Origin of the sequence: Geobacillus thermopakistaniensis (genome assembly GCF_000498995.1) — a bacterium.
Classification (GTDB): domain Bacteria; phylum Bacillota; class Bacilli; order Bacillales; family Anoxybacillaceae; genus Geobacillus; species Geobacillus thermoleovorans.
This window is the reverse complement of the sequence record NZ_AYSF01000030.1, coordinates 57,672-115,342: the sequence shown is the minus strand read 5'-3', so window position 1 is coordinate 115,342 and position 57,671 is coordinate 57,672. Positions and strand designations below refer to the sequence as shown.

Annotated in this window: 52 protein-coding genes, 2 pseudogenes and 2 other annotated features (2 of these 56 cut by a window edge); of the genes and pseudogenes, 3 read left to right on the top strand and 51 right to left on the bottom strand. The window is 54.1% G+C overall.

The features are described from left to right. Window positions 1-702, bottom strand: the 5' portion of a protein-coding gene (locus T260_RS134525; protein WP_023633498.1) for a bifunctional folylpolyglutamate synthase/dihydrofolate synthase. Its footprint begins 594 nt before the window's first position; 702 of the gene's 1,296 nt are visible here — the first part of the coding sequence; it begins with the start codon at window positions 700-702; its stop codon lies off the left edge, out of view. A gap of 216 nt (window positions 703-918) precedes the next feature. After that, window positions 919-3,561: a valine--tRNA ligase gene (locus tag T260_RS134530; protein ID WP_023633497.1), complete on the bottom strand. Its 2,643-nt coding sequence runs from the start codon at window positions 3,559-3,561 to the stop codon at window positions 919-921. Between the two features lie 100 nt (window positions 3,562-3,661). Next, window positions 3,662-3,897 (bottom strand) — a binding site (T-box leader). 139 nt (window positions 3,898-4,036) lie between these two features. Between T260_RS134530 and T260_RS134535 the strand changes: the two genes are divergently transcribed. After that, entirely contained in the window at window positions 4,037-4,225 is a 189-nt protein-coding gene (locus T260_RS134535; RefSeq protein ID WP_011232115.1) for a YszA family small membrane protein, read from the top strand. A gap of 38 nt (window positions 4,226-4,263) precedes the next feature. Here the strand turns inward: T260_RS134535 and ysxE are convergent, their stop codons facing one another. From ysxE to hemA, 8 genes are all read right to left on the bottom strand, one after another. Then, window positions 4,264-5,295, bottom strand: a complete 1,032-nt coding sequence (ysxE, locus tag T260_RS134540) for a spore coat protein YsxE (protein ID WP_023633496.1) — start codon at window positions 5,293-5,295, stop codon at window positions 4,264-4,266. 44 nt (window positions 5,296-5,339) lie between these two features. Further along, window positions 5,340-6,392 (bottom strand): stage VI sporulation protein D, encoded by a 1,053-nt coding sequence (gene spoVID / locus T260_RS134545; RefSeq protein WP_023633495.1) that lies wholly within the window; start codon window positions 6,390-6,392, stop codon window positions 5,340-5,342. Window positions 6,393-6,510: 118 nt separating this feature from the next. Further along, window positions 6,511-7,800: a glutamate-1-semialdehyde 2,1-aminomutase gene (gene hemL, locus T260_RS134550; RefSeq protein WP_011232118.1), complete on the bottom strand. Its 1,290-nt coding sequence runs from the start codon at window positions 7,798-7,800 to the stop codon at window positions 6,511-6,513. A gap of 16 nt (window positions 7,801-7,816) precedes the next feature. After that, complete coding sequence (hemB, locus tag T260_RS134555) at window positions 7,817-8,791, bottom strand: porphobilinogen synthase (protein WP_013144588.1); 975 nt, start codon at window positions 8,789-8,791, stop codon at window positions 7,817-7,819. After that, window positions 8,792-9,562: a uroporphyrinogen-III synthase gene (locus tag T260_RS134560; protein WP_011232120.1), complete on the bottom strand. Its 771-nt coding sequence runs from the start codon at window positions 9,560-9,562 to the stop codon at window positions 8,792-8,794. Next, window positions 9,562-10,491 carry a hydroxymethylbilane synthase gene (gene hemC, locus T260_RS134565; RefSeq protein ID WP_014196450.1) on the bottom strand — a complete coding sequence of 310 codons (930 nt, stop codon included), beginning with the start codon at window positions 10,489-10,491 and terminating at the stop codon, window positions 9,562-9,564. Before hemC ends, T260_RS134560 begins: the two co-directional genes overlap by 1 nt. 15 nt (window positions 10,492-10,506) lie before the next feature. Beyond that, the gene (gene ccsA, locus T260_RS134570; protein WP_011232122.1) at window positions 10,507-11,325 is read right to left on the bottom strand and encodes a cytochrome c biogenesis protein; all 819 of its coding nucleotides are present in this window, start codon (window positions 11,323-11,325) and stop codon (window positions 10,507-10,509) included. A gap of 10 nt (window positions 11,326-11,335) precedes the next feature. Further along, on the bottom strand, window positions 11,336-12,700 hold the full coding sequence (hemA, locus tag T260_RS134575) for a glutamyl-tRNA reductase (RefSeq protein WP_011232123.1): 1,365 nt from the start codon (window positions 12,698-12,700) through the stop codon (window positions 11,336-11,338). 166 nt (window positions 12,701-12,866) lie between these two features. On the opposite strand from hemA, the gene T260_RS134580 reads away from it, so the two are divergent. Next, window positions 12,867-13,352 (top strand): LiaI-LiaF-like domain-containing protein, encoded by a 486-nt coding sequence (locus tag T260_RS134580; RefSeq protein WP_011232124.1) that lies wholly within the window; start codon window positions 12,867-12,869, stop codon window positions 13,350-13,352. A 41-nt stretch (window positions 13,353-13,393) separates the two neighbouring features. Here the strand turns inward: T260_RS134580 and yihA are convergent, their stop codons facing one another. The 25 genes and pseudogenes from yihA to T260_RS134690 all read right to left on the bottom strand — a co-directional run bounded on the left by yihA (window position 13,394) and on the right by T260_RS134690 (window position 40,985). Then, on the bottom strand, window positions 13,394-13,981 hold the full coding sequence (gene yihA / locus T260_RS134585; RefSeq protein ID WP_023633494.1) for a ribosome biogenesis GTP-binding protein YihA/YsxC: 588 nt from the start codon (window positions 13,979-13,981) through the stop codon (window positions 13,394-13,396). Then, window positions 13,978-16,320 carry an endopeptidase La gene (lon, locus tag T260_RS134590; RefSeq protein WP_031212304.1) on the bottom strand — a complete coding sequence of 781 codons (2,343 nt, stop codon included), beginning with the start codon at window positions 16,318-16,320 and terminating at the stop codon, window positions 13,978-13,980. The genes yihA and lon overlap by 4 nt, the downstream gene beginning before the upstream one ends. A gap of 230 nt (window positions 16,321-16,550) precedes the next feature. Continuing rightward, window positions 16,551-18,224 carry an ATP-dependent protease LonB gene (gene lonB, locus T260_RS134595; protein ID WP_011232127.1) on the bottom strand — a complete coding sequence of 558 codons (1,674 nt, stop codon included), beginning with the start codon at window positions 18,222-18,224 and terminating at the stop codon, window positions 16,551-16,553. A 143-nt stretch (window positions 18,225-18,367) separates the two neighbouring features. Further along, entirely contained in the window at window positions 18,368-19,633 is a 1,266-nt protein-coding gene (gene clpX / locus T260_RS134600) for an ATP-dependent protease ATP-binding subunit ClpX (RefSeq protein WP_011232128.1), read from the bottom strand. A gap of 230 nt (window positions 19,634-19,863) precedes the next feature. Beyond that, the gene (gene tig / locus T260_RS134605) at window positions 19,864-21,150 is read right to left on the bottom strand and encodes a trigger factor (RefSeq protein ID WP_014196455.1); all 1,287 of its coding nucleotides are present in this window, start codon (window positions 21,148-21,150) and stop codon (window positions 19,864-19,866) included. Between the two features lie 164 nt (window positions 21,151-21,314). After that, on the bottom strand, window positions 21,315-22,295 hold the full coding sequence (locus tag T260_RS134610; protein ID WP_014196456.1) for a tetratricopeptide repeat protein: 981 nt from the start codon (window positions 22,293-22,295) through the stop codon (window positions 21,315-21,317). 196 nt (window positions 22,296-22,491) lie between these two features. Beyond that, the gene (gene leuD, locus T260_RS134615) at window positions 22,492-23,085 is read right to left on the bottom strand and encodes a 3-isopropylmalate dehydratase small subunit (RefSeq protein ID WP_023633493.1); all 594 of its coding nucleotides are present in this window, start codon (window positions 23,083-23,085) and stop codon (window positions 22,492-22,494) included. A 96-nt stretch (window positions 23,086-23,181) separates the two neighbouring features. After that, entirely contained in the window at window positions 23,182-24,597 is a 1,416-nt protein-coding gene (gene leuC / locus T260_RS134620; RefSeq protein WP_023633492.1) for a 3-isopropylmalate dehydratase large subunit, read from the bottom strand. A 20-nt stretch (window positions 24,598-24,617) separates the two neighbouring features. Next, on the bottom strand, window positions 24,618-25,733 hold the full coding sequence (leuB, locus tag T260_RS134625) for a 3-isopropylmalate dehydrogenase (RefSeq protein ID WP_014196459.1): 1,116 nt from the start codon (window positions 25,731-25,733) through the stop codon (window positions 24,618-24,620). A 17-nt stretch (window positions 25,734-25,750) separates the two neighbouring features. Further along, a pseudogene (locus T260_RS0119705) lies at window positions 25,751-26,803 on the bottom strand (2-isopropylmalate synthase); the annotation flags it as partial. A 4-nt stretch (window positions 26,804-26,807) separates the two neighbouring features. Continuing rightward, window positions 26,808-27,431: pseudogene (locus tag T260_RS1000000140460) on the bottom strand (hydroxymethylglutaryl-CoA lyase-like TIM-barrel protein); the annotation flags it as partial. Beyond that, window positions 27,418-28,443 (bottom strand): ketol-acid reductoisomerase, encoded by a 1,026-nt coding sequence (gene ilvC / locus T260_RS134630; RefSeq protein WP_014196461.1) that lies wholly within the window; start codon window positions 28,441-28,443, stop codon window positions 27,418-27,420. The pseudogene T260_RS1000000140460 and the gene ilvC, both read right to left, overlap by 14 nt. 102 nt (window positions 28,444-28,545) lie before the next feature. Continuing rightward, window positions 28,546-29,064: an acetolactate synthase small subunit gene (gene ilvN / locus T260_RS134635; RefSeq protein WP_011232136.1), complete on the bottom strand. Its 519-nt coding sequence runs from the start codon at window positions 29,062-29,064 to the stop codon at window positions 28,546-28,548. Then, entirely contained in the window at window positions 29,043-30,782 is a 1,740-nt protein-coding gene (ilvB, locus tag T260_RS134640; protein WP_031212298.1) for an acetolactate synthase large subunit, read from the bottom strand. Before ilvB ends, ilvN begins: the two co-directional genes overlap by 22 nt. A 70-nt stretch (window positions 30,783-30,852) precedes the next feature. After that, window positions 30,853-31,119 (bottom strand) — a binding site (T-box leader). Window positions 31,120-31,141: 22 nt separating this feature from the next. Next, complete coding sequence (gene ilvE, locus T260_RS134650; RefSeq protein ID WP_011232138.1) at window positions 31,142-32,041, bottom strand: branched-chain-amino-acid transaminase; 900 nt, start codon at window positions 32,039-32,041, stop codon at window positions 31,142-31,144. Between the two features lie 516 nt (window positions 32,042-32,557). Beyond that, window positions 32,558-33,064, bottom strand: a complete 507-nt coding sequence (locus T260_RS134655; protein ID WP_011232139.1) for a metallophosphoesterase family protein — start codon at window positions 33,062-33,064, stop codon at window positions 32,558-32,560. Next, a complete protein-coding gene (locus T260_RS0119690) occupies window positions 33,061-33,675 on the bottom strand; it encodes an XTP/dITP diphosphatase (RefSeq protein ID WP_011232140.1) in 615 nt (204 codons plus the stop codon). The genes T260_RS134655 and T260_RS0119690 overlap by 4 nt, the downstream gene beginning before the upstream one ends. Next, window positions 33,672-34,442, bottom strand: a complete 771-nt coding sequence (gene rph / locus T260_RS0119685) for a ribonuclease PH (protein WP_031212296.1) — start codon at window positions 34,440-34,442, stop codon at window positions 33,672-33,674. The genes T260_RS0119690 and rph overlap by 4 nt, the downstream gene beginning before the upstream one ends. A 151-nt stretch (window positions 34,443-34,593) precedes the next feature. Further along, window positions 34,594-35,667 carry a GerMN domain-containing protein gene (locus T260_RS134660; RefSeq protein ID WP_020278127.1) on the bottom strand — a complete coding sequence of 358 codons (1,074 nt, stop codon included), beginning with the start codon at window positions 35,665-35,667 and terminating at the stop codon, window positions 34,594-34,596. A gap of 105 nt (window positions 35,668-35,772) precedes the next feature. Further along, window positions 35,773-36,567 carry a glutamate racemase gene (gene racE / locus T260_RS134665; protein ID WP_011232143.1) on the bottom strand — a complete coding sequence of 265 codons (795 nt, stop codon included), beginning with the start codon at window positions 36,565-36,567 and terminating at the stop codon, window positions 35,773-35,775. A 9-nt stretch (window positions 36,568-36,576) separates the two neighbouring features. Continuing rightward, window positions 36,577-37,020, bottom strand: a complete 444-nt coding sequence (locus T260_RS134670; RefSeq protein ID WP_014196465.1) for a MarR family winged helix-turn-helix transcriptional regulator — start codon at window positions 37,018-37,020, stop codon at window positions 36,577-36,579. Window positions 37,021-37,228: 208 nt separating this feature from the next. After that, window positions 37,229-37,453 (bottom strand): helix-turn-helix domain-containing protein, encoded by a 225-nt coding sequence (locus tag T260_RS134675; protein WP_008881129.1) that lies wholly within the window; start codon window positions 37,451-37,453, stop codon window positions 37,229-37,231. A gap of 233 nt (window positions 37,454-37,686) precedes the next feature. Further along, window positions 37,687-38,448, bottom strand: a complete 762-nt coding sequence (sdhB, locus tag T260_RS134680) for a succinate dehydrogenase iron-sulfur subunit (RefSeq protein WP_011232145.1) — start codon at window positions 38,446-38,448, stop codon at window positions 37,687-37,689. A gap of 1 nt (window position 38,449) precedes the next feature. Then, window positions 38,450-40,207, bottom strand: a complete 1,758-nt coding sequence (sdhA, locus tag T260_RS134685; RefSeq protein ID WP_011232146.1) for a succinate dehydrogenase flavoprotein subunit — start codon at window positions 40,205-40,207, stop codon at window positions 38,450-38,452. Window positions 40,208-40,376: 169 nt separating this feature from the next. After that, window positions 40,377-40,985 (bottom strand): succinate dehydrogenase cytochrome b558 subunit, encoded by a 609-nt coding sequence (locus tag T260_RS134690; RefSeq protein WP_011232147.1) that lies wholly within the window; start codon window positions 40,983-40,985, stop codon window positions 40,377-40,379. 244 nt (window positions 40,986-41,229) lie between these two features. Between T260_RS134690 and T260_RS134695 the strand changes: the two genes are divergently transcribed. Continuing rightward, window positions 41,230-41,682, top strand: coding sequence for a YslB family protein (locus tag T260_RS134695; protein WP_013144566.1), 453 nt, complete (start codon window positions 41,230-41,232; stop codon window positions 41,680-41,682). Window positions 41,683-41,730: 48 nt separating this feature from the next. Here T260_RS134695 and uvrC read toward each other — a convergent pair whose 3' ends face one another. The 16 genes from uvrC to T260_RS134765 form a co-directional block, all read right to left on the bottom strand. Beyond that, the gene (gene uvrC, locus T260_RS134700) at window positions 41,731-43,503 is read right to left on the bottom strand and encodes an excinuclease ABC subunit UvrC (RefSeq protein ID WP_011232149.1); all 1,773 of its coding nucleotides are present in this window, start codon (window positions 43,501-43,503) and stop codon (window positions 41,731-41,733) included. 6 nt (window positions 43,504-43,509) lie between these two features. After that, window positions 43,510-44,955: a hypothetical protein gene (locus tag T260_RS134705; RefSeq protein WP_023633490.1), complete on the bottom strand. Its 1,446-nt coding sequence runs from the start codon at window positions 44,953-44,955 to the stop codon at window positions 43,510-43,512. A 47-nt stretch (window positions 44,956-45,002) separates the two neighbouring features. Beyond that, window positions 45,003-45,929, bottom strand: a complete 927-nt coding sequence (locus T260_RS134710) for an FTR1 family iron permease (RefSeq protein ID WP_023633489.1) — start codon at window positions 45,927-45,929, stop codon at window positions 45,003-45,005. Window positions 45,930-45,954: 25 nt separating this feature from the next. Then, window positions 45,955-46,716 (bottom strand): hypothetical protein, encoded by a 762-nt coding sequence (locus T260_RS134715; RefSeq protein WP_011232152.1) that lies wholly within the window; start codon window positions 46,714-46,716, stop codon window positions 45,955-45,957. A gap of 224 nt (window positions 46,717-46,940) precedes the next feature. Next, on the bottom strand, window positions 46,941-47,702 hold the full coding sequence (locus T260_RS134720) for a glycosyltransferase family 2 protein (protein ID WP_023633488.1): 762 nt from the start codon (window positions 47,700-47,702) through the stop codon (window positions 46,941-46,943). Further along, on the bottom strand, window positions 47,659-49,158 hold the full coding sequence (locus T260_RS134725; RefSeq protein ID WP_023633487.1) for an alkaline phosphatase family protein: 1,500 nt from the start codon (window positions 49,156-49,158) through the stop codon (window positions 47,659-47,661). Before T260_RS134725 ends, T260_RS134720 begins: the two co-directional genes overlap by 44 nt. Continuing rightward, the gene (locus T260_RS134730) at window positions 49,155-50,087 is read right to left on the bottom strand and encodes a lysylphosphatidylglycerol synthase transmembrane domain-containing protein (RefSeq protein ID WP_031212294.1); all 933 of its coding nucleotides are present in this window, start codon (window positions 50,085-50,087) and stop codon (window positions 49,155-49,157) included. Before T260_RS134730 ends, T260_RS134725 begins: the two co-directional genes overlap by 4 nt. Continuing rightward, window positions 50,077-51,021 (bottom strand): NAD-dependent epimerase/dehydratase family protein, encoded by a 945-nt coding sequence (locus tag T260_RS0119680; RefSeq protein WP_011232156.1) that lies wholly within the window; start codon window positions 51,019-51,021, stop codon window positions 50,077-50,079. The genes T260_RS134730 and T260_RS0119680 overlap by 11 nt, the downstream gene beginning before the upstream one ends. Window positions 51,022-51,061: 40 nt before the next feature. Next, window positions 51,062-51,184, bottom strand: coding sequence for a hypothetical protein (locus T260_RS1000000140455; RefSeq protein ID WP_014196475.1), 123 nt, complete (start codon window positions 51,182-51,184; stop codon window positions 51,062-51,064). Window positions 51,185-51,328: 144 nt separating this feature from the next. Then, window positions 51,329-52,534: a hypothetical protein gene (locus T260_RS134735; protein ID WP_023633486.1), complete on the bottom strand. Its 1,206-nt coding sequence runs from the start codon at window positions 52,532-52,534 to the stop codon at window positions 51,329-51,331. 141 nt (window positions 52,535-52,675) lie between these two features. Then, a complete protein-coding gene (ssuD, locus tag T260_RS134740; RefSeq protein ID WP_023633485.1) occupies window positions 52,676-53,797 on the bottom strand; it encodes an FMNH2-dependent alkanesulfonate monooxygenase in 1,122 nt (373 codons plus the stop codon). Between the two features lie 12 nt (window positions 53,798-53,809). After that, window positions 53,810-54,352 (bottom strand): NADPH-dependent FMN reductase, encoded by a 543-nt coding sequence (ssuE, locus tag T260_RS134745; RefSeq protein WP_014196479.1) that lies wholly within the window; start codon window positions 54,350-54,352, stop codon window positions 53,810-53,812. A gap of 157 nt (window positions 54,353-54,509) precedes the next feature. Further along, on the bottom strand, window positions 54,510-55,496 hold the full coding sequence (locus T260_RS134750) for an aliphatic sulfonate ABC transporter substrate-binding protein (RefSeq protein ID WP_014196480.1): 987 nt from the start codon (window positions 55,494-55,496) through the stop codon (window positions 54,510-54,512). Window positions 55,497-55,499: 3 nt separating this feature from the next. Continuing rightward, complete coding sequence (locus T260_RS134755) at window positions 55,500-56,282, bottom strand: ATP-binding cassette domain-containing protein (RefSeq protein ID WP_014196481.1); 783 nt, start codon at window positions 56,280-56,282, stop codon at window positions 55,500-55,502. 34 nt (window positions 56,283-56,316) lie between these two features. Next, the gene (gene ssuC / locus T260_RS134760; RefSeq protein ID WP_023633484.1) at window positions 56,317-57,102 is read right to left on the bottom strand and encodes an aliphatic sulfonate ABC transporter permease SsuC; all 786 of its coding nucleotides are present in this window, start codon (window positions 57,100-57,102) and stop codon (window positions 56,317-56,319) included. Window positions 57,103-57,252: 150 nt separating this feature from the next. Then, window positions 57,253-57,671, bottom strand: the end of a protein-coding gene (locus T260_RS134765; RefSeq protein ID WP_014196483.1) for a sulfonate ABC transporter substrate-binding protein. It continues 580 nt past the right edge of the window; the window shows 419 of its 999 coding nt (coding positions 581-999); its start codon lies beyond the right edge, outside the window — the gene reads right to left on this strand; the stop codon is at window positions 57,253-57,255.

Below are 57,671 nucleotides of genomic sequence, written 5' to 3'. Positions count from 1 at the left end.
CTGCCGGTCGGAAACGGTGAAATCGACGCCGAGACGATATGTTTTCGCTTTCCGCTCCGCCGCCGTCTTGGCGATCACATCCCACGCCTCGGGCTCGTTGACCGCTGTCACAAGCGGAATCCCTGATTTAATGATCCCCGCTTTTTCCGCGGCGATCTGATCGAGCGTATCGCCTAAGATGTTCATATGATCGTAGCTGACGTTCGTAATGACGGAAAGGAGCGGATAAATGATGTTGGTTGAGTCCAAGCGGCCGCCGAGCCCGACTTCAATGAGCACGATGTCTTGGATGTTTTGTTTGCCGAAATAATACAACATCATCGCCGTGATCACTTCAAACTCGGTCGGTCCGCCAAGTTCCGTCTGTTCCAATTCGTCCGCAAGCGGTTTGATCGTTTGCACGAGCTCTACGAGCTCTTCATCGCGAATCGGTTGGCCGTTTATGCTGATTCGTTCGTTAAACTGCTCGACATACGGCGAGGTGAACGTGCCGACCGAATAGCCCGCCGCCTGCAAAATGGAGCGCAAATAGGCGACCGTTGACCCTTTGCCGTTCGTTCCCCCGATATGGACGGCGCGGACGCGGCGTTCCGGGTGGCCAAGTTTTTCCATCATCCATTCCATCCGTTTCAATCCCGGTTTTATGCCAAGCCGCAGCCGCCCGTGAATCCAAGCGACCGCTTCTTCATACGTTCGAACCATGTCCATCATCCTCCTTTTTCCATTGGTGTCTTGCCGCCCCCTGCCGGCTTCATGCGGCAGATGCGCCACACATCGAGAAGCCTGGTGAAAGCGAGTATATGTTGACAACAAACCTCTTCTCAGAATACGCCAACCTTCCATCATGATCCATCGAAAAAGACGAATCCACAGGAAAGCGGATTCGTCTTCATCATAATCAACAGCAAGATCGTTTGTCTACCGTTTGAGCTCGGCGAGGCGCGCCTTGACGGCTTCGCGTTTTTCCATGTAATCTTGCCGCTTGCGCCGCTCTTCTTCGACGACATGAGCCGGCGCTTTCGCCAAAAATCCTTCGTTCGCCAGTTTCTTTTCGACGCGCTCGACTTCTTTGTTCCATTTGTCAAGCTCTTTTTCAAGCCGCTTAATTTCCTCCTCAATATTGATCAATCCTTCAAGCGGCATGATGAGCTCGGCGCCGGTGACGACCGCCGTCATCGCTTTGTCCGGCGCGGGAACGTTTGTATCGATCAAGAGCTCGCTCGGGTTGCAGAACCGCTCAAGATAGGCGCGGTTTTTCATGAGCGCCGCCCGCACTTGTTCATCTTTCACCTTAATATAGAGCGCAATCGGCTTGCTCGGCGGCGTGTTCACTTCGGCGCGGACGTTGCGGACGGCGCGGATGATGTCGACGAGCATCCGCATTTCTTCCGCGGCTTCTTCGTTCGACAGCTCAGGGCGCACTTGCGGCCACGGAGCGACGGTGATCGATTCGCCTTCATGCGGCAAGTTTTGCCAAATTTCCTCGGTAATGAACGGCATGAACGGGTGAAGCAGGCGCATCGTGTTGTCGAGCACATACGCCAACACCGAACGTGTCGTCTTTTTCGCCGCCTCGTCATCACCGTACAGCGGCAGCTTTGCCATTTCGATATACCAGTCGCACAAGTCGTCCCAAATAAAGTTGTACAGCGTACGCCCCGCTTCGCCGAATTCGTATTTCTCAGCGAGCTTCGTCACCGTATCGATCGTTTCGTTGAGACGCGTTAAAATCCAATGGTCGGCGACCGTTTTTTCGCCGCTCAAATCAAGCTCCTCGTACGTCATGCCGCCCATGTTCATCAAGGCAAAGCGCGAGGCGTTCCAAATTTTGTTGGCAAAATTCCACGTCGCTTCGACTTTTTCGGTGCTGAAGCGCAAGTCTTGCCCCGGCGAGCTGCCGGTCGCCAAGAAATAGCGGAGCGCATCGGCGCCGTACTGGTCGATCACATCCATCGGATCGACGCCGTTGCCGAGCGATTTGCTCATTTTCCGCCCTTGGGCGTCGCGGACGAGGCCGTGGATGAGCACGTCTTTGAACGGACGCTTTCCGGTGAATTCAAGCCCTTGGAAAATCATGCGCGACACCCAGAAGAAAATGATGTCATAGCCGGTGACAAGCACATCAGTCGGGTAGTAGCGCTTGTAATCCGGCGAGTCGGTATCCGGCCAGCCCATTGTCGAGAACGGCCAGAGCGCCGAGCTGAACCATGTGTCGAGCACATCTGGGTCTTGCTCCCAGTTTTCGATGTCTTTCGGCGGCTCATGGTCAACGTAAATTTCGCCCGTTTCTTTATGGTACCATGCCGGGATGCGATGCCCCCACCAAAGCTGGCGCGAAATGCACCAGTCGCGGATGTTTTCAAGCCAATGCAAATACGTTTTTTCAAACCGGTCCGGCACGAACTGCACTTTTTCGTCCGTTTGCTGCAGCTTGATGGCGGCTTCGGCGAGCGGCTTCATTTTCACAAACCATTGCGTCGACAAATACGGCTCAACGACCGCGCCGCTCCGTTCGCTATGACCGACTGAGTGCACGTGCTCCTCGATTTTAAAGAGGACGCCTTGTTCTTGCAAATCGCGGACGATTTGCTTCCGGCATTCAAACCGGTCAAGCCCCTGGTATTGCATGGCGTTTTCATTCATCGTGCCGTCTTCGTTCATGACAAGAATGCGCGGCAAATTGTGGCGGTTGCCGATTTCAAAATCGTTCGGGTCGTGCGCCGGCGTAATTTTGACCGCTCCGGAGCCGAACTCCATATCGACATATTCGTCGGCAATGATCGGTATTTCGCGGCCAACGATCGGCAGTTTCACCATTTTGCCGATCAAGTGCTTGTACCGCTCGTCATCGGGGTGCACAGCGACGGCCGTATCGCCGAGCATCGTTTCCGGACGGGTCGTCGCCACTTCAATGCAGCCGGAGCCGTCGGCGAGCGGATAGCGCAAATGGTAGAGCGCGCCTTTCACTTCTTTATAAACAACCTCAATGTCCGACAAAGCGGTTTTCGTCACCGGGTCCCAGTTGATGATGTACTCGCCGCGGTAAATAAGCCCTTTCCGGTAGAGCGAGACGAACACTTCGCGCACCGCTTTTGAGAGCCCTTCATCGAGCGTGAACCGCTCGCGCGTGTAATCGAGGCCAAGCCCTAACTTCGCCCATTGGCTGCGAATATGGCCGGCGTATTCTTCCTTCCACTTCCACGTTTCTTCTAAAAATTTTTCCCGGCCTAAATCATAGCGCGACAGCCCTTGCTGGCGCAGCTTCTCTTCCACTTTCGCCTGGGTGGCGATGCCGGCGTGATCCATTCCCGGAAGCCACAAAACGTCATACCCTTGCATCCGTTTCATGCGCGTAATGATGTCTTGCAGCGTCGTATCCCACGCGTGCCCCAGATGCAGTTTGCCGGTGACGTTGGGCGGTGGAATGACGATCGTAAACGGTCGTTTGTTCGGATCACCGGTCGCTTCAAAAAATTTTCCTTTCAGCCACCATTCGTAGCGCCCCGCTTCGACCGCGCGGTGGTCGTATTTGGGCGGCATCGACACTTCGTGCTGTGCCATGTTTCATTTCCCTCCTTCAACATGATGGACAATGCGGCCGACGGCGGCTTCCCACTGAGCAATGCCGCGCAGCCGGCAAGCAAAAAAGCCCCTTTCATCCCAAAAGGACGAAAGGAGCTGCTTTCGCGGTACCACCTTTTTTCTTAAGCCCAAAGGCTTAAGCGCTTCATTGGCATAACGGCATGATGCCGGCTTCCTCTACTCGGCAGCAGCGCCTTTCAAAGAAGCAGCTCAAGGGCGACCTTCCAGCAGCCGTCATCCTAGGAAATCTCGCAGCTTCTGATTTCCCTCTCTGCAGGCGCGGACCGCTGTACTCTTCCCCGTCTTCGCTTTTGTCATCATTGTTCGATTATTATACTACCATTGTCCATCATCTTTGCCAAGTTTTTATTTATTTATTCCATCCGTGTGCATTTGGTGACAAACCACCGCACGTTTCATATTGTATAGTAAACCGGAGAAGGAGGGAATGTCGATGCGGCGATTCAACCCGTATTCGTGGCCGCCGTGGCTTCGGCAAGTGCGCGCCGTCTGCGCCCAAGTGATCATCCCGCTCACCATTTTTCAAGCGATCCGCACTATTTTTCTGCCAACGACGTTTGATGTCATTTTATTGGCCATCTTCGTTTTCATTGCCGTGGCGCTCCATCTGGAATGGATTTAGTGGGACGCCATTTTGTTTGGGCTGGATTCAAAATCGATTTAACCATTGCTGCTTTCATCCGCCGGCGGTTCGTTGTCCACCGCTTCTTCCTGCTGCCGCGCGGCGTCGCGTTGGACAAGGTGCATAACGAGCGCCTCCATATTTTTGAACGCCAAATAACGACGCTGCAACGCGGCCACATATTCCCGTTCGTTCCGCTCGTTCCGCGAAGCGGCCTCATACCGCTCCAAACAGCGGACAAACCCACGCGGCTCCGCCAAATGGCTGTATAAAAACGCCCGCTCCCCGTCGGACAGCGGCAGCTCCTTCTCGTACTCCCCCATCCCTTCAAGCCACTCGCGCCCAAGCGGCGGCATTGTCTGTACGTGAAAACGGAGCGCGGCGATCACATCAAAGAGCGGCGAATTCCAATGCGCCCGCTCCCAACTGATCCAATACGGCGGGATATAGTGGGAGAGGCGCGCTTTGCCGTGCACCCAGGCGATGCGCCATTGCTTCGTCTCTTTGAGCGTCTCTTCCCACACATCGAGCCGTTCTTCAGCGAACGAGTACGCGCGCATCACCTCATGAAAATAGGTGCAGCATTGGAGCTGAAACGGAGACATGTACCACGCCGCTTCGTACCGCTCAATCCGTTCTTCCCAAACCATCCGCGCCCGTTGCCATTCGTCCTTTTTTTGCTTTCGGTACGCCGCCGCCTCTTCCTCACTCACCTCGATCGTACGGACGGTGGCGCGATGGAGGCGGGCGAGCTCGCGAAAAAAGGCGTCCACCGCATCCTTCTCCACCTTTGATTCGCCGTCATGCCATGCTTGCAAATAATAAAGACGGCCGCCTTCTGTGGCAAACAGCGACCGCCGCCGCGTCAGGTAAAGCGGGAGACAACGGGGGCCGCCATGCTGAAGAGACTGCCAAACGGCGGCGGCTTCTTGCTCGCTTTCAAGCGGCTTTAAGGCGAAAACACCGCGGTTCGTGTATACTTTGACGGCTTTGCCTCGCTGCTCCATGCGCTCTGGACGAAGACCGTACTGGGCGAGCACAGCCTCATATCGGTCAGCCTGTGCGGCCATTTGTTACGCCCCCTTATCGGCAAAAGAAACGGAAAGCGTCCCTTTCATGAGAAAGGACGGCTTCCCGCCATGGCCGGAATATACAGCAGCTGCCCCTCGTGCACGTCATCTGGGCTTTCCAAATCATTGGCGCGCAAAAGCTGTGAGACGGTCACATCATACCGTTCGGCAATCTTGTCCAATGAATCTCCTTGCTGGACGATGCAAATTTTCAGTTTCGTAAACTCTTTCTCCTCGCTTTTCGCAAACAGTTTCGTCAAGTAAAGCGCATTTTCGCTTTTTGTTTTCGTTTCTTCTTCTTCTTCCTCAACCGCCTTTTTCGCCGCCCCGATCGATACCTTCGCCTCAGTTGGCGGCAGCAGCGAAGCGATGTCTTCCTCCGTCTGTGCGCTGACCGCCTTCGTTTCCGTCTCAATCGGCAAAAACGGCTCTTTGGCCTCCTCTTCTTCCTCAGCCTCCGTTTCTTCATGACGCATGGCGGCCGGCTCCATGACGGAAACCGTCGTTTCGTCGGCGGCAAAAGCCGGCTGTTCATCCGCCTCATCGGTGAGATCATCCACGGAAGCAAACGCTTCCTCACCGGCCGCTTCCTTGCGGGCGATTGATTCAAACGGGGCAAACAGCGGCTCATCGTCCTTCTCATCGTCCGGCAAATCATCGTCAAGCGGCGCTTCACTGATGCCGCTGATCGAAATGTCGGCAGTGATCAGCAATCTTCCGTTTTCATCCAAATCATAATCAAACGATTCAACCGTCACGTACACATCCTCAAGGGAACGAATGCGGTTTTTTGGAATCGTAATATCGATTGGAAAGCGGTGCGACAGTTCGCTGATCCCGTCTTCGCGCACCGAAATGTGCTGAATGAACCGATAACCAGCCAGCTCAAACACGTCGTCATCCGCTTCAGCCTGCCCTTCGCCCGCTTGGCGGAATTCGCCGCTCAACTCAAGCGCGCCGCGGATCGTAATATATTGGTCGTACTCATCGACGGAAATGACCGGATCAAGAGAAATGGATAAAAACTCGGCGACTTCCTGTCCTCTTTTAAACCAGACCGATTCTTCCAATGAAAAACGCAAATACGATTGCTCCAACCGGGCCTCCTCCTTCCGTCCCTTCGGCAAATGGTTTCTATGACATTATCCATTGTATGAACGGAAACGAGGCGGTATGATAAAAAATTGGGCTGCCGACGGTCGGCAGCCCCTTTCCTTATCCGCGCAGACGGGCAAACACCCGCTCAGCAGCGGCAATCGTATATTCAATATCATCATCACTGTGCGCCGTCGACAAAAACAGCCCTTCAAATTGCGACGGCGGCAGGAAAATGCCTTCATTCGCCATTTCCCGATAATAGGCGGCAAACAGCTCCAAGTCGGACGTTTTCGCTGTCTCGTAGTTGACCACCGGCTCGTTCGTGAAGAAAAAGCCGATCATCGACCCAGCGCGGTTGATCGTATGCGGGATGTCGTATTTCTCTGCTGCCTGATGAAGCCCATCCGCAAGGCGCGCCGCTTTGCGGCCAAGCTCTTCGTACGTTTCCGGCGTCAGCTGGCGGAGCGTCTCGTACCCGGCCGTCATGGCGAGCGGATTGCCGGAGAGCGTGCCGGCTTGGTACACCGGCCCGCTCGGCGCGACAAGCTCCATGATCTCGGCTTTGCCCCCGTACGCCCCGACCGGCAAGCCGCCGCCGATCACTTTGCCAAGGCACGTCAAATCCGGCTCAATGCCATAATACCCTTGGGCGCAGTGGTAATCGACGCGGAACCCGGTCATGACCTCGTCGAAAATCAATAAGGCTCCGTATTGTTTCGTCACCTCGCGCAGCCCTTCCAAAAAGCCAGGCACTGGCGGAACGACGCCCATGTTGCCGGCGACCGGTTCGACGATCACCGCGGCGATGTCTTCGCCAAACCGCTCAAACGCATAGCGGACGCTGTCCAAATCGTTGTACGGCACCGTGATGGTATGCTGGGCGACCGATTCCGGCACGCCCGGGCTGTCCGGCAGGCCGAGCGTCGCCACGCCGGAGCCGGCTTTAATGAGCAGCGAATCGCCGTGGCCGTGGTAGCTGCCTTCGAATTTCATGATTTTGTTGCGCTTCGTGTAGCCGCGCGCTAAGCGGAGGGCGCTCATCGTCGCCTCCGTACCGGAGTTGACCATCCGCACGATTTCCACCGACGGCACCCGCTCAATCACGAGCTTGGCGAGCTCATTTTCAAGCAATGTCGGAGCGCCAAAGCTTGTGCCTTGTTCCGCCACGCGCTTCAACGCTTCCACGACCTGCGGGTTGGCATGCCCTAAAATGAGCGGACCCCATGACAGTACGTAATCAATGTACTCATTGCCGTCAATATCGTAAATTTTCGCTCCTTGGCCGCGCGCCATGAAAATCGGCGTCATCCCGACCGACTTGAAGGCGCGCACCGGGCTGTTCACCCCGCCCGGCATCAATTTCACCGCTTCTTCGTAAGCGGTTTTTGACCGTTCGTAGCTTCGCATGCTTCCGCCCTCCTCTCTATTCAGCCAGCCAGCGGGCGACATCTTTGGCAAAATACGTAATGATCAAATCCGCGCCCGCCCGTTTCATCCCTGTCAACATTTCCATGACGACCGGCTTCTCATCGATCCAGCCGTTTTGCGCCGCCGCTTTGACCATCGCATACTCGCCGCTCACGTTATAGGCGACAAGCGGAAGCGGAAAACGGTTTTTGACGTCGCGGATAATATCCATGTAGGCAAGCGCTGGCTTCACCATCAAGAAATCAGCGCCTTCTTTGACATCCGACTCCGCCTCGCGAAACGCCTCAAGGCGGTTGGCCGGATCCATTTGGTACGTCTTCCGGTCGCCAAACTGCGGCGCGCTGTCGGCGGCATCACGGAACGGGCCGTAAAATGCCGAAGCGTATTTGATTGCATACGACATGATCGGCACATACTCAAACCCTGCTTCATCAAGCCCACGGCGAATGGCGGCGACAAAGCCGTCCATCATGTTCGACGGCGCGATGATGTCGGCGCCGGCTTGCGCTTGGCTCACCGCCGTTTTGGTGAGGAGCTCGAGCGACGGGTCGTTCAGCACGCGCTCGTTTTCGACGACGCCGCAATGGCCGTGGCTCGTATATTCACATAAACACGTATCCGCAATGACGACTAGATCTTTGTGTTCAGCTTTGATTTGGCGGATCGCCCGCTGAACAATCCCTGTTTCGCAATACGCCTGCGAACCGACTTCATCTTTTTCATTCGGCACACCAAACACCATGACGGCGGGAATGCCAAGCTTGGCGATGTCGTCCACTTCCTCAGATAAACGGTCAAGCGATAAATGGTAAACCCCTGGCATCGACGGCACTTCCCGCTTAATGCCGCTTCCCTCGACCACAAACAGCGGATAAATGAGATCCTCGACGCGAAGATGCGTCTCACGCACCATCGCCCGAATCGCAGCCGTTTGCCGCAAACGGCGATGGCGGTCAAATGACAGTGCCATTCATCGTCCCTCCATGGAAAAATATTGTTCCATCGCTTTGATTATACCATCCGTCGTGTAATCAGCTGGACAAATATGTACGGTGATTCCTTCCCGCTCCGCCGCCTTTTTTGTCACCGGCCCGATGCAGGCGACAGCGACGCCGGAGAGAAGCGCGGACGCTTCCTCGCCAAGAAGGCGGGCAAGGCTATGAACCGCCGATGGGCTCATCAACGTAATCGCATCTAGTTTCCGTTCGCGCAGCAACGCCAACAATGGTTCTCGACCGCTTAGGTCTGGCACCGTTTGATAAACCGTAAACTCATCGACCGCTGCGCCTGCCTTCCTTAACGCCTCAGGCAGCGTCGGGCTTGCCAAATCACCTTTGACAAACAGCACCCGGTCGCCTTGTTTTACGCGCGGTGCAAGCATGGCGGCAAGCCGTTCAGCGGTGAAATCATCCGGTACGAGCGCCGGTGAAACACCGTACTCAACGAGCGCGGCCGCCGTCTTCCGCCCGACGACGGCGACATTCGGCAGCGGCCGCGGCAACGAAACGTGCGGAAAAAAGAAGCGGACCGCGTTCACGCTCGTCAACACGAGCCAGCGGTATTCCCCGAGCCGTCCGGCGAGCGCGGCGATGGCTTCCGGCGCAGCCGCCGGGCGGATGGCTATGAGCGGGATTTCGATCGGCACGGCGCCAACGGCGCGCAGCTTGGCGGAAAACGATGCCGCCTGCCTTTTGTCACGAGTGACAAGTACCGTCTTGCCGGCTAGGGCGCGATTGGCCATCAGTCGCCCAGCTCCTTTTTCACCCGCTCGATCAGCGCTTTTGCCCCTTGTTCGCTCAAGATGGCAGCCGCCTGTCGGCCGACCGCTTCCGGATCGGCGCCAGTGACGATTTCTTTATACATTTCTTTGCCATCCGGGGAGGCGACAAGCGCGGTAAGACGCACCGTCCCCTCCTTCACTTCCGCGTAGCCGGCAATCGGCACTTGACAGCCTCCTTCCATTTGCTGCAAAAAGGCGCGCTCCGCCCGAACAGCCCGCTCGGTTTGCTCGTCGTTTAACCGGCTGAGCCATTGGCGCAATTCGTCATCATCCTCCCGGCATTCGACCGCCAGCGCCCCTTGGCCGACCGCCGGAACACAGACATCAAAAGGAAGATAGTCGCTGATGACGTCATCGCCCCAACCCATGCGCGCAAGACCCGCCGCCGCCAGCACGATCGCATCGTACTCTTCGCTTTCGAGCTTCGCCAACCTTGTGTCAATATTGCCGCGAATCCATTTGATCGTCAAATCCGGGCGATAGGCAAGCAGCTGCGCCGAACGGCGCAAGCTGCTCGTGCCAATGACCGACCCAGGCGGCAAGTCGGAGAGCATCCGGTTTCCTTTGCTGACAAGCACATCGCGTGCATCTTCGCGACGCGGAACCGCACCGATCACTAAACCTTCGGGCAGCACAGCCGGCATATCTTTCATGCTATGGACCGCCATATCGATGCCGCCGGCGAGCAATTCATGCTCAATCTCTTTCACAAACAACCCTTTGCCCCCGACTTTCGAGAGCGTAACATCAAGCACCCGATCTCCTTTCGTGACGATTTCTTTCACTTCAAACGTAAACGGCGCCCCAAGCTGTTTCAATTCGTTGATCACCCACTTCGTCTGGGTCAAGGCAAGCTTGCTGCGCCGCGAGCCAACGACAATGTTCCGCATCTCGTTTCACCTCGATTACGAATACCAAAAATGAAATTTTGACAAACTGCCAAACAAGAAAAAGTTGACAAGCAAAAATAAAAACGAACCGATATTCCATAGCGCGATCGCCTTCCCTTGCATCTGCCGGACGGCTCGCTTGTAAAAATAGACGCCATAGACGAGAAGAACGACAAACGACCCGAGCACTTTCGCATCATACCAATGGAAATGGTCGATTTGAATGTACGCCCAAATCACGCCAAGAATGAGCCCTAATAACAACATAGGCAAGCCGAGCGCATTTAAAACATACGACAAAAAATCAAGCCGCGACAAATCCGCCATGCGCCAAAGGCGCGCCCCCCACTTTTTCTTTTTCAGCAAACTGTACTGCAACATGTAAAGTGCCGAAAACAGAAACGACAGCGTAAACGCCGCATACGCTCCGAGCGAAAGGGTGATGTGGATGATCAGCAGCTCCGAGACGAGCCGCTCCGCAACAGCCGGCGACTGCGAAGACGGTGCAAACGTATGAATGGCCAAAATAAAAAAAGCAAGCACGTTCGTAAAAAAGACGATGAAATCGACGCGCAGCAGCCGATTGATGACGAGCGACAGCGTAATGAGCAGCCAAGCGTAAAAATAAAGCCCTTCCGACATCGTTAAAATCGGAAAGCGCTTCGTCTCCATGATGCGAGAAACAAACGTCACTGTCTGCAAAAGCCATACAATAGAAAGCAACCAGAAGGCGATGTCGTTCGCCTTCCGGTTTTGTTGCAAAAAATCGATGAAATAGAATAGGATCGAAGCGATGTAAAGCAAAATGGACAACTCATACAACAGCGCCACCATCCATCCCACCTTACAGCTGCCATGATGGGCGGGCGGCACGGACCGCTTCCGCGTCTTGTTCATCGCATTGCACGGATTTCGCCTGCTCTATATGCCGCTCGGCTTTCACCGCATCTTCGATATTGAAAATTTTCATAAACAGCAAAAGCGCCTCCTCGGCATTCGGGCCGGCGGCGAGTTCCTTCGCCTGCAAAATCGGATCGCGGAGCAGCTGGTTAATAATGCTTTTCGTATGCTTATTCAACACTTTCCAGTCGCGCTCCGACAAATGCGGCAGTTTCCGCTCCAAACTTTTCATCGTTTCTGCTTGAATGGCCAGCGCCTTTTCGCGCAATGCGGCAATGACTGGCACGACGCCGAGCGTCTGCAGCCATTGGCTGAACGCCATAAGTTCCGCTTCGATCATCGTTTCAATGCGAGCCGCTGCCTTTTGCCGTTCCGCCAAGTTGGCCGCCACCACATCTTGCAAATCGTCAATGTCGTACAAAAACACCGTTTCCAAATCAGCCAACGCCGGATCCAAATCGCGCGGCACCGCGATGTCAACCATAAAGAGCGGGCGGCCTTTGCGCATTTTCTCAAGCGGCGCCACCATTTCCTTCGTCAAAATATAGCCTTTGGCTCCCGTCGAGCTGATGACGATATCCGCTTCCAGCAAAGCGCATGACAATTCGCCGAGCGGCTTCGCTTCGCCGGCAAACTGCTTAGCAAGCTGTTTCGCTTTTTCAAGCGTCCGATTGACAACCGTCACCTTCCCGACGCCGCTGCCGTACAAGTTTTGCGCCGCCAGCGTCCCCATTTTGCCGGCCCCGATAATCAAGACGTGCTTGCCGGCAAGGCGGCCGAAAATTTTCTTCGCCAGCTCAACCGCCGCATAGCTGACCGATACAGCGTGCGCGCCGATGCCCGTTTCCGAGTGGGCGCGCTTCGCAAAGGTCACCGCCTGCTTGAACAGATGATTGAAAATCGTGCCGCTCGTCCCGACCTCTTGAGCGAGCAAATAGCTGTCTTTCACTTGCCCTAAAATTTGCGTTTCCCCAAGCACCATCGAATCAAGGCCGGCCGCCACGCGGAACAAATGCTTTATGGCCGCTTCTCCTTCAAGCACACGCAAATACGGAGCAATCGCTTCCACTTTGACGCCAAACCATTCGGCTAAAAATGCTTTCATATAGTAACGTCCGGTATGCAGTTGATCAACCACTGCATAAACTTCCGTCCGGTTGCACGTCGAAACGATCACATTTTCGAGCACGCTTTTTTGCTTGGCGAGCTGTTTCATCGCCGCACCGAGTTCCGCTTCTGCAAACGCGAGCTTTTCGCGGATTTCTACAGGGGCGGTTTTATAGTCGACGCCAACGACTACGATTTGCACGATGCCATCCCCCTTATTGACCGAATCCCTTCCATCATTATATCACAACCGTCCATCGTTCCGGTTTGAAAAAATTGTGAACATGCCTCCAAAGCTATGCTAAACTGTAGACAGTGATCATTCTATCATAAACATGTCCAAAAGGGAAACGGAGGACGCGACGATCATGAAAACCCGAACGGTATTCGCCGGCATCTTGTTCATCGGCCTCGGGCTGTATTTTCTCGCCGGACAGTTGGAATCCCCCCTTTTCCATTTCTTCCAAGGGTGGCCGGCCTTGCTTGCCATTTGCGGCGCGGCTTTGCTTGGCCAGGCGCATTCAGCGCGTGAATATGCTTACCTTTTCCCCGGCTTTCTTTTACTCGGATTTGGCGTTGAGTTGCTCCTTGCGAGTGCATTTTCGGCCTGGCCCCGCGGCGTGAACATGTTTTTTTTCCTCATCGCGCTCGCTTTTTTCGCCAGCAGCCGCAAACAAAAAGGCGGGGCCGGCTTTGGCGTGCTTTTCTTGCTTCTCGCTGTCGTGCTGACGTTTTCCGGGCGCGGCCAGCCGTTCTTTCACCTCGTCCAAGCCGGACTTTCCTCTGTCTGGAAGTTTTGGCCGCTCGGACTCATCGCCATCGGCGTCTATATATTATGGACTAGGCGAAAATAGCCTTGGAAGTGAAAACACCAGCGGAATCGCTGGTGTTTTCGTCATGAGGCCACAAACGGCAAAAGCGCCGCCCATGCTTCGTCTTTCCCTTGTCCGGTCTCGGCGGAAAACAAAATGAGCGGGTCGCCGTCAGCCATCCGCAGCGTCTCGCGCGCGATTTTCGCGTGTTTTTGATGCTTGCCGCGCGGCACTTTATCCGCTTTCGTCGCGATGACGATCACCGGGATCTCGTAATGTTTCAAAAACTCGTACATCATCACATCGTCTTTCGTCGGCGGATGGCGCAAATCAACGAGCAGGACCGTCGCCTTAAGCACCTCGCGCGTCGTAAAGTACGTCTCCATCATGTTCCCCCATTTTTGCCGCTCCTGCTTCGACACGCGGGCGAAACCATAACCTGGCACGTCCACAAAGTAAAACGAGTCGTTAATCAAATAAAAATTCAACGTTTGCGTTTTACCTGGCTTTGAGGAGGTGCGCGCCAAGTTTTTCCGATTGATCATTTTGTTGATGAATGATGATTTGCCGACGTTCGAACGGCCGGCGAGCGCCACCTCCGGCCGTCCGCCGTCCGGATATTGTTCCGGCTTGACGGCACTGGTCACAAGCTCTGCTTTCTTCACATTCATCGCTTCCACCCCACCAACGCGTGCGGCAGCACCTCATCGAGATGAGAGACGAGCACAAAGCGCAAGTCGCGCTTCACCGTTTCCGGAATGTCAGCCAAATCTTTTTCATTGTCTTTCGGCAAAATGACGGTTTTCAATCCGGCACGATGGGCGCTTAACGTTTTCTCTTTCAGCCCCCCGATCGCAAGAACGCGGCCGCGCAGCGTAATTTCCCCGGTCATGCCGACAAAGCGGCTCACCGGCTTGCCCGTCAAAGCGGAAATGAGTGCGGTCGCAATCGTAATGCCGGCCGATGGCCCGTCTTTCGGCACCGCTCCTTCCGGAACGTGGATGTGAATATCATATTTCTCATGGAACTTCGGATCAATGTCAAGCTCCTCAGCGCGCGACCGCACGTAGCTGAACGCCGCTTGCGCTGATTCTTTCATGACATCGCCGAGCTTGCCGGTCAGCACGAGTTTCCCATTGCCTGGCGCGAGCGACACTTCGATGGCGAGCGTATCGCCGCCAAACGCCGTATACGCCAGCCCGGTCGCCACGCCGACTTGGTCTTCCGCCTCCGCTCGGCCGTAGCGGTATTTTCGCTTCCCTAAAAATTCCTCAAGATTGTTTTCTGTGATCACAACCCGCTTTTTCTCGCCGGAAACGATGAGGCGGGCCGCTTTTCGGCAGATAGCGGCGAGCTGCCGCTCAAGCTCCCGCACCCCGGCTTCGCGCGTATAATGGCGGATGATATCGAGCATCGCGTCATCGCGAATTTGCAACGCCGCCTTTTTCAGCCCGTGCTCGGTGATTTGTTTCGGCAGCAAATGCCGCTTGGCGATATGCAGCTTCTCCACTTCTGTGTAGCCTGGTATGTGGATCACTTCCATCCGGTCCAAGAGCGGCTGCGGAATCGCCGCCAAATGGTTGGCCGTGGCGATAAACATGACTTTCGATAGATCGTACGGCTCTTCAATGTAATGGTCGCTGAACGTATGATTTTGCTCCGGGTCAAGCACCTCCAGCATGGCCGCCGATGGATCGCCACGGAAATCGCTCGACATTTTGTCGATTTCATCAAGCAAGAAGACGGGGTTGATCGTGCCTGCTTTTTTCATCCCCTGGATAATGCGTCCCGGCATGGCGCCGACATACGTGCGGCGATGGCCGCGAATTTCCGATTCGTCGCGGACGCCGCCGAGCGAAACGCGGACGAAGCGGCGGCCGAGCGCTTTGGCGATCGAGCGGGCGAGCGACGTTTTGCCGACCCCCGGCGGTCCGGCGAGGCAAAGAATCGGACCTTTTAACGATTTCGTCAGCTGCTTGACAGATAAAAATTCAAGCACCCGTTCTTTCACTTTATCGAGCCCGTAATGCTCCTCGTTTAAAATCGCTTCCGCCCGCTTAATGTCGTGGATGTCTTCTGTTTCTTTCGACCACGGCAAGGCGATGAGCCAATCGAGGTAGTTGCGAATGACTGCGCTTTCCGCTGAGGTCGCCGGAATTTTTTCATAGCGGTCAAGCTCCTTCAATGCCGTTTGTTTCACATGCTCCGGCATGCCGGCCGCCTCGATTTTTTCTTTCAGCTCCTCGACTTCGCCCGTTTTTCCTTCTTTTTCGCCAAGCTCTTTTTGAATCGCCTTCATTTGCTCGCGCAAATAATACTCTTTTTGCGTCCGCTCCATCGACTGCTTGACGCGGGCGCTGATCTTTTTCTCAAGCTGGAGCACTTCTTTTTCGTTGTGCAAAATTTGGATGATTTTATTGAGGCGCTCTTTCACGTCGATCGTTTCTAAAATGCGCTGTTTTTCCTCAAGCTTAAGCGGCAAGTGCGAGGCGATGATGTCCGCCATTCGCCCCGGCTCATCGATGTCGACGATCGAGGCGTAAATGTCGACCGACAGCCGCTTGGACAAGTTTATGTACTGCTCGAAATATTCAAGCATCGTCCGCTTGAGCGCCTCATCTTCTAAATCTTTCGCCGCCCGATCAGCAAACTTTTCGACTTTGACGAGAAAGTACGGCTCCTCGCTGATCACTTCCGTAATGAGCGCCCGAGCGACGCCTTCGACAAGCACGCGGAACGTGCCGTTCGGGAGTTTTAGAAGTTGCTTGACGCGCGCGATCGTTCCCATTTTATATAAGTCATCCATGTCCGGTTCGTCGATGGCAACGTCTTTTTGCGACGTCAGCAAAATCATATGATCCTCAACCATGGCTTGTTCGAGCGCTTTGACCGATTTCTCGCGCCCGACATCCAAATGGAGCACCATCGTCGGAAACACGAGCAACCCACGCAGCGGCAAAAGCGGAACGACCGTCTCCTTTTTCTTTCCGTTCACGCCGAACACCTCCATCTCTCGCTTCTATTCGTTTATTGTATAGTACGGTAGCCGGGTTTGTAAAATTTGACGAACGAAAAAGCGCGCGGCGCTCCGTCTGCAGGCAAAGAAAAACCGACTTCAGCGACGATCCGCTTGCGCCGAAGCCGTACATAAAAGAGAGGCCGGGCGAACCGCCCGACTCGGTTGCGAGCGGATCGCCCGCTTTCGTTGCCAATCGTTCGCCTTGCCGCCGTTTCCTTTGGCTAGACGAGCTTTTTCTCCGAGCGGTCCATAGCCGCTGGCAGCAGCGCGGGGCCGCGGCGGAGCGCCTCTTCGCCGAACACATGGACGAGCACTTCCTCGAGGCGGCGGACGGCGATGATTTGAATGCCGCTGACTTCGCCTAGCAACGATTGCATATTCTCAATCGGGATGATGACTTTTTTCGCCCCGGCTTGTTTGGCCGCTTTGATTTTGGCGAACACGCCGCCGACCGGTTTCACGCAGCCACGGATGCTGATTTCTCCGGTCATCGCGACCGTATGATCGACTGGCAGCTGGTAAATGGCGGAATAAATGCCGACTGCAATCGCCACCCCGGCTGAAGGGCCGTCAACCGGCACCCCGCCCGGAAAGTTGACATGAATGTCGTAGCGGTCCGCTGGCACGCCCATCGCCCGCAACACCGTAATGACGTTTTCCGCCGAGCCGCGCGCCATGCTTTTGCGCCGCACCGATTTTTCTGCACTGCCGATGCTTTCCTCCTCGACAATGCCGGTGACATTGATCAATCCTTTTCCTTTCGCCGGCAAGGCGGTCACCTCAATTTCGAGCAACGCACCGGTGTTTGGTCCATACACAGCCAGACCGTTGACGACGCCGACCGCCGGAGCGGAAGCGATTTTCTTCTCATAGCGCGGAGTCATTTGGCTCGATTGAATGACCCATTCAATATCTTTGTCCAAAATGTTTTCTCGGTTTTCCGTGATGGCCAGGCCAGCGGCAATTTGCATCATGTTGACCGCCTCCCGCCCGTTGCGCGCATAGGCGGCAAGGAGGCGAATGCCGCTTTCTGACACGTTTAAGCGGATTTTTTCCGCCGCCTTTTTCGCGATGAGGGCGATTTCATCTTGGTCCAACTCACGGAAAAATACTTCCAGGCAGCGAGAGCGAATGGCCGGAGGAATTTCGTTCGGCGTGCGCGTCGTCGCCCCGACAAGACGGAAATCAGCCGGCAGTCCATTTTGGAAAATATCGTGAATATGGCTTGGGATTTGCGGATTTTCTTTGCTGTAATAGGCGCTTTCAAAAAATACTTTCCGGTCCTCAAGCACTTTCAACAACTTGTTCATTTGGATCGGATGAAGCTCGCCGATTTCGTCGATGAATAAAACGCCCCCGTGGGCGTTCGTCACCGCCCCTTGCTTCGGCTGGGGAATGCCGGCTTGCCCCATCGCCCCGGCCCCCTGGTAAATCGGGTCGTGCACCGAGCCGATGAGGGGGTCGGCGATGCCGCGCTCGTCAAAGCGCGCCGTCGTCGCGTCAAGCTCCACGAACACCGCATTTTTCTTAAACGGGGAGAGCGGATTTTTTTTCGCTTCCTCAAGCACGAGCCGAGCAGCTGCCGTCTTGCCGACGCCGGGCGGCCCGTAAATGATGACATGCTGCGGGTTGGGGCCGCATAAAGCGGCTTTTAACGCCTTGATGCCGTCTTCCTGACCGACGATGTCGTCAAAACTTTTCGGCCGCACTTTTTCCGCCAGCGGCTCGGTGAGCGAAATCGAACGCAGCTTGCGGAGCTGTTCCATCTCTTTGCGCGACTCTTTATCAATCGAAACTTTTTGCACACGTTGCCCTCTTAGCAAATTCCAAAAATAAAGGCCGATGATGACCCCGAAAAACAGCTGGATGACCAGTACGATGTTCGTCCAATCCATGCCCCGATATCCTCCTGCCTTTAGATGGTATGTAGTATGATAGTATCTCCGCGAACTGGCGGGAATAAACAAAAAAAGCGCCGACCGGCGCCCAGGGCATGGGCGGCAAAAAAAGAAACCGCCGAAAAAAGGCGGTTTTCCCATCAGGCAGATGTTTTCCGTTCCAGCTCGATGACGGTGCCATCATGACGGATCAGCGTCGGCGGCTTTGTGCCGCGCACCGTGTCGAGCGTGATGATGCACTTTTGCACATCTTCGCGCGACGGCAGCTCAAACATCACATCGAGCATAATGCCTTCGATGATCGAGCGAAGGCCGCGCGCGCCCGTTTTCCGCTCAATCGCTTTTTTCGCGATTTCACGGAGCGCCGCTTCTTCAAACTCGAGCTCAACGCCGTCAAGCTCAAGCATTTTTTGGTATTGCTTCACAATGGCATTTTTCGGTTTCGTCAAAATGTCGATCAACGCCTGTTCGTCGAGCGGCTCGAGCGTCGTAATGACCGGCAGACGGCCGATGAACTCCGGAATCAGTCCGAATTTGAGCAAGTCTTCCGGCAGCACTTTCGACAACAAGTTTTTCTCGTCGACATCCGTCTGGTTCATTTCCGCGCCAAAACCGATCACTTTTTTGCCAAGGCGGCGCTTGATGATCGGCTCAATGCCGTCAAACGCTCCACCGCAAATGAACAAAATGTTCGTCGTATCGATTTGAATGAATTCTTGATGCGGATGTTTGCGGCCGCCCTGCGGCGGAACGCTGGCAATGGTGCCTTCTAAAATTTTCAACAGCGCCTGTTGCACCCCTTCGCCGGATACGTCGCGAGTGATGGAAGGGTTTTCCGATTTGCGGGCGATTTTGTCAATTTCATCGATGTAAATAATGCCTTTTTCCGCCCGTTCGACGTCATAATCAGCCGCTTGGATGAGCTTTAACAAAATGTTTTCGACGTCTTCGCCAACATAGCCGGCCTCTGTAAGCGAGGTGGCATCGGCGATGGCAAACGGCACGTTCAAAATGCGCGCCAATGTTTGCGCCAGCAGCGTTTTCCCGCTCCCGGTCGGCCCGATCATTAAAATGTTGCTTTTCGACAGCTCGACATCATCGATTTTGCTGCCGGAATTGATCCGTTTATAATGATTGTAAACAGCAACGGCGAGCGATTTTTTCGCCTCATCTTGACCGATGACGTACTCATCTAGAATTTCCCGAATTTCCAACGGTTTCGGCACGTCTTTAAATTCAAATTCCTCTTCATTGCCGAGCTCCTCTTCAACAATTTCCGTGCATAGCTCAATGCACTCGTCGCAAATGTAAACCCCCGGACCGGCAACGAGCTTTCGCACTTGATCCTGTGTTTTGCCGCAGAACGAGCATTTCAACTGCCCTTTTTCATCATTGAATTTAAACATATCATTCACCCCTTGCCAACGAAATCGCGCCTGCTTATGTATCCATTTCCGCCATCTCTTATGTCGTAAAAACGTATGTATTCGCTATTTTACCATAAATGTTCCTGAAAAAGCGAATGAAAAAACCGTTATCTGTTTAGAAAAGTTTGAAAATTGCCGCTCAGGCGCCATTGTTGTGGATAAAGAACAAGGCACGAACGTCTCGCGCCTTGTTCTTTCCTTAAGATATATTATGCCGCAACCTTGCTGTGCTCTACAAGAAAATCGACTGTTTTCCGCCATTTCAAATCTTCTTTGACGCCATCTAAGCTGCCGAGCAGCTCTTTCAGCTTGTCCACGCTCAGCTTGTAGGCTTCCGCCATTTTTTCGAGCTCTTTGTTTACTTCCTCGTCGGTTACTTCAATGTTTTCGGCCTTCGCGATCGCTTCAAGCGTCAACGCCGCGCGCACCCGTTTTTCGGCATCTTCTTTCATTTGCTCGCGCAACGACGCTTCATCTTGGCCGGAGAATTGGTAATACAACTGCAAGTTCAGACCTTGCATTTGCAGGCGTTGGTCAAATTCGCGAAGCATCCGGTCGGTTTCGTTTTTGATCATAACCTCCGGAATATCCATTTCGGCGTTGGCTGCCGCTTTTTCGACAACCGCATTGCGCAAGGCAGTCTCCGCCTCGTTCTTTTTCGCCTCTTCCAAACGGGCGCGAATTTTCGCCTTCAGTTCGTCAAGCGTTTCGACTTCTTCATCGACGTCTTTGGCAAACTCATCGTCAAGCGCCGGCAGCTGTTTCGCTTTCACTTCATGCACTTGCACTTTAAACGTCGCCGGTTTGCCGGCCAATTGCTTCGCGTGGTATTCATCCGGGAATGTGACTTGGATTTCTTTTTCCTCGCCGGCTTTCATGCCGACAAGCTGTTCTTCAAATCCCGGAATGAACGTTCCAGAGCCGATTTCAAGCGAATAGTTCTCCGCCTTGCCGCCTTCAAACGGCTCGCCGTCGACAAACCCTTGGAAATCGATGACGACCGTATCGCCGTTTTCCACCGTCCCGTCTTCTTTCACGACAAGTTCGGCGTAATTTTCTTGCAAACGTTTCAATTCGTTTTCGACATCTTCGTCCGTCACGGTTGTATCCATTTTTTCCACTTCAAGCCCTTTGTATTGACCGAGCTTGACTTCCGGCTTTACGGTCACTTTCGCTTTGAAAATTAAGCTTTTGCCTTTTTCCATTTGCTCAATGTCAATCTCCGGCATTGACACCGGTTCGATGCCTGCCTCTTCGACGGCTTTGGCATACGCCTCTGGCAGCAAAATGTCGAGCGCATCTTGATAGAGCGCTTCGACGCCGAAGCGTTTTTCAAACAGAACGCGCGGCACTTTCCCCTTGCGGAAGCCCGGAAGCGTGATGTTTTTCACCACTTTTTTAAACGCGGCGTCCAAGCCTTTGTTCACTTTCTCGGCGTCGACCTCAACGGTCAATACGCCTTCGTTCCCTTCAAGCTTTTCCCATTTGACTGACATCCTTGTTCCCTCCACCTGAAATCATTGCTCGGACCATAGCGCACTCCGCTTGTCCAGATCTTTTTATGATGCCCAATTATGTAGACAAGTATGCGAAAACAGATACATAGCACAGCCATTATATTATAACATACAACAGCCATGTTTCAACAGAGAACGAGCCATTAGAGGGAGGAAAGTTCCTCTATTTCGTATAGCTTTTGGCAAAGCGTTGCCATCTCCGCCGCCTCCACACCGTAGCGGTCGGCCAAGGCGGTCGCGTCAGCATCCAAGCCTAAAAACCGGCTCGCCATCCAATGGAGAGCAGCAAGCCAGGCCGCTGCATCCGCCGGCTCTGGCGGAAACGGGTACAACACATATGCATAGCGAAGCCAAATGTCCGCCGCCGTTTCATACAAACTCGGGCTTTCCGCCGCGAGCTGCTGTTCAAGCCGACCCAGCAACGATGAAGCAAATTCCGTTTCCGTCTGTTCGTCCAACGCTGACGGGACGACCTCCATGCAACGGCCAAATTTCTCAACCGTCACCGTTTCGTTGACTCGCTTCCCTGTCAACAGGCGAAGGAGCATCGTTTTCGCCATCGGGCTTTTTTCCGGTGCGCGTAAATATTGCTTGAGCAACGGCAGCACCGGCTCGATGTCTTCTTTTTCCAGTTGTTTAATCAGTTGCAGCTGCTCAGCAATGTCCCCGGACTCAAGCAGCCGTCTCACCCGCTTCCACTCCGCGGGCGGAAGCGTGCGGGCATTCATTTTTTCACTAAACCGGAGCAGCTGGTGAAGCTGTTCGCGCAGCGAAACGGATAACGACGGACGACGCAAGGCGTGGCGGATCACGGTTTCGGCCTTGCTGTATCGATTCGTTTGCAACAATATGGCAATATACATTTGCAACAGTTCACCGTTGCCCGGTTGCTCGTCAAGCAAACCGGCAAGACGCCGCTCCGCCTCATCATATTCCCCAAGCTCATAGCAACAGACAGCCAGCCCAAGCCGAACCGGAAAGCTGTGGTCGCCAAGCTGTTCGGCGGCGCGCAAAAAGCGGAGCGCTTCTTTATACCGCTTCGCCTCGAGCGCAGCAAACGCCTCTTCCATCAGCCGTTCTTTCGTTTGCGGAAACATGATGATTTTTCCTTTTTTCCCGGCCATCTTCGCCCGCTCCTATATGTGTTTACCACAAGTGTAACAAGTTTTCTTAGCCGAAACAAGCCAACCCTTTTTGGCGCTTGCTGCCGCCGTCCATTTTCTTCATCCTCCTATATGCAAAACAAAGAGGCTGTTCCTGCCAAAATAACGGCGGAACAGCCGATTTTTGCCGCCGCGCTGCACCGCAAAAAACAGACGCTTACGGCCGCGGGCTATGCTGTTGTTCATACGCTTGAATATACGGTTCATAGACAAACGTTAAATCAATTTCATCCCATCCCTTTAACAGCAACTGTTTTCGATACGGGTCAATGTCAAACGGACGCGAAAATCCTTCATCGTCAAATACCCGCTGTTCTTCAAGCGAAACCGTCAGTTCATAGTCTGCGCGCTCGCTTTGGCGCAGCAAGTAGCGGACATCCTCTTTATCCAGCCGGATCGGCAACAGCCCGTTTTTTAAGCAGTTGTTGTAAAAAATATCGGCAAACGATGGGGCAATGATGACGCGGAATCCGTAATCTTGCAGCGCCCACGGCGCATGTTCGCGCGATGAGCCGCAGCCGAAGTTTTCATCGGCGACTAAAATCGTCGCCCCTTCGTTTTCCGGGCGGTTGAGCTCAAACTCCGGATTTGGCGTGCCGTCGCTCAAATACCGCCAATCGTAAAAGAGAAACTGGCCAAAGCCGGTGCGTTCAATCCGTTTCAAAAACTGCTTTGGAATGATTTGATCGGTATCAATATTCGCACGATCGATGCCGGCGGTTTTTCCGCGATGGATCGTAAACGGCTTCATCGTCCTTTCCCCCTTCCGTTATGGATGTCACTGATGGCAAAGGAGCTCGGCTTCCTAGGATGCCGCGCCGCCTCTTTTGCCATCACGATCGTCAATTTAACAGACCGGCTCGGCTTCAAGCTGGCGCACATCGACAAAATGTCCGTAAATCGCAGCCGCCGCGGCCATCACCGGGCTGACGAGATGCGTGCGCGCCCCTTTTCCTTGCCGCCCTTCAAAGTTGCGATTCGACGTTGACGCACAGTGCTCGCCTTCCGGAATGATGTCCGGGTTCATGCCCAAACAGGCGCTGCAGCCGGAGTCGCGCCATTCAAAACCGGCGTCGATGAAAATTTGCGCCAACCCTTCCGCCTCGGCTTGTTTTTTCACTTGCTGCGATCCAGGCACGACGAGCGCCCGTACACCCGGAGCCACTTTTTTCCCTTTCACGATGCTCGCCGCCGCGCGCAAATCGCTGAGGCGTGAGTTGGTGCACGAACCGATGAAGACGTGCTGCACCGGAATATCCGTAATCGGCGTGCCCGGCTTGAGCCCCATGTACTCAAGCGCCCGGCGCACCGCGTTTTGCTCTGTTTTGCTTTCAAATTGCTCGGGATGCGGCACGACGCCATCGACGGAAGTGCTCATCGCGGGGTTCGTCCCCCACGTCACCATCGGAGCGATCGTCGACGCATCGATTTCAATCGTTTTATCGTATTCCGCCCCCTCATCGCTTGCAAGCGCCCGCCACCGTTCCACCGCCTTGTCAAACTCCTCGCCTTTTGGCGCATATTTGCGGCCGCGCAAATAGGCAAACGTCGTTTCATCCGGGCTGATGAGGCCGGCTCTCGCCCCAGCTTCAATCGACATGTTGCAAATCGTCATTCGCTCTTCCATCGACATGCGTCGGATCGCTTCGCCTGTAAATTCGATAATATAACCGGTGCCGATGCCAACGCCATAGCGGCCGATAATGGCCAAGATGACATCTTTGGCGGTCACTCCTTTGCCGAGGCGGCCGTTGATGCAGATTTGCAGCGTTTTCGGCTTATGCTGCCAAAGCGTTTGTGTAGCCAATACATGCTCGACTTCGCTCGTGCCGATGCCAAACGCCAAGGCGCCAAACGCCCCGTGCGTCGACGTATGGCTGTCGCCGCAAACGATCGTTTTCCCCGGCTGGGTCAACCCGAGCTCTGGGCCGATGACGTGAACGATTCCTTGCTCTTCGCTGTGTAGGTCGGCGAGCGGAATGCCGAACTCGCGGCAGTTGCGCTCAAGCGCAGCGATTTGGTTGCGCGCCACTTCGTCGGTAATCACAAATCGGTTAACGGTCGGCACGTTATGGTCCATCGTCGCAAAGGTCAAATCCGGCCGCCGCACCTTCCGCCCTTTTTGCCGCAATCCTTCAAACGCTTGCGGCGAGGTCACTTCATGCACTAAGTGCAAATCGATGTACAATAAATCCGGTTTGCCCTCCTCACGGTAGACGACGTGGTTTTCCCAAATTTTATCGATGATCGTTTTCGGCTTCATTGGCTTTCACCTCGCACGTCTTAGGCATAAACGGTCATAATTTGAGCAATGGCCGTATAATCCAGCACCGCCGCTTTGATTTCTTCGACCATTTCGTTCGTGGATACGATGCGGCCGCCGCTTGGCGCCAAGTCGGCGGTGCGCAAACCTAGGGCGAGCGCCTGCCACACCGCGTGCTCTACCGCCTCCGCTTCCGCGGTGAGCCCGAACGACAGGCGAAGCATCATCGCGGCCGACAAAATCGCCGCAATCGGATTGGCTTTGTTCATGCCGGCGATATCAGGCGCTGAACCGTGCACCGGCTCATACAAGCTCGGACCGGAAGCGGATAAGCTGGCTGACGGCAGCATCCCGAGCGAACCGGACAACATGGAGGCTTCATCGCTTAAAATGTCGCCAAACATGTTTTCTGTCACAATGACATCAAACTGCTTCGGCGCACGGATGAGCTGCATCGCGGCATTGTCAACAAGCATATGCTCAAGCGTGACGTCCGGAAACTGCTTCGCCACCTCTTCGGCCACTTCCCGCCATAGACGGCTTGACGAAAGGACGTTCGCCTTGTCGACCGAAGTCACTTTTTTCTTCCGCCCGCGTGCGAGTATAAACGCCATGCGGACGATCCGCTCAATTTCTTCCTTTTTATATAACAAGGTGTCCACTGCTTTTTCTTCGCCGTTTTCGACGACGCGGCCGCTCGGCTGGCCGAAGTAAATGCCGCCGGTCAGCTCGCGGACGATGACAAAATCGACGCCTTGCACGAGATCCGGTTTTAACGGCGAAGCGGAAACCAAACTGTCATAGCAAACAACCGGCCGCAAGTTGGCATATAAGTCGAGCTGCTTGCGAATGGCAAGCAATCCTTTTTCCGGGCGCAAATGCGGAGGGTTGTCATCCCACTTCGGACCGCCGACCGCCCCAAGCAGCACCGCATCGCTTTCTCGGCAAAGGCGGAGCGTTTCCTCGGGGAGCGGCGTCCCCGCCTCATCGATCGCCGCTCCACCGATCAATCCATATTCAAACGTAAACTCGTGGCCAAACCGGATGCCGACCGCTTTTAATACCTCGACCGCTCCGGACGTCACTTCTTTGCCGATGCCATCCCCTGGCAAGACGGCAATCCGATAGTTTCCCATTCTGAATCCCCCCGTTTTTATGGTGTTGCCACTTTCTCGTTTTCGCCGCGCATCGCTTCGATCATAAACACACGGTTGATGGCGTTGATGTACGCTTTCGCCGATGCTTCCAACACGTCTTGTGCAGTGCCGCGCCCGCTCGTCTCGATGTCATGGGCGCGCACTTTGACGAACACTTGGGCCAACGCATCGCGGCCGCCGCCGACCGATTCGATCCGGTAGTCAAGCAGCGTCACCGGCGTTTGGAAGCAACGTTCCAATGTATTGTACAGCGCCTCGACGCTGCCGGCGCCGGTCGCCGCTTCTTGGATTTCATTCCCCTTCCCGTCTTTCAGTACAACTACCGCTGTCGGAATTTGATTCGTCCCGTATTGCACTTGAATGGAAGACAATTGGTAAAAATCTTTAAAGTGGTCGAACTTCTCTTCGAAAATCAACGCGATTAAATCGTCGTCGGTAATGTCCTTCTTTTTGTCCGCCAATTCTTTAAAACGGACAAACAGCTGATTGATTTCTTCATCGGACAACGTGTAGCCGAGCTCCTCAACCCGGTTGCGAAGCGCATGGCGGCCGGAATGTTTGCCGAGCACCATCGAATTCGACGGCACGCCGACGAGCTCCGGCGAAATGATTTCGTATGTCGTTTTTTCTTTTAAGACGCCGTCTTGATGGATGCCCGATTCATGCGCAAACGCGTTTTTGCCGACGACCGCTTTGTTGGGTGGAACGACGACCCCGGTCAGCTTGCTGACAAGATTGCTTGTGCGCTTAATTTCCTGCAAATTGAGGCGCGTTTCCACTTGATAGTAGTCTTTGCGGATGTGAAGGGCGACAGCGATTTCCTCAAGCGCCGCATTGCCGGCCCGCTCGCCGATGCCGTTGATCGTGCACTCGACCTGCGTCGCTCCATGTTCAATGGCCGACAGCGAGTTCACCACCGCCATGCCCAAGTCATCATGACAATGAGCGGAGAGTGAAACCTTTTCAATATTCGGAACATTGTTTTGCAAATAGAGGAAAATTTCCCCGTATTCTTTCGGCGTAATATAGCCGACCGTATCCGGAATGTTGNGCCATGCCCAAGTCATCATGACAATGAGCGGAGAGTGAAACCTTTTCAATATTCGGAACATTGTTTTGCAAATAGAGGAAAATTTCCCCGTATTCTTTCGGCGTAATATAGCCGACCGTATCCGGAATGTTGATCACCGAGGCGCCGGCTTTGATCACTTCGGCGACGATTTTCGCCAAAAACGGCAACTCGCTTCGGCACGCATCTTCCGCCGACCATTGGACGATCGGGAAAAAGCGCTTCGCGTATTTCACCGCCTCAACCGCCGCTTCAATCACTTGTTCCGGCGTCATCCGCAATTTATGCACCATATGGATCGGCGAGGTGGCGATGAATAGGTGGAGCCGCGGCTCCGCGCCGCCTTTTAACGCCTCCCACGCCGCATCAATGTCGCTTCGGACCGAGCGCGACAGCCCGGTGACCGAGCATGTTCTCACCGTTTCGGCAATTTGTTTGACCGCCTCAAAATCGCCTTTCGATGAGGCGGGGAAACCCGCCTCGATGATGTCAACCCGCAGCCGTTCAAGTTGACGGGCAATTTCCAACTTTTCTTGCAAATTCAAGTTCACACCAGCGGATTGTTCCCCATCACGCAATGTGGTATCAAAAAACTTAATTTTTCGCACCTGGCACCACCGCCTCGATTTGTTTTGCCTTCACAAACGGCATCATGCTTCGCAGTTCGCGTCCGACAATCTCAATCAAATGCTCATTCTCACGCCGGTTGATGGCGTTGAACTCCGGACGGTTCGCTTGGTTTTCCAAAATCCAGCTCTTCGCGAATTTGCCGGTTTGAATGTCATCGAGCACCTTTTTCATTTCCGCTTTCACAGCGTCGTTAATAATGCGCGGGCCGGTGATAAAGTCGCCCCATTGCGCCGTATCGGAAATCGAATAGCGCATCCACGACAAACCGCCTTCGTAAAGGAGATCGACGATGAGCTTCATCTCATGCAAACACTCAAAATAGGCGACTTCCGGCTGATACCCGGCTTCAACGAGCGTTTCAAACCCGGCTTTAATGAGCGCCGTCAGCCCACCGCACAGCACCGCTTGTTCACCGAACAAGTCGGTTTCCGTCTCTTCTTTGAACGTCGTCTCCAACACCCCAGCTCGAGCAGCGCCGATCGCTTTCGCGTAGGCGAGCGCCGTTTCTTTCGCGTGTCCGGTCACATCTTGGTAGACGGCGATGAGCGCCGGCACGCCCGCTCCTTCCGTATATGTGCGCCGCACGAGATGGCCTGGGCCTTTCGGCGCAACCAAGAAGACGTCAACATGATTCGGTGGGACAATTTGGCTGAAATGGATGTTAAAGCCGTGCGCAAACACAAGCGCATTGCCTGGCTCGAGTTCCGGCTCGATTTCCTCTTTGTACACGGCCGGCTGCTTCTCATCCGGCAGCAGCACCATGACGATATCAGCCTGCTTCGCCGCTTCGCGGACTGAATACACCTCAAATCCGTCTTGTTCTGCCTGCTCCCACGATTTTCCTTTTCGCAGTCCGACGATGACGCGAACGCCGCTGTCGCGCAAGTTTTGCGCATGGGCGTGGCCTTGCGAGCCGTAGCCGATGATCGCGACCGTTTTCCCTTGCAAATATTGTTCGTTTGCATCCCCGTTATAGTAGACTTTTGCCATGATTACCCTCTCCTTTGTTCTGTAGTTTGACAATCCCTACGCTTGGCCGCCCCTTGTTTGGCGGTTCCATGAAGCAATCAGCGCTGTTTTGTATGATAGCTGTTAAATAATGAACGCCGTTTTCTGATTCGTCGTCGCTTTTTGCGCCCCGCGGGTGAACGCGGTCGTTCCCGTGCGCGCCACTTCCTTAATGCCGTACGGGCGCAATAGTTCAATCAACGCCTCGACTTTCTCCGGCTCGCCGGTCACTTGAATGACGAGGCTGTCTTTGCTTACGTCGACGATCGAGGCGCGAAACGGCTCGATGAGCGTGTAAATTTCCTGGCGGACCGCCGGAGGAGCGGCAACTTTAATGAGCGCCAGCTCGCGGGCGACGATCGCTTGGTCGGTGATGTCATTCACCTTCAACACATCAATCTGCTTGTTCAGCTGCTTAATGATTTGCTCCGCCGTCCGTTCATCGTCAACGTTGACGACGAACGTCATCCGCGAAATGCCCTCGATTTCCGTATGCCCGACCGTAATGCTTTCGATATTGTAATGCCGCTTTGTAAACAACCCGGTAATGCGGTTTAAGACGCCGGGGCGGTTGTTGACTGTCATCGTGATGATTCTTCGCATGCTTTCACCCCCACCATTTCATGAAGCCCTTTGCCGGGCGCCACCATCGGATAGACGTTCTCGTCGGCGCGGACATGGAAATCAAGCAACACCGGCCCATCCATCGCAAACGCTTGTTTTAACACTTCGGCCGCTTCCGCCTCCGTCTTCGCCCGCAGACCTGGCATCCCGTATGCTTCGGCAAGCTTGACGAAATCCGGCTGGTTCGGAATGAGCGAATGGGAGTACCGTTTGTCATAGAACAGCTCCTGCCATTGCCGCACCATGCCGAGCGCCTGGTTGTTGACGATGACGATTTTGATCGGCAGCCGTAGCTCCTGGATGACCGACAGTTCTTGGAACGTCATTTGGAAGCCGCCGTCGCCGACGATCGAAACGACCGTAGCGCTCCGATCGGCGAGCTGGGCGCCGATCGCTGCCGGAAGCCCGAAGCCCATCGTGCCGAGCCCCCCGGACGTCACCCACCGGTGCGGCCGGTTGAACTTGTAATATTGCGCCGCCCACATTTGATGCTGGCCGACGTCCGTCGTCACGATCGCCTCGCCGTTTGTCATTTCATAGATCATCTCGATCAGTTTTTGCGGTTTGATCGTGCCGGCTTCCGGCTCATAATGGAGCGGGAAGCGCCGCTTCCATTCATCAAGCTGCGTGAGCCACGCCGCCGTGTCCGCCGGCTTGCCTTGCTGGGCGATCAGCTCTTGCAAGGCGGCTTTTGCATCGCTGACGATTGGAATTTTCGTCGGCACGTTTTTGCCGATTTCCGCCGGATCGATGTCGATATGGGCGACGGTCGCTTTCGGAGCGAAATATTTTAAATTGCCGGTGACCCGGTCATCGAAGCGGGCGCCGATGTTGATGAGCAAATCGCATTCACACAGCGCCATATTCGCCGTATACGTACCGTGCATGCCGGCCATGCCTAAAAACAGCGGATGGTCGGCCGGGAAACCGCCAAGGCCAAGGAGCGTATGAATGACCGGAATGTTTTGCTGTTCGGCGTATTGCCGCAATTCATTGGACGCATTGGCGTGCAAGATGCCAGCGCCGGCTAAAATGACCGGCCGCTTTGATTGGCTGACCACCTCGACAAGCCGGCGGATTTGCCAATGGTTCGGCTGCGTCGTCGGCTGATAGCCAGGCAAATGAACGTCTTGATCGTAATCAAACTCCCCTTCGGCCGTCGTAATGTCTTTTGGAATATCGATCAACACCGGTCCGGGGCGCCCGGTCGTCGCAATGTGAAACGCCTCTTTAATGATTCTCGGCAGCTCGCTGATGTCGCGCACTTGGTAGTTGTGTTTCGTAATCGGCATCGTAATGCCGACAACGTCCGCCTCCTGAAACGCATCCGAGCCGATGACGCTCGTGGCCACTTGCCCGGTAAAGACGACGAGCGGCAGCGAATCCATCATCGCGTCGGTCAACCCGGTGACGATGTTGGTCGCTCCCGGGCCGGAGGTGGCGATGACGACCCCTGGTTTTCCAGAAATGCGCGCATATCCTTCCGCCGCATGGATGGCCCCTTGCTCATGCCGCGTCAGCACGTGGAACACGCCGGCTTTATACAACTCGTCATACAGCGGGAGCACCGCCCCCCCCGGATAGCCGAAGATGACTTCGACTTTTTCTTCCTTGAGCGCTTCAATGAGCATCAGCGACCCGCTCATTCTCGCCTTCGTCCTCGCTTTTTCTTGTTCCTCGACTTTCATTTTTGTCATCGTCGATCCTCCCTGTGATTTGTCATCCATATAAAAAACCTTTCCGCCCACGATGGCTGTCATTTCCAGCCAAAGGGGCGAAAAGGTTTCCTTTCCGCGGTACCACCCTTCTTCACGGCCGTGACGGCCGCCTCAGGAGCGGCCAGCCGAAGCCGGCCGCTCATTTTGGTAACGAGTGAAGCGCGCGTCTCCACTCGTCCAGCCCTACTAGCCGTCCGGCGTTCAGGCTGGCGCTCAGAGGTGAGTTCATCAAGCGGCAACATCACCGGTTCGCAGCTCCCCCGGCTCTCTGTGGATGTTGACCCCGCTGACTACTTATCCTCGTCAACGCTTTTTCGCTATCCACTTGTCATGGACGATCAACCGACATTGGCGTTCGTCGGATACACCTTTACTCCTTCGACGACCACGCGGCGGCGAAATTCTTCAAGCAACCGCTTGGTATGCGGTCCCGGCGTCCCGTCGCCGATCGTCCGGCCATCGACTTTAATGACCGAAATGACTTCGGCCGCCGTCCCCGTCAAAAACACTTCATCCGCGACATAGACATCATGGCGGGTAAACGGCTCCTCTTTCACCGTATAGCCGAGATCCTCCGCGATTTCGATGATCGCTTGACGCGTAATGCCTTCAAGCGCCCCGACATACCCAGGCGGTGTGTAAATGACGCCGTTTTTGATGATGAAAACATTGTCTCCCGAACCTTCCGCGACATAGCCTTGATCGTTTAAGATCAGCGCTTCGCTTACGTTCGCCAAATGCGCCTCGATTTTGACAAGCACATTGTTTAGGTAGTTGAGCGATTTGACTTTCGGGCTCAGCACATCAGAGCGGTTGCGGCGCGTCGCCACTGTCACCACTTCGATGCCGGTTTCATATAAATGTTTCGGGAAGAGCGCGAGCGGCTCGACGATAATCACGATTTGCGGCGTTTTGCATTTGTACGGATCCAGTCCTAAATCGCCGACCCCGCGCGAAACGACCAGGCGGATGTATGCATCTTGATAGCCGTTGCGGCGGATCGTTTCGAGCACGTGGCCAATCATTTCTTCCTTCGTGTACGGAATGTCGAGCAAAATCGACTTCGCTGAATTGTATAGCCGATCTATATGTTCTTCGAGGCGGAATACGTTGCCGCTATAGACGCGAATGCCTTCAAATACCCCGTCGCCATACAAAAATCCATGGTCATACACGGAAATTTTGGCGTTTTCTTTTGTCACAAATTCTCCGTTTAAAAAGATCCATTGTTCGCCCACTTCGGTTCCCCTCTTCCTTGATCAGTCAGCAGTTGCTTTGAACGGCTCGATCATTGTATTGAGTCGTTTCTCTTATTTGAAAATTATAATAATCCGAAACCTTTGCGCCGTCAATAACGTTTTTTGAAAATTCCGATTGGTCAAACTATTTGAATGCGCTTACATTATGATAGAATCAAGGTTTTGCCGATATAAAAAAATTTTTTCTTTCTTTGCCGTCTCATAGAAAACGCGCCCTTGAGCGCAGTTCGCTCCTCATTCGATATGAACATAACGGGCTCAAGGCGCGCTCATTTTTCTGATAGAAAAGATCCGTAAGCAACGTTCGCTTCTCACTCGGACATGAAAATGACGAATCAAAACGATGCGCCTTTTTCCACTTCATCTCCCCAAAACGAAAAAAGGCGGCCCAAACACAGGCCCCCTTTCCAAACACGCTATATGGCACTTCCATTTTGAAAGCGAACCTGTTGAAGCGGCCTTGCTTACCGTAAAAAAGCTGGCGGTTTTGCCGGCTTAGATAGAAAACGTTTGTTCCATTTTGAGAATAGGCTGTCCATCCACTTCATAAAACTGGACGTGCGCCCGTCCGCTGTCGACCGTCAGCACCGCGTACGTTTTTTCTTTTCTTCCGCGCGGCAAGGCGATGCTGCCGGGATTGATGAACAGCAACCCATCGATTTGTTCAGCACCGGCCAAATGCGAGTGGCCGAAACAAACGACGTGAGCCCCTGTTTCTTGTGCGCGATAGGATAAACGCAAAAGCGACGTTTTCACCCCGTATAAATGGCCGTGGGTGACAAACAACCGAACGCCGCCCACCTCTTCGATGCGCTCAGCAGGAAACGCGGCGAAATCGCAGTTGCCGCGTACGACGGCAAACGGGGCAATCTCGTCCGCCCCCACCTCCAACTCCGAGTCGCCGCAATGGATAAACAAATCCGCTTCATGGCGATGACGGTTGACAATTGCAGCAAGTTCGGCAGTCAGCCCATGGCTGTCGCTCACAATCACCGCCTTCATTCCGTCCGCCCCTTTCCACCGACGATCTCCTCCCACTGCTCATCGAGCTTCGTCAGCGCCTTGGCGCGATGACTGATTTGATTTTTTTCCTCGGGCGCAAGCTCCGCCATCGTTTTTCCCCGCTCCGGAAGGTAAAAAACCGGATCATAGCCAAAGCCCCCCTCCCCACGCGGCGCTTCGGCGATATAACCATCGCATGTCGCTTCGACAACGGCGGTCGGCCGCCCTGGGATCGCGACGGCGAGCGCACAATGAAAACGAGCCGTGCGCTGCTCCATCGGCACCCCGTCAAGCTCGCGAAGCAGCTTGGCGATGTTGCGTGCATCGTTTTTATCTTCCCCGGCATAACGGGCCGAATGAACGCCCGGCCGGCCGCCGAGCGCATCGACCACGAGCCCGGAATCATCGGCGATCACCGGCCGCTTTAGACGCCGCGACGCCGCTTCTGCTTTGAGCACGGCATTTTCCGCAAACGTGCTTCCCGTTTCTGCGACATCCGGAGCGTCCGGAAAGTCAAGCAGCGATTTCACTTCGACGCCCCGCTTGGCAAACAAAGCGGCGAACTCGCGCACTTTGCCAGCGTTTTTGGTCGCGATGACAATCTCCTTCACTCTGTGTCCTCCTCTGCCGCTTCTTTTTTTTCGCCGATGCGCGCCGCCCACTCGCCCAATGCGCGGCGCTGAACGGCGATGAGCTGCTCGATGCCTATTTGCGCCGCTTCAAGCAATTCATCGAGCTCGGCGCGTGAAAAAACCGCTTCCTCTCCGGTCCCTTGAATCTCAACAAATTGACCGGCTCCGGTCATGACGACGTTCATATCCACTTTCGCCCGCGCATCCTCGTTGTAATCTAAATCAAGAATCACCCCATGCTCCGGATCGATGCCGACCGAGGTAGCGGCGAGAAAATCGCGGATCGGAAGCGCCTCGAGCCTCCCTTCTTCCACCAGTTTGGCAAGCGCCAACACAAGCGCCACATACGCACCGGTGATCGACGCCGTCCGCGTTCCGCCATCCGCCTGAATGACGTCGCAATCGATCCAAATGGTCCGCTCACCAAGCTGTTCAAGATCAACAACCGAGCGAAGCGCACGGCCGATTAAGCGCTGAATTTCCAGCGTCCGCCCCGACACTTTTCCTTTGCTCGCTTCCCTCACATTCCGCTGCTCTGTCGCCCGCGGCAGCATCCCATATTCGGCCGTAATCCATCCTTTGCCGCCGCCGCGCATAAACGACGGCACTTTCTCTTCGACCGTCGCCGTGCAAATGACTTTCGTGTCGCCGACTTCAATGAGCACCGACCCTTCAGCGTGCTTCATGTAATGCGGGTGTATATGTACAGGGCGCAGCTCGCAACTGCTTCGTCCGTCCGCTCTCATCAACTGAGTCCTCCTTTTCTCCATCTTCAACGGAATGCCAGACGCCGCATTTCTTTCCACCTAGCGAAAAAAAGAAAGAGGCGGAATACGTTTCCACCTCTTTGTTATACCATAACGTCCTATTCGTTTCCAGCCTGTCAGCACCAACCGGTTAAAATGTCCCGGTATTGACGTTTTGCGGCCGAGCGACCGGTTTGGTGAGCGGCTTGCCGTCTTCCGTGACAAGATTGGCTTTGCCATTGACTGTGATCGCCACGCTTTCGACTCCTTTTTGCTCAGTGAGCGACAAAACGAGGGAATTCAACACGACGTCGGAAATGACATTTTTCTTGTTGCTTCCATAAATGCCTTCGTTAAAGTTGAGCGTCACTTTGCCATCCTCATATTTCGGGGCATCGACAAGCTTCGCGTCCGGCTGAAAGACGCCGACAAGCCCGCTCCCTTGCTCTGGTCCTTGAATCAGTTCGTTGACGGCCGCGGCAATATCATCTTTCTCCTTATTGGACACACGCCGTGTCACCGGCACATAGTATGTGCTGTTCCCTTGTTGGGCGACAAAATAAACGGTGACTGGATGCGTATTCGTAATGTCTGGCACGCCGCTCGCTTCCATATTGATGCCGTCGGCGCGGCTTACCCCATCTTGAATCGGTGTTTTATTGACCGGCATCACGTTTTGATCGTAACCGTTGATGCGGATTTTGACGCGCTTGATATTGTCAAATTGCGTCAACGTCCACGTAATGGACTGCAAAATTCGTTTTTCGTCCTCCGGCTTATAGTTTTTAAATTCCGGAGAAAAGTCGGCGATCAACGTTCCGTCTTTTTCCAATTTTGTGCCAAGCACCGTCGTTCCGGCCGGAATGACCGCGCGGAAGCCGTTCGGCAACATTTCTGACACAGGTCCGTCTTCAACCAAATATTCGAGTACTTGTTTCGCCACGGCCTGCGTTTTCGGCAATTCCACTGTTTGCGGCACGACAAAGCCGTTTTTGTCAATCAAGTACAGCTCTCTTTTCACCGTCTCGGTGGCCTTCGCTTTCTCCTTCCCTTCCTTTTGGCTTTCCGTCGCTTCCTGAAGCGCTTGGCCGTCTTTGACATAACTCGTCTCTTGCGGCGGATCAATCTCCTTCACCGCCTCATCTCGCCCAAACAAACCGCAGCCGCCAAGCAACAACAGCGAGGCGAGCAGCGGCGCCGCCCATATGTGAGTCGTCCGTTTCATTGACGTTCCCTCCTACTCGTAGTTTGTACTACTATGTATACGAGCCGTTTTCCAAAATAGAATAAAAAAAATCCTTTAGCGCATGGACGCTAAAGGATTTGTTGGTTACAGCCGAATCGCTTCGACCGTGCCGATCGGCTTGCCAAACCACTTCCCGGAAATCTTTTCAAACAGCTCTTTCGGCCCAGTCGTGAAAAACAAATGCTCCGGTTCGCGCTCGCCGGTGTAAAGGAGCTGGCTGTGATGCAAAATCGCGCTCACTTCACGAGCTGTCTCACCGCCTGAGCAAATGAGCTTCACGCGTTTGCCCATATACGTGCGAATGAGCGGCGCGAGCAACGGATAATGCGTGCAACCTAAAATCAGCACATCGATCGGCAGCGGTCGGAGCGGAGCGAGAGATTCGGCGACGATCGCCATCGCCTCCTGCCCTTCAAAGTCGCCGCTTTCCACCAGCGGAACGAATTTCGGACAGGCCAAGCTCTCGACTTGGACGCGCGGATTGATGGATTGAAGCGCCTTTTCATACGCCCGGCTTCGGATCGTGCCAATCGTGCCGATGACGCCGATGTGCCCGCGCCTAGTCGCTTTCAGGGCGGCGCGAGCGCCGGGATGAATGACGCCAAGCACAGGAATGTCAAGCTTCGCCCGCACGTCGTCAAGCGCGACCGCCGTCGCGGTGTTGCAGGCGATAACAAGCATTTTCAAGGGATATTGCCGCAAGTAATCAATCATTTGCCACGTAAATCGACGGACTTCTTCCACCGGCCGCGGCCCGTACGGGCAACGGGCGGTGTCGCCTAAGTAAATAATTTGTTCTTTCGGCAGCTGCCTCATAATTTCTTTGGCGACGGTCAAACCGCCGACTCCTGAGTCAATGACACCAATTGCTCTTTCCAAGTGATCGCCTCATTCTTTCGTCATTTCTTGATGCAATTTGCGCAAACAACGCTCAAAGACGACGATTTCCTCGTCTGAAAAGCTTTCAAGCACGCTCGCTAGATCGCGCTGGCGTTTCTCAATCACTTCTTCGATAATGCGCTCCCCTTTTTCAAGAAGGCGAATGCGGACGACGCGGCGGTCGTGTTCATCGCGGACTCTGGCGACAAGTCCGTTCCGCTCCATGCGGTCGACCAAGTCGGTCGTCGTGCTGCACGCCAAATACATTTTGTTCGATAACTCGCCGACCGTCAAGTCCCCTTCTTCAAGCAGCCACTGCAGGGCGACAAATTGCGGTGGGGTGATCGGATAGTTGGTTAAAATTTCACGGCCGCGCTGTTTCAAATTTGCGGCGATATAGCGAAGCAATTTTTCCAACTCGGCGACCGTTCTTTCATTCATCGCAGACGGCATACCATCTCTCCTTGATCGTTTCCGCGGCCAGCCTCAAACGGCGGCTTGCGCCGACAGCTATTCTTACTTTTCATTTTACAACACCGGCAAAGATAATCAACAAAAAAATGCGGCGGCCGCCGCGGACGAAGGCCGGACGGGCGCCAAGCCTCGTCCGGCCGCAAGGGAACATAACAGCCGGCTGTCCAACAAGGAAAGCCGGCATCGTTTATAGTTCAAGTTCGCCCATTCGAAGCAATTCAATGACAGCTTGCGAGCGCCCCTTGACCCCAAGCTTTTGCATCGCATTCGAAATATGGTTGCGGACCGTTTTCTCGCTGATAAACAGCTCTTTGGCGATCTCTTTCGTCGTCTTGTCTTGCACGAGCAATTCGAAGACTTCTTTTTCTCTTTTTGTCAAAAGCGGCTTCGATTGAAACGATTTGTCCTTCAACGGTTGTAACCCTCCTTGCTCTCAATGGGCCCGAACTGCCGGATGGGTATTTCCTCGCCATATCGTATGTGAGAGCAAGAGCGGCGGTGACGAAAATTTGCTTATCTAATAGAAAAATGGGTCTTTTTTTTCTTCATCTTTCGGTTCGCCGGAGACGGTTGGCTGCCGCTTGTCCAGAAAAACAAAAAATCCCCCTCATGTCTATTCGAATGAAGGGGATTTTGATTCTGCCGCTACACTTCGTCGCTGCCAAAGAAATCGCGGAACATTTGAATCGTCGTTTCGCGGTTTAACGCCGCGATCGATGTCGTCAACGGAATGCCCTTCGGGCACGATTGCACGCAGTTTTGCGAGTTGCCACAGTTGGCCAGTCCGCCGTCGCCCATAATCGCCCGCAGCCGTTCGGCTTTATGCATCGCCCCGGTCGGGTGGGCGTTAAACAGCCGCACTTGCGACAGCGGCGCCGGGCCGATAAAGTTCGACTTGCTGTTGACGTTCGGGCACGCTTCGAGGCAGACGCCGCATGTCATGCATTTTGACAGCTCGTACGCCCATTGCCGCTTCCGCTCTGGCATGCGCGGCCCCGGACCCAAATCGTACGTTCCGTCGATCGGAATCCATGCTTTCACTCGCTTCAACGCGTCAAACATCCGGCTCCGATCGATGACCAAGTCGCGGATGACAGGGAATGTGCGCATCGGCTCAAGGCGGATCGGCTGCTCGAGTTTGTCAATGAGCGCGGCGCACGCCTGGCGCGGTTTGCCGTTAATGACCATCGAACAGGCTCCGCATACTTCTTCCAGACAGTTCATTTCCCAAGCGACCGGCGTCGTTTTTTCCCCTTTGGCGTTGACTGGATTGCGGCGAATTTCCATGAGCGCCGAAATGACGTTCATGTTCGGGCGGTACGGAATGACAAACTCTTCTTCATACGGCGCGGAATCCGGACGATCTTGGCGCGTGATGATCAAACGAACCGTTTTGTTCTCGCTCATCTTACTTCACTTCCTCTTTCTTTTTGCTGTAGTCGCGCTTGCGCGGTTTAATCAACGAGACGTCAACGTCTTCATAATGGAACGCCGGACCATCTGGCGTGTAGCGGGCCATCGTCGTTTTCAGCCACTCTTCGTCATTGCGCTCCGGAAACTCCGGCTTGTAGTGCGCCCCACGGCTTTCATTGCGATGGTAAGCGCCAAGCGTAATGACGCGGGCGAGCTGCAGCATGTTGTACAGCTGGCGGATAAACGTCGCTCCTTGGTTGCTCCATCTCGACGTGTCGGTGACGCTGATGTTTTTGTACCGCTCCATCAGCTCTTGAATTTTCTCATCCGTCTTCAGCAACCGGTCGTTGTAGCGGACGATCGTCACGTTCGCCGTCATCCATTCACCGAGCTCTTTATGCAGCACATAGGCGTTTTCCGTGCCGTCCATCGCCAAAATGTTCTCCCATTTTTCCTGCTCCCGTTTCACATAGCTGTCGTATAACGTCGACGGCATCGCATCCGCCGATTTCTCGAGGCCGCGGATGTAGCGGACGGCGTTCGGGCCGGCGACCATTCCGCCGTAAATCGCCGACAGAAGCGAGTTTGCCCCGAGGCGGTTCGCGCCGTGAATCGAATAGTCGCACTCGCCGGCAGCAAACAACCCTTTGATGTTCGTCATTTGGTCATAGTCGACCCATAAGCCGCCCATCGAGTAGTGAACGGCCGGGAACACCTTCATCGGCACTTTGCGCGGGTCTTCGCCCATGAACTTCTCGTAAATTTCGATAATGCCGCCGAGCTTAACATCCAACTCTTTCGGATCTTTATGTGACAAATCCAAATACACCATGTTTTCGCCGTTGATGCCGAGCTTCAAATCGACGCAGACGTGGAAAATTTCCCGTGCGGCGATGTCGCGCGGCACCAAGTTTCCGTAAGCCGGATATTTTTCCTCAAGGAAGTACCACGGTTTCCCGTCTTTATACGTCCAAATGCGTCCGCCTTCCCCGCGCGCCGATTCGCTCATAAGGCGGAGCTTGTCATCGCCCGGAATGGCGGTCGGGTGAATTTGGATGAACTCGCCGTTCGCGTAGTAAACGCCTTGCTGATAGGCGATCGAAGCCGCTGAACCAGTGTTGATGACCGAGTTCGTCGATTTCCCAAAAATGATCCCCGGGCCGCCGGTCGCCAAAATGACGGCATCGGCTGGAAACGCTTTGATTTCCATGGACCGCAAATCTTGTGCGACGATGCCGCGGCAGATTTGCTCGTCATCCAAAACGACGCCTAAAAACTCCCAATGCTCGTACTTCGTGACGAGCCCGGCCACTTCATGGCGGCGCACCTGTTCATCAAGTGCATACAAAATTTGTTGGCCAGTCGTGGCTCCAGCATAGGCGGTCCGGTGATGCTGCGTCCCCCCGAAACGACGGAAATCAAGCAACCCTTCCGGCGTCCGGTTGAACATGACGCCCATCCGATCGAGCATGTAAATAATCCCCGGCGCCGCTTCACACATCGCTTTGACCGGAGGCTGGTTCGCCAAGAAGTCCCCGCCATAGACGGTGTCGTCAAAATGCTCCCACGGCGAGTCGCCTTCCCCTTTCGTGTTGACCGCTCCGTTAATGCCGCCTTGGGCACAGACGGAGTGAGAACGCTTTACCGGAACGAGCGAAAACAGTTCGACAGGCACTCCTGCTTCGGCGATTTTAATCGTGGCCATCAAACCGGCCAGCCCACCGCCAACAACGATGATTTTCCCTTTTTTCATAGCTACTCACTCCCTAATAGATTGCTGCTTTTGCTTGCATGCCGCACGTTTTGCCTTGCCGGCCCGCCATCGACCAAGCGATCGTTCGGCGAACGGCTAAGACGCGATCTGTCACGAGCCAACGCAGCAGTTCATCGTCGAATCATTCCCTAGGAATGGAACGCTTGTCTTACGCAAACGCCAAGATGGCGCGAATGCCGACAATGGAAAGCGCGATGAAAATGATCATCGTAATGTACGTAAATACTTGCTGCGAACGAGGGGACACCGTCAACCCCCAGCTGACGCAGAACGACCATAAGCCGTTGGCGAAGTGAAAGACCGTGGACAAGATTCCAACAATATAAAATCCGAGCATAAACGGATTGTCGACAATGTTGGCCATCATATCGTAGTTCACTTCGGCGCCGAATGCGGCTTGCACCCGCGTTTCATACACATGCCAGACGACAAAAATCAATGTAATGATGCCGGTGATCCGCTGAAGCATGAACATCCAGTTGCGAAAATAGCCGTACTGGCGAGTGTTGAATTTGGCTGTAAACGCGATATAAATGCCGTATACAGCGTGGAACAACAATGGAAGGAAAATAACAAAAATTTCAAGAAAATAGCGGAACGGCAAGTTTTCCATAAACGCCGCCGCCCGGTTAAACGCTTCCGGCCCACGGGTCGCAAAATGGTTGACGACCAAGTGCTGCACTAAAAAGATGCCGACGGGAACAACCCCCAGCAGCGAATGGAGCCGGCGATAGTAAAACTCGCGATTCCCTGCCATTATGTAAACCCCCTTCAATTGAATAAAAAATATGTCCCTCTCGCTCGCCATGCGGAAACGAAAACGCCTTCCATTCCCTTATTCGCTTTGTCACATTCATTGTACTCCCACATTGTACAAGCGTCAAGAAAACACTGCCACAAAATGTTCAAACATTCTCATAGTTGCGCCACCTTAGGAAAGAGGATGCACTCCGGCAGCAATTCAGCTATAATGGGGAAATGGATAGAAAGAGGGGAAAACGATGAAACAGCCACCATTAGAGGATCAATATCAAATGTTTGGGTCGATTGCGCTTTCCGCATTCGGGGCTGAGCTGCTTCGCCATTCGCTTCTTCCCGAGCTGCTTGGCAAAGATGCCGCTTCGCTGCTGTACTGGGCCGGCAAACAGCTGGCACGGCGCTACCCGCTCGGAACGCTCGATGACGTCGCCGTATTTTTTGAACGGGCGGGCTGGGGGGAGCTATCAACCGGCGAAGAGCGAAACGACGAACTATATATCGAGCTGTCAGGCCCCATCATCGCCGCCCGCTTTTCCTTGTACGGCAGCTGCTCGTTCCAGCTTGAGGCTGGATTTCTCGCCCAGCAAATCGAACAACAAAAGCGGTTCGTCACCGAAGCGGTCGAACTGCCGCCAAAGCGGGACGGCAAAGCGCGCATTTTGGTGAAATGGGATCGGAAGCAGGCGATCGAATGAAATGTAGGCAACAGGCGCCCGCTCGCAAAACGGGCGCCCGTTCAGCCATTATTCATGCAGTTTTTCATAGATTTTCTCCGCCACCGCTCGCGGAATGTTCGCCCGCTGCAACTCTTCCACCGTCGCCTCTTTCATCTTTTTCACAGAGCCGAAATAATTCAAGAGTGCTTTTTTCCGCTTTTCCCCGACGCCGGGGATGTCATCAAGCACGGAATGGAACATCGTTTTCTGCCGCGTCTTTCGGTGAAACATAACGGCAAACCGATGCACTTCATCCTGGATGCGCTGCAATAAATAAAACTCTTGGCTTTGCCGGTCAAGCGGCACGACATCCGGCGGGTCGCCGGCCAAAAGCTCTGATGTGCGATGTTTTTCGTCTTTCGCCAATCCAGCCAGCGGCACATCCAGTCCAAGTTCGTTTTCGAGCACATCCCGCACCGCCGACAAGTGGCCTTTGCCGCCGTCGATAATGATCAAATCGGGAAGCGGCAATCCTTCTTTCAACACGCGCGTATAGCGGCGGCGCACGACTTCGCGCATCGTTTCATAATCGTTCGGCCCCGCGACCGTTTTCACCTTATATTTCCGGTATTCTTTTTTCGCCGGCTTGCCATCGAGGAAAACGACGAGCGCCGAGACCGGATCGGCCCCGTAAATGTTCGAGTTGTCAAACGCCTCGATGCGGCGCGGCGCCGGAATGCCAAGACGCTCTCCGAGACGTTCGACCGCTTTGATCGTCCGTTCTTCGTCCCGCTCGATGAAATAAAATTTTTCTTTCAGAGCAATGGCCGCGTTTTTGCTCGCCAGCTCAACAAGCTCTTTTTTCTTCCCTTTTTTCGGCTGGACGACGGCAACGCCGAGCAATTCGCGGGCGAGCTCGCCGTCAATGTCGGACGGGAGGACGACTTCTTTTGGCTTCAAATGATGCGCTTTCGCATAAAACTGACCCAAAAACGTAAGCATTTCCTCATCCGGGTCTTGGTAAAGCGGGAAGATCGACACGTCGCGCTCAATCAGCTTCCCTTGGCGAAGGAAAAACACTTGCACGCACATCCAGCCTTTGTCGTACGCATAGCCGAATACATCGCGGTCGATGAAGTCGTTGAGCATCATTTTTTGCTTTTCCATCGTCATCTCAATCGCCGCGATTTGATCGCGGTATTCTTTCGCCCGTTCAAACTCGAGCGTTTCCGCCGCCTCGTGCATTTTCTCGGCCAACTCCCGCTTCACGTCTTCATACCCGCCGTTTAAAAAGCGGACGATTTGTTCAACCATCGCCTTATTTTGTTCGTCCGACACCGGGTGGACGCACGGGGCGAGGCATTGGCCCATATGGTAATACAAACAGGCGCGCGAAGGCAGCGTCGAACATTTGCGGAGCGGATATAAGCGGTCGAGCAGCTTTTTCGTTTCGTTCGCCGCCTGCACGTTTGGATACGGGCCGAAATATTTGCCGCCGTCTTTTTTCACTTTGCGGGTGATAAGCAGGCGCGGATGCTTTTCTGCGGTGATTTTAATAAACGGGTAGCTTTTATCATCTTTCAGCATGACGTTGTATTTCGGATCATGCTTTTTGATCAAATTCATCTCCAAAATGAGCGCCTCGGCGTTTGACGAGGTGACGATGTATTCGAAATCAGCGATCTCCTCAACAAGCCGCTGCGTCTTGCCGTCATGCGTCCCGGTAAAATACGAGCGGACGCGCGCTTTCAGCGACTTCGCTTTGCCGACGTAAATGACCGTTCCGTGTTTGTCTTTCATCAAATAGCAGCCCGGCTGCTCCGGCAGCACAGCCAATTTTTCTTTCAGCCGCTCGTTCATTGGCCATCACCTCACTGCTCCATCAACCCATTCGTACAGCGTAATCGTCCCATACACCGGATCAGCAAGCAAACTGGAACGATACGTTTTCATTTTGCGCACATGGCAGGAAACATCGATCCCTTGAGCCTCGAACCCTTGGACAACGTGATTGGTCATATATATCGCAGCATGGCGGTAGTTTTCTTTGTCTTGCAAAAAGAAGGAAAAATGGAGCACGTCTTTATGTGGAAAGGGCACGTTCAAATAGTCTAGGACGCGCGTCTCTTCCCACGTATATACCACAAACGGCTGCCGTTTGTCACGCAAATCGTCCGCAAGCTGATACACTGCTGGCGGCGTCTTTGCCTGCTCGCGCAACAGCCCGATGCCGATTGTAGACTGCAGCATCACCACTGCCGCGGCAAGAACAAACCGCCATGTCCGGGGCGCGGCCAGCAGCCGCCCCCACACGAAAACGAGCGCAATGTGAACGAGCGGAAGGAGATGACGCGGCTTGTCAATGTTTTGTCCGAAAAGCGCCCACAAAGCATACAGCAACGCGGAAACGACAAGCGGGCGCGGAAGCCCCAACCGCCCCGCGCGCCAGGCGATGGCGCCGACCACTGCATAGGCAGCCAGCAGCCAAGCATTTCGGCTGGCCATGCCGGTCCAAAGAAAGTTGTCAAGGACAAAGCGGCACACCCGCTCCCAAAATGGAAGAGGGCTCGCCGCCGCCGTTCCCCCCCAGTCGCTGAAATGACCGACAACAAACGCAAAGCCAAGCTTGAAAAACGGCCAAAGGCCGCCTTCCGTCGCCGCGACCGCTGCCACCCAAACAAATTGAAAGGCGGCCGCCGCCAACAGCGATGCCGCCACGCGGCCGAGGCGGCGGTGCGTTTTCCAGTCTTCATGCCAAAGCAACAATAACGCCGAGGCAAAGGGGATGTACGATAGGCGAACCCCCATGAGGATGCTGAATAACGCCATCGGCAGCAGCTGCGCGGTCCATGCCATTCGCCGCCGCGCCCATTCCACGGCCCAGATGTACCACCAAAGCACGCCGAGCGCCGCACCGTCTGACATCGGTCGGGCGGAGGCAAGAAGCACATAGCTTGAAGAAAGCACCGAAAGCGCCGCCCATAACGCCGCTGGACGCGGCATATGCCGAGCAAGCAGCAAAACGATGGGAAAGGCGGCGGAAAACAACACGAGCACATTCAAGATCGAAAGCGCTTTGGCCGGATTGGCAATGAAAGCGTGCACCGCCATGCCCCCGAGGACGAAATACGGATAGCCTGGGAAATGCGGCTGCATGGCTAACACATCATAGCGCCTAAGCGCCAAGGCAAAATCGACTTCATCCCATGTGGCCGCATACGGGCTCGCCCAATACAAACAGGCGCCAACCAACAAAGAGGCCGTTCCGACACCAAAGCCAATCCAAAAGCGGTCGCCGAACCGTTTGTTCACCGTGTTCCCCTCCAAAGAAAAAGTACAAGGCGCAGCGGCCTTGTACGTTACATGACGTTTTTTGCTTTTTCCTCCAAAGCGGCAATCGCCGGTTTCTCGACCACAGCGCTCTTTTGACCGCGGCGGCTCGTCACCAGCAAATACACGACGGCGAAGTAGCCGATATAGGCGATCACTTCTTCAAGCGACGGCATCGCTGAATAGCCAAACAACGCTTTTAAAAAGACGCCGACTTCGCCGGAAAAGACGGGGGCGACGCCATGATCGCGCACGTAATGTTCGTAGTCAATCGGATGTTCTGGAAGCAGCCATGTCAAATCATATACGTGCGGCATGACGCTGCCGATGAGCCCAATGTCCTGCATCATCGAAATGGCTTGCACGAGCAGGCCAGCGGCGATCAAGACGATAAAAGCTCCGGTTACTTTAAAGAATGCTTTCAGCGGAATGCGCATCGTTCCTTTAAAGAAGAAGTAGCTGACCAAAGCGGCAATGGCAATGCCTGTCGCCGCTCCCCAGCCTTGTATGGCCGCGCCGATGTTGCCGTGCGTGATGGCAGCGAAGAAAAAAACGGTTTCCACTCCTTCGCGCAGCACGACTAAAAACGAGTGAATGACCATGCCGGCGACATTACCGGCGGTAATAAACTGGTCCATTTTCCCTTCAACGTTTTGTTTCATGTCCCGGCTATGCTCGGCCATCCAAAACACCATCTGCGTCAAGAGCAACGCGGAGACGATCATGATGCCGATTTTTAAGTAGATTTCACTGCCCATCGCGGCAAATCCCGTGAACACGACTTGAAACAAAATGGCCACCCCGATGCTCGCCAACACGGCCAAACCAGCACCAAGCCATACGTACTTCGTGTATTCGCGGTGATCGACACGTTTCAAATACGATGTAATGATGCCGACGATCAGCAGCGCTTCCAGCGCTTCACGAAACGTAATGAGCAGCGCTTGGACTTCCATGTCTCCGCCTCCCCTTATATTTGGACTAAGCCCGTTTCCGACGCCGCACATAAATGAGAGCCGCGCCGAGAACCACAATAACGATGACAACGAGCGGAATCCAGTTTTTTACTTTAGACAAATCGGTCCACTCTTTCTTTTGCACTGCATCCGGCTTTTCTGCAGCGTTTTCCGAAAAATGGCCGACTTTTAGGCTTTTCAGGCCGAATTGCTTCTGCAGCGTTGTTAAAATCGTCTCTTTGCTTTTCTTAAACACGTTGATATCCGATTTTTTCTCGCCGACACCGAACAGCCCCGGGTTGCCAAGCGACTGAAGCGCCTTGTCAAACTCGGTGCGCAGCTGTTTATCAAGTGCAGGGTCTTTCCCTTGGATGACCGGCGACAGCGCTTCATACGTCGCAAACGCCTTCGCCAACAGCCGCTTGCTCGTGTCGTACTGATCAAAGTTTGCCTCAATATTGTCCAAACGGCGAGCGATATTGAGCACTAAAATGTTTTCCATGTCCTTGATCACCGTTTGACGGTCCTTCGCTTCGATGGCCGCAAGCACCGCCTTGGACGGCTCAGGTCCCATATGCATGTCGATTTCTTCTTTTACGGTTTCGAAAATTTCCTTCGCTGCAGCAAAGTTCGGCGGCTGCTCGTTCAACTTTTCTTTCATCTCTTTATACGCCTCAGCAACCGCCTCTTTGTTCGGGTCTCCATACGAATAGGCGAACGCTTTCAGCGGAATGAGATTGAGAATAATGATCACTGCTATGTAAAAAAAGAAACGAAACGATTTCACGTTCCCTTCTCCCTCCATCAAGATCAATGATAATCATTATCATACTTATTGTCAATAAAAAATCATCCATCGTCGAAAAGGCTGGTGAAAAAACGATCATCTTCCTCAATCCATCGTTCTCGACTAGAGAGAAGAACAGGATTGACAAGATTTCTCAAGTTGAGAAGTACCGTTGTGGAGTCTCATATCCCATGACATCACCTGCCTTCTAAGCACGAACTGCCTTACGAGCAATGGCGCGCCCGCTCTTGGGAGCGCCCATGCCCTTCTCGATCGACGGCCACCTTTTTCACCGGGCGGCGCATTTCCTTCCAGATGGCCGGGATGACCGCGGTCATATAGGCGGTGAATTTGATGAACGAACGGCCCGTCGTCCGCACTTGATAGCGGATCGGCACTTCTTTCAAGCGAAACCCTTTGCGCACCAAGTTGAGCGTCAGCACTTGGGCGTAGTTGTAATCGTGGATGATTTCCGCCTCCTCCATCGCGTGGCGCGAAAAGGCGCGCATCCCCGACTGTCCGTCATACAGCCGCTGTCCTAGAAGAAGCGACTGCAGCCAAGTGAACAAATAATTCCCAAGGCGGCGATGCCATTTCATGCCGCGAATCGTGCCAAGGAAGCGCGAGCCGATCGTATAGTCCGCTTCACCGGTGAAAATCGGCGCTAAAAGGTCAGGAATTTGTTCCGGCGGATATTCGTTGTCAGCATCGATCATCACGCCGATATCCGCGCCAAGACGGACACACTCTTCAAGCCCTCGCCGCACCGCCGCACCGAGGCCGCGGTTTTCCGGCAGGCGGCAAATGATATCGGCCCCCGCTTCTTTCGCTACTTCGGCCGTTCGGTCCGTCGATCCATCATCAATGACCAAGACGATGACCTCTACATCGGGATGAAAATGACGCGGAATGCGGCGGATGACATCTCCAATCGCTTCTTCTTCATTGTGCGCCGGCAAAAAGACGATGACGCGCTGCTTCTTCATCGCTCTCCTCCTTTCTCATCGCCTCGATCAAAACCGGACCACGGCTATGGCTCGGATACGGCGCGCCGAGCAAATAGGCGATCGTCGGCGCCAGCGAAACGAGGCTTTTTTTCTCATCGACTCGTTTTCCTGCCTCAATCGCCGGGCCGTATAGAAAAAACGGCACATACCGCTCCCCTTCATCGAGGTGGCCGTGGCCGCCGATGCCATCCGCTTGGCCATGGTCGGCGCAGACAATCAATGTCGCGCGCTCGAGCTCGCCCCGTTCCTCAAGCCAGCCGACAAACTCCGCGATCAACGCGTCGGCTTCTTCAATTCTTTCGATATACTCGTCATACAGCACACCGCGGCTATGGCCGGTCTGGTCGGTGGCGATCAATTGCACGACAAGCAAGTCCGGGTGCTGCTCTTCCACAATGCGTTTCGCCCGCTCGATGATATAACGGTCGGCGAGGTCGTTCGGCATGACAGCCGTCACCGTTTCGACATCGTCGCCGAACGAATCGACCAAATGAGCGATGCCAAGCAAGCGGCCTGTTTTCCCTACTTTGCGGAGCGAGTCGAAGATCGTTTCCACTTTCGCTCCGAGCTTCCATACCATATTCGAGCGAATGCCGTGCTCAAACGGATACGTCCCCGTCAGCATCGAGGTGAAGCAGACGACCGTGCGCGCCGGATAGACGGTTTCCATTTGCGCAAATTCCGTCCCTTGCGCGCGCAGCCGCTTTAAAAACGGGGCGTTGGCCGCTTCAAACCGGTCTTTGCGCATCCCATCAATCACGATGACATACACTTTGTCACTGACCGGCGCGGTGGGACTCGGCACATTGTTCGTATAAGTCGGAATGATCTCCGGCTGCCAGTCGAACAAATTCCGATGCAAAATCCATGAAAACAGCCACACCCCAGCGGCAAACAGCCAAAGCGCCCCGCACAGCGGCGCCAAAGCCGCTCCTTGATCGATCTGCTGCGAAGCGTATTCCCATACGGACAAAAGAAGAAAACATTTTGGCAGCTGCTCTTGGGCGTTGCCGCTGGTCGAATCGCTGTTTTTCAGCACCAGCTTCCAAAAGCGGGTGAAATTCCACCACGACGTGCCGATGCGCAAATGGTAATACAGCGTCCCCCAAAAAAAGACGGTAAAGAAAAAGTAAAGCCCCGACGCCAACAACAACAACGACGCATCAGCGAACGACCAAACGATGAGAAACACGACATAAGGGATCCATAAATAATTGCGCAAAAACAGTGGATAATCGTACACATAATAGACAACAAACAACGGCAGCACCGCCGTCAGGCCAATCAGCCATGTCCATGCATGGCCGCCCATAAGATCAGCGGCATGGTAGATGCTCATCGTTCCCACGACAAAAATCGGCGTGAACGGCTTTCCTTCATTCAGCAAATTCCAGCAGCGCGCCGCGATTTTTTCGAATCGTGATGCTTCTTTCATCGCCTCTCCCTTTCCTTTCTCCATACGCTCCGCACCGCCTGCCAGTCGGACCGCCAAAACCACAATACCGCGGCACCAGCGGCGTAAGAAAACAGAAATTTAAAGGCATGTGTCAACACCGCGGCCATATACGCCACATCCCACGGTGCACCAACCGTAGTTAAGGCAAACCCCATCACCGCCTCATACGTTCCGAGTCCACCGGGAGCGATTTGGGCAATTTGTCCGGAAACGGTCGCGCTGTTTGCCCACACCGCCTGTCCAAAAGAAAGCGGTATACCGACCGCTTTGGCGATCACACCTATGACTGCCGCCTCACACAGCCAGCTCGCCGCCACCGCCCCGACCATCGCCGCGCCGCTCCAGCCGTGAAATACGCTCCGCCATCGCCGCCATAACCGATCGAGGCGGAGCGGACGGCGAAACACGATCACGGTCAGCACGAACCCGGCCGCAACGGCCGCTGCCAAGAGAGAAATGCGGGGAATGTAATGCATATACGCATACATCCCGATGACAGTCAATCCACCAAGCACCGCCATATCAAGGAGCCGCATCACCGCCACCGATTCAATGGCCTCGCTGGCTGAAACACCGGGCTGGCGGGCAAGCAAAGCCATACGCACAGCATCACCGATTTTCACTGGGGCTAGATGGTTAACAAACAAACTAAGCAGCACGGCACGCCAATAAACAGAGAAGGCGATTGGCTTTCCGACATATCGCTTCCACGCCCACGCCCGCAGCCAAAACGACAAGCCATATACGAAAGCAGCGGCAGCCATCTCGATCGGGCGGCTGACTAGCCTGGATAGATGATGGAGCATCTGCCGGCCGTCAAAGCAGCGGTATGTCAACCAAGCGGAAAAGAAAAGAAGCGCGAGCCCAGCTGCTTGCAACGCCGCTTTAGCCGCCGGTTTACCGCTCATATTCGCGCGCCCACGCCACCGTGCGGGCGAGCCCTTCGGCAAACGCCACCTTCGGCTTGTAACCAAACGCCCGCTCCGCCTTCGTGATGTCCGCCCATGTCGCTTTCACATCGCCTTTCCGCTCCGGCGCGTGCACGATTTTCAGATCGGGAAAGTGCTTCCGCAACTCAGCGAGCAGCTGCTCCATGGTGACGGGCGCCCCGGCGCCCAAGTTGAACACTTCGCTTCGCCCACCGCTGCGGTGAAGTGCTGCGATCATGCCCTCCACAATATCATCGATGTACGTATAATCACGCGCCGTTCCTTTGCCATATACGACAATCTCCTCGCCCGCCAGCAATCGGCGCAAAAACGTGCCGATCGCCATATCCGGACGACCCCACGGCCCGTAAACGGTGAAATAGCGAAAAATCGTCATTTGATAACCATATAAATGAGCATAAGCATGACAAAACGACTCCGCTCCGTATTTCGCCGCCGCATACGGCGAAACGACGCGGCCGTCAGCCATCTCTTCCCGGAGCGGGACGTTGCCGCGGTCGCCGTACACCGATGACGATGAGGCAAACAGCACATGCGCCACCCCCGCTTCCCCCGCCGCCGCCAAAACGTTCACCGTCGCCTTAATGTCATAATCGATGTAAGCGAGCGGATGCGCCAACGAATACGGCACGCCCGGCAGCGCCGCCAAATGGTAGACGACATCGGGGCGAAACTGGCTGAACCAACGCTTCGTCGCTTCCCCATCAAGCAAGTCGAAGCGGGCAAGCGGCACCCGGCCGCCGGTGAGCGCGTGAAACTGCCGCTCCTTCCGCTCAACAGGATAGTACGGATGAAAACAATCGATCGCTGCCACTTCATGACCTTGTTCATGCAGACGAGCGGCCAAATGACTGCCAATAAATCCGGCTCCTCCAGTGACAACAATTTTCAACGGTTTCACCCCATTACAAAATGGACTATCCATCAGCATCTTACCACAGCCGCTCGGAAAAGTCGCGGCGCCATGAAAAAAACCAAACGTTTCCGGACAGACGGCTGCCCTGAAGGCACACAAGCTGCCTGACATCCACCATCGAGCACTCTGCCGACATCAAATCCGCTGCCTCCTTCGTCATACAAGAGGGTGTCCCAAAAGGATCGGGACACCCTTTTATAGGTATAAAACAATCATTAAGAAACAATATGTTGTGCTTTGTTAAGGAAAATTACCCTTTTGGGTCATCCCCTTGTTTGCTAGGTTATTTCGCTTTTTCAATCACTTGTTGCAGGGCGGCTTCAATTTGCGGCAGCCATTTGTCACCCTCAGCTTTGTTTTTTGCCTTTGCCGCCTCTAGGTAGCGTGTCGCCTGTTCGTTCAAGTCGGTGTATGCTTTGTCGCCAAGCAGCGTTTTGATATCCTGTTCGATCATGTTAATAAAGAGCGCGCCTTCTAAGGCGGTGATCACCGACTTGTCTTGCCCCCAATTTTCTTTGCTTTCTTCATATTCGTGAAGCGCCACTTTCGCCCATCCGCGCACGAACGCATGGTTCACCGCTTTCGGATCGAGCGTTTTGACATCGGTTTGCAGGTCAAACTGTTTCAAAATGTAGTCCGCCTCCTCCGCGGCATGCCGTTTCATATACGGATAGACGGACTGATAAAACGCCCAGCCTTCCGCCTGCTCCACTTTGGCTTCTTCGGCGTTTTCCTTGGCCGCAGCCGCCGCCTTCGCCGCATAGCCGTGCGGCAGCGCTCCGCTCGCTAAATAGAATGTTTTCATCAATGTTTTGTCCACGACTTGCTTGCCGAGGGCAAATGAGAGCGCATCATCGTTTTGGACCGCTTGCTCCATTTGGGCAAACGCCCCGTTGATCGCGTCAACCAACTTCGTTCCGTAAGCCGCATCGCGCTTTTCCACGGTCGACTGCAAAATCGCGTAAAAGGTTTTGGCTTCCTTAAGCTCTTCCTTTACTTCTTCCTTATTGGCCCAATGTTCTTCTGCTTCGGTAAACTCATGCTTGATCGTCGTGTAAAACACTTTTTGCATCAGCTTGTCAAAAATTTGCTTGACAACCAACGGCTCAAGCGACCCGTCTTTGCCGGCGGCCAGTGCGTTGGTAATATGTTGGTCAAGCGTATCTTCAAATTCCGCGTCACGTTTTTGTACAAGCGACTGCAGCTTTTCTTTGTAGATGCTCTCCACTTTGCCGAAGTCGACCGCCCCGCCTTGCTTCGCCTTCTCAAGCTCCGCGAGCGCTTCGCTGAACGCTCCCGCATAATCGACTTCCGCTTCTTCCTTCTCGTTCTCCGTCTTCTCTTCCTCTTTCGGCTTTTCTTGTTTTTCCACAGCCGTTTGGTTGCTGCTTTCTTTTTCTGTTCCCGCCGTCTGTTTGCTCTGGCCGCACGCGCCAAGCGCCAACGCCGCGGCGGCAAACACGGCGAGCCACTTCCATTTCAATGACATTATGTATCCCCCCGTTCACACATCCAAAAAATGATAATCAATATCAATACAATAAGATTATAAGAGAAAATGAATTTCAATGTCAACACATGATGAAAAAGAGAGGACTCCCTCGTTGCCGGTCCTCTCTTTCGCAATCAATCAAACTTTAATCACATTAGGGAAAAATTCGTGGCCCACAACCTCTCCCTGAATGGAGGAAGAGGAAGGAGTGTTCAAGTGCAACAACGGGAATAACAGCTCCGCCACTCGATACGCCTCTTCCAGATGCGGGTAGCCGGACAAAATGAAGTAGCGGATGCCCAGCTGCTCATACTCGCGAAGACGCTCGGCCACGGTTTCCGGATCGCCGACGAGAGCCGTGCCCGCACCCCCGCGCACCAATCCTACCCCAGCCCATAGATTTGGACTGATCTCCAACGAATCCCGCTTTCCGCCGTGCAGCTGTCGCATCCGTTGCTGTCCCACCGAATCGTAACGAGCAAATACCCGTTGCGCCTCTTCAATCGTCCGGTCATCGACATATCGAATCAATCGCTCTGCCGCTTCCCATGCTTCTTTTTCCGTCTCACGAACGATAATATGGAGACGAACGCCAAATTCGATTTTTCTGCCTTCTTGACGAGCAAGCTCCCTTACCCGTTCGATTTTGTCTTTCACCTGTTCAGGAGGCTCGCCCCAGGTTAAATACACATCCGCATGGCGCGCCGCAACCCGTTGGCCGGCATCCGACGATCCGCCAAAAAAGATGGGCGGATACGGCTTTTGCACCGCTGGAAATAGCAGTTTGGCTCCCTTGACCGACACATGTTTTCCACTCAACGTCACTTCTTCTCCTGCAAGCAATCGACGCCAAATCGTCAAAAACTCGGCCGTTGCCTCATATCTTTCGTCATGGGACAAAAACAACCCATCCCCTGCCAGCTCAACGGGATCGCCACCGGCGACGACATTCACGAGCAGCCGGCCATCGGAAATCCGATCGAATGTGGAAGCCATGCGGGCAGCCAACGTCGGCGTCATCAATCCGGGACGGACAGCGACAAGAAAGCGCAAACGGTCGGTTTCAGCCGCCAATGCCGAAGCGAGCAGCCAAGGATCTTCGCACGATTTGCCGGTTGGAATGAGCACGCCCGTATATCCTAAGCGGTCGGCTGCTTGGGCGACTTGTTTGAAATAGCTGTATTCTGGGGAGCGACCACCTTTTGTCGTCCCTAAATATCGGCCGTCGCCATGAGAAGGGATAAACCAAAGCAACTCCATCTTTTTTCCTCCTTATCCAATCACGGTTTTTTCGGTTGCACAGGAAATGGATTGAAAGACCTCTTCCATCCGCGACAACAAATCGTCAGAAAGCACAAGGCGACCTTCGTCATCATGCCCCAACGTCCAATCCAAAATAAAGACGCCATGCAAGATTTCCCGCGCGCCCAAAATGGAGAAAATCGGTTTGAGCGCGTATTCGAGAGCCAACAGATGAGCAATGGTTCCCCCCGTGACAATCGGCACAACCAGCTTCCCTGCAAACGCCTTTTCCGGAAGCAAATCCAAATACGCTTTTAAAATGCCGGTGTAACTCCCTTTATACACTGGACTTAACGCAATGACCGCTCTCGACTGGCGGATCCAATCATGTGTTTCGGCGATCGGCTCACTCGATGAATGAGCATAAAGCAGATCTTCAGCCGGCAAATCGCGCAATCGGATGAAATGCACCGTGTGGCCGAGCTGTTGCAATTGCTCGCTCACCCATTCAGCCACCCGATTCGTTTTCGAGGTGTGCGACGGGCTTCCAGAAATAATGGCCACCGTTGTCATTTGTTTCCCTCCCACATTCTTTTTTTGCCCCCGTCGTCCTTGACATCCCTTTTGCCCCTTTGGCGGGCGTTGTTCAAGGGGATCCGGCTTTTACAACGCCCCGTCATGTTCAGTAGAACGGCTTGTATTCATGAACTGTTAATGTTACTGGATTACTTTATTGTTCCTTTATGACGACCACAGCATCTTTCGCTTTGACCCGTTTTGAGATCAACCCGGCTTCATAAAAACGATCTGCAATGCGCTGCTGGGCGTCGATCACCTCCTTCGTCAGCGGAAACACACCATATCCTCTTCGGCTCAACGTCCGTTTCCAAATTTCTTCGCCAATTTTCGTTTCTTTGGCCAATAGTTTGGCGGCTTCATCTGGAGAAGAGTGAATTTCTTGATGGACTTTGTTCAGCTGTGCAATGACAGTCTGAGCTACATTGGCATACTGTTTCACATACTCATTCCGCCCCACGATAAATCCATATTGTTTTGGAAGTCCTTTCGCATCAATCAAAATGCGCGCCCCGCCGTTCACTTCGGCATCAGCCAAGAACGGATCCCAAATGACCCAAGCGTCAACATCACCTCGCTCAAACGCAGTTCGCGCTTCAGACGGTTGCAAATACACGGGGGTAATGTCGTTGAGTGTCAATCCAGCTGTCTCCAACGCCGTCAATAACGTATAATGGGCGCTTGACCCTTTGCCGAAAGCCACTTTTTTGCCCTTCAAATCCGCCACCGTATGAATCGACGATGTTTTCGGCACGATGATCGCCCGCGCGACTTCCGGTTCATAGGCAAGATACACCAACTGTGAATCCGGATTGGCCTGCGCCAACACAGCGGGCGCTCCTCCGACATAGCCGATGTCAATCTGTCCTGCATTCAACGCTTCAAGAAGGGGGGGACCGGATTGGAATTCAAACCATTTTACTTGAACGCCATGCTTTTGCAATTGTTTTTCCAAGTACCCCTTCTCTTTCAAAAAGAGAGAAAATGATGATTTTTGAAAGCCAACGTGCAATTCTTTCGGCCAAGAATCCGTCGATGCCGACTGTTTAGGAGAAGACAAGGAAGCAGAACGTTCTTGGCCGCAAGCTGCCAACAACAGGAATGCACTCAACACCGAAAACAAAAGGAGCCTTCTTTTCACTGTCTATAGCGCCCTCCTTTTTTCACTCATCGAAGACGCGGCGATGACTTTCTCATCAGATTCTGCGCTTAAAATGCGGCGCAAAATCGTATCGACCAAATCAGCAAACGCCGCATCGCCGCGCTGACGCGGCCGCGGCAAGCGCACAGGCAAATCAAGCGCGCATTCCCCGTCCTCAATGAGCACGACGCGGTCCGCCAACATCACTGCTTCATCAACATCATGCGTGACCAACAAAGCCGTAAAGCGTTGTTCCCTCCATAATCGTTCGATCAGCCGCTGCATTTCAATTCTCGTTAACGCGTCAAGCGCACCGAGCGGTTCATCAAGCAATAACAACTGTGGACGGCTGATCAATGCGCGGGCGAGCGCCACCCGTTGACGCTGGCCGCCGGATAACACCGATGGCCAATCATTCGCGCGGTCTGCCAAACCGACTTGTTCGAGCACTGTGATTGCTTGTTCTTTCCAGTCACCTTTCAAGCCGAGGCCGACATTGTCGATGACGCGCCGCCATGGCAACAGACGAGCGTCTTGAAACATGACGCGAGCTGCTGTATTCAACCCATGAAGCAACTGTCCATCCAGCTGAATCATGCCGGAAGTCGGCGTCTCCAATCCAGCAGCCAAGCGCAATAGTGTGCTTTTTCCGCAGCCGCTGCGACCAATAATGGCGATAAACTCCCCCGGTTTGACCGTTAAATCAATGCGGCGCAACACTTGTTGATCGCCAAACTGTTTGGCCACTTGCGCAAATACGAGCTCTGCTCCTCGTCCTGTTTCCATCTCTCGCTCTCCTTTCCCACTCCGTTTATGTCAGTTACCGATTTTGATAGTTGACATTCCAGCGAAGCCAACGTTTTTCCAAAAAACGGGCAATGCTGTCTGCGAGCTTGCCAAACAGCGCGTAAAGCAAAATACTGAACACAACGACATCTGTTTGCATAAATTCACGTGCATTCATGGCCAAATACCCGATGCCGCGGTCAGCAGCGATCGTTTCCGCGACGATGAGCGTCAACCACATAATGCCCAGCGCATAGCGCAGCCCGACCAAAATCGACGATAACGCGCCCGGCAGCCAAATGCGCCAAAAAAGCTGCCATGGTCCAAGTCCATAGACGCGCCCCATTTCAAGCAAACCAGCATCGACATTGCGGATGCCATGCAATGTGTTGACATACATCGGAAACAGCACACCTAGCGCAACAAGAAATACTTTCGCCTCCTCCCCGATGCCAAACCATAAAATGACGAGTGGAATCATCACTAAATGCGGAATATTTCGAATCATCTGAATCGATGTATCCAACCAACGTTCCGCCGGACGAAACACCCCGTTGAGCAAGCCGAGCAGAAATCCGATTGATCCCCCGATCGCAAATCCAGTCAGAGCTCGCCAGAAACTAATGGACAAATGCTGCCATAGCTCTCCTTTTGATGCGAGATTCCAAGCAGCAGCGATCACATCGGTCGGTGCCGGCAGCACCCGCGAAGACAACCAACCAGCTTCTACAGCCGCTTGCCATGCCACAAGCAGAGCAACAGGCAACACCCATGGCACCGCCTTCCCCCAAGTCCATTCTGTCCATCTCGACGATTTCATCGCGTTCCCCCTCCGCATTCCTAGTGTGGTTTCTCATCCAAGCTGCCGCCGTCCTGCGTCCTTGTTGACGGATGACGCTGCGAACGAAGCCAGCCGATGACTTTTTGTCACGAATCACCCCCCGTTTTCCCTTCCCATTCCGTCTCCGCTTCATTTGGCTTCACGCCAAACCGCTTCGTTTACATCGATTTTCTTTGGCAACAACCCTAGCTGGCGAAATTGATCTGCAATCGTTTGCTGCTGGGTGATGACCTCGTTTGTGATCGGTTCCAAGCCATATGTCCGGCGTTTGGATGCGACTTCAAGCGCCGCTTCATCAATGCCGAGTTCCGGCGCCAAAAACTTTGCCACTCCTTTCGGATCGCGGTTTGCCCACTGGTCGACTTTCTTCAGCTCCTCTAAGATGACATGCACGACATCGGCATGATTTTGCGCAAACGAACGCGAAGCGAAGAAAAACTCACGGTTCGCTACCAATCCTTGGCCGTCAGCGAGCACTCGAGCCTTTCCTCCCTTTTCAGCGGCGGCGTAAAACGGGTCCCAAATGGCCCACGCATCAACGCTCCCCT

Excerpts from the sequence above, each read along its gene's own strand:
- T260_RS134530 (WP_023633497.1), bottom strand. The coding sequence starts at position 3,561 with ATGGCACAGCACGAAGTGTCGATGCCGCCCAAATACGACCACCGCGCG.
- T260_RS134535 (WP_011232115.1), top strand. The coding sequence starts at position 4,037 with ATGCGGCGATTCAACCCGTATTCGTGGCCGCCGTGGCTTCGGCAAGTG.
- ysxE (WP_023633496.1), bottom strand. The coding sequence starts at position 5,295 with ATGGCCGCACAGGCTGACCGATATGAGGCTGTGCTCGCCCAGTACGGT.
- hemL (WP_011232118.1), bottom strand. The coding sequence starts at position 7,800 with ATGCGAAGCTACGAACGGTCAAAAACCGCTTACGAAGAAGCGGTGAAA.
- hemB (WP_013144588.1), bottom strand. The coding sequence starts at position 8,791 with ATGGCACTGTCATTTGACCGCCATCGCCGTTTGCGGCAAACGGCTGCG.
- T260_RS134560 (WP_011232120.1), bottom strand. The coding sequence starts at position 9,562 with ATGGCCAATCGCGCCCTAGCCGGCAAGACGGTACTTGTCACTCGTGAC.
- hemC (WP_014196450.1), bottom strand. The coding sequence starts at position 10,491 with ATGCGGAACATTGTCGTTGGCTCGCGGCGCAGCAAGCTTGCCTTGACC.
- ccsA (WP_011232122.1), bottom strand. The coding sequence starts at position 11,325 with ATGGTGGCGCTGTTGTATGAGTTGTCCATTTTGCTTTACATCGCTTCG.
- T260_RS134580 (WP_011232124.1), top strand. The coding sequence starts at position 12,867 with ATGAAAACCCGAACGGTATTCGCCGGCATCTTGTTCATCGGCCTCGGG.
- yihA (WP_023633494.1), bottom strand. The coding sequence starts at position 13,981 with ATGAATGTGAAGAAAGCAGAGCTTGTGACCAGTGCCGTCAAGCCGGAA.
- lon (WP_031212304.1), bottom strand. The coding sequence starts at position 16,320 with ATGGAGGTGTTCGGCGTGAACGGAAAGAAAAAGGAGACGGTCGTTCCG.
- lonB (WP_011232127.1), bottom strand. The coding sequence starts at position 18,224 with ATGGATTGGACGAACATCGTACTGGTCATCCAGCTGTTTTTCGGGGTC.
- clpX (WP_011232128.1), bottom strand. The coding sequence starts at position 19,633 with ATGTTTAAATTCAATGATGAAAAAGGGCAGTTGAAATGCTCGTTCTGC.
- tig (WP_014196455.1), bottom strand. The coding sequence starts at position 21,150 with ATGTCAGTCAAATGGGAAAAGCTTGAAGGGAACGAAGGCGTATTGACC.
- T260_RS134610 (WP_014196456.1), bottom strand. The coding sequence starts at position 22,295 with ATGGCCGGGAAAAAAGGAAAAATCATCATGTTTCCGCAAACGAAAGAA.
- leuD (WP_023633493.1), bottom strand. The coding sequence starts at position 23,085 with ATGAAGCCGTTTACGATCCATCGCGGAAAAACCGCCGGCATCGATCGT.
- leuC (WP_023633492.1), bottom strand. The coding sequence starts at position 24,597 with ATGAAGCCGAAAACGATCATCGATAAAATTTGGGAAAACCACGTCGTC.
- leuB (WP_014196459.1), bottom strand. The coding sequence starts at position 25,733 with ATGGGAAACTATCGGATTGCCGTCTTGCCAGGGGATGGCATCGGCAAA.
- ilvC (WP_014196461.1), bottom strand. The coding sequence starts at position 28,443 with ATGGCAAAAGTCTACTATAACGGGGATGCAAACGAACAATATTTGCAA.
- ilvN (WP_011232136.1), bottom strand. The coding sequence starts at position 29,064 with ATGCGAAGAATCATCACGATGACAGTCAACAACCGCCCCGGCGTCTTA.
- ilvB (WP_031212298.1), bottom strand. The coding sequence starts at position 30,782 with ATGACAAAAATGAAAGTCGAGGAACAAGAAAAAGCGAGGACGAAGGCG.
- T260_RS134655 (WP_011232139.1), bottom strand. The coding sequence starts at position 33,064 with ATGAAGGCGGTGATTGTGAGCGACAGCCATGGGCTGACTGCCGAACTT.
- rph (WP_031212296.1), bottom strand. The coding sequence starts at position 34,442 with ATGAGAGCGGACGGACGAAGCAGTTGCGAGCTGCGCCCTGTACATATA.
- T260_RS134660 (WP_020278127.1), bottom strand. The coding sequence starts at position 35,667 with ATGAAACGGACGACTCACATATGGGCGGCGCCGCTGCTCGCCTCGCTG.
- T260_RS134670 (WP_014196465.1), bottom strand. The coding sequence starts at position 37,020 with ATGCCGTCTGCGATGAATGAAAGAACGGTCGCCGAGTTGGAAAAATTG.
- sdhB (WP_011232145.1), bottom strand. The coding sequence starts at position 38,448 with ATGAGCGAGAACAAAACGGTTCGTTTGATCATCACGCGCCAAGATCGT.
- sdhA (WP_011232146.1), bottom strand. The coding sequence starts at position 40,207 with ATGAAAAAAGGGAAAATCATCGTTGTTGGCGGTGGGCTGGCCGGTTTG.
- T260_RS134690 (WP_011232147.1), bottom strand. The coding sequence starts at position 40,985 with ATGGCAGGGAATCGCGAGTTTTACTATCGCCGGCTCCATTCGCTGCTG.
- T260_RS134695 (WP_013144566.1), top strand. The coding sequence starts at position 41,230 with ATGAAACAGCCACCATTAGAGGATCAATATCAAATGTTTGGGTCGATT.
- uvrC (WP_011232149.1), bottom strand. The coding sequence starts at position 43,503 with ATGAACGAGCGGCTGAAAGAAAAATTGGCTGTGCTGCCGGAGCAGCCG.
- T260_RS134710 (WP_023633489.1), bottom strand. The coding sequence starts at position 45,929 with ATGGAAGTCCAAGCGCTGCTCATTACGTTTCGTGAAGCGCTGGAAGCG.
- T260_RS134720 (WP_023633488.1), bottom strand. The coding sequence starts at position 47,702 with ATGAAGAAGCAGCGCGTCATCGTCTTTTTGCCGGCGCACAATGAAGAA.
- T260_RS134725 (WP_023633487.1), bottom strand. The coding sequence starts at position 49,158 with ATGAAAGAAGCATCACGATTCGAAAAAATCGCGGCGCGCTGCTGGAAT.
- T260_RS134730 (WP_031212294.1), bottom strand. The coding sequence starts at position 50,087 with ATGAGCGGTAAACCGGCGGCTAAAGCGGCGTTGCAAGCAGCTGGGCTC.
- T260_RS134735 (WP_023633486.1), bottom strand. The coding sequence starts at position 52,534 with ATGTCATTGAAATGGAAGTGGCTCGCCGTGTTTGCCGCCGCGGCGTTG.
- ssuD (WP_023633485.1), bottom strand. The coding sequence starts at position 53,797 with ATGGAGTTGCTTTGGTTTATCCCTTCTCATGGCGACGGCCGATATTTA.
- ssuE (WP_014196479.1), bottom strand. The coding sequence starts at position 54,352 with ATGACAACGGTGGCCATTATTTCTGGAAGCCCGTCGCACACCTCGAAA.
- T260_RS134755 (WP_014196481.1), bottom strand. The coding sequence starts at position 56,282 with ATGGAAACAGGACGAGGAGCAGAGCTCGTATTTGCGCAAGTGGCCAAA.
- ssuC (WP_023633484.1), bottom strand. The coding sequence starts at position 57,102 with ATGAAATCGTCGAGATGGACAGAATGGACTTGGGGGAAGGCGGTGCCA.